Annotated in this window: 64 protein-coding genes (1 of these 64 running past the window's edge); 11 read left to right on the top strand and 53 right to left on the bottom strand. The window is 64.2% G+C overall.

Annotated elements, in window-relative coordinates; genetic code table 11:
• The 4 genes from XI04_RS36190 to XI04_RS36175 all read right to left on the bottom strand — a co-directional run.
• On the bottom strand, positions 1-291 hold the 5' portion of the coding sequence (locus XI04_RS36190) for a Zn-ribbon domain-containing OB-fold protein (RefSeq protein WP_014494555.1). The gene continues 99 nt to the left of window position 1, outside the view; only the first 291 of its 390 coding nucleotides appear in the window; its start codon is at positions 289-291; the stop codon falls past the left edge of the window.
• Entirely contained in the window at positions 291-1,448 is a 1,158-nt protein-coding gene (locus XI04_RS36185; RefSeq protein WP_028140973.1) for a thiolase domain-containing protein, read from the bottom strand. The genes XI04_RS36190 and XI04_RS36185 overlap by 1 nt, the downstream gene beginning before the upstream one ends.
• A 1,036-nt stretch (positions 1,449-2,484) precedes the next feature.
• Positions 2,485-3,501: a hypothetical protein gene (locus XI04_RS36180; RefSeq protein ID WP_085971852.1), complete on the bottom strand. Its 1,017-nt coding sequence runs from the start codon at positions 3,499-3,501 to the stop codon at positions 2,485-2,487.
• A gap of 364 nt (positions 3,502-3,865) precedes the next feature.
• Positions 3,866-7,357, bottom strand: coding sequence for an indolepyruvate ferredoxin oxidoreductase family protein (locus tag XI04_RS36175; RefSeq protein WP_271608877.1), 3,492 nt, complete (start codon positions 7,355-7,357; stop codon positions 3,866-3,868).
• A 283-nt stretch (positions 7,358-7,640) separates the two neighbouring features.
• Between XI04_RS36175 and XI04_RS36170 the strand changes: the two genes are divergently transcribed.
• Positions 7,641-8,861, top strand: a complete 1,221-nt coding sequence (locus XI04_RS36170; RefSeq protein ID WP_095426237.1) for a c-type cytochrome — start codon at positions 7,641-7,643, stop codon at positions 8,859-8,861.
• 56 nt (positions 8,862-8,917) lie between these two features.
• Here the strand turns inward: XI04_RS36170 and XI04_RS36165 are convergent, their stop codons facing one another.
• Positions 8,918-9,562, bottom strand: a complete 645-nt coding sequence (locus XI04_RS36165; RefSeq protein ID WP_028140976.1) for a trimeric intracellular cation channel family protein — start codon at positions 9,560-9,562, stop codon at positions 8,918-8,920.
• A gap of 174 nt (positions 9,563-9,736) precedes the next feature.
• On the opposite strand from XI04_RS36165, the gene XI04_RS36160 reads away from it, so the two are divergent.
• On the top strand, positions 9,737-10,129 hold the full coding sequence (locus XI04_RS36160) for a hypothetical protein (RefSeq protein WP_028140977.1): 393 nt from the start codon (positions 9,737-9,739) through the stop codon (positions 10,127-10,129).
• Between the two features lie 63 nt (positions 10,130-10,192).
• Here the strand turns inward: XI04_RS36160 and XI04_RS36155 are convergent, their stop codons facing one another.
• The 3 genes from XI04_RS36155 to XI04_RS36145 all read right to left on the bottom strand — a co-directional run bounded on the left by XI04_RS36155 (position 10,193) and on the right by XI04_RS36145 (position 11,779).
• On the bottom strand, positions 10,193-11,002 hold the full coding sequence (locus XI04_RS36155) for an isocitrate lyase/PEP mutase family protein (protein WP_028140978.1): 810 nt from the start codon (positions 11,000-11,002) through the stop codon (positions 10,193-10,195).
• Between the two features lie 93 nt (positions 11,003-11,095).
• Entirely contained in the window at positions 11,096-11,446 is a 351-nt protein-coding gene (locus tag XI04_RS36150) for an antibiotic biosynthesis monooxygenase family protein (protein WP_026202720.1), read from the bottom strand.
• Between the two features lie 24 nt (positions 11,447-11,470).
• Complete coding sequence (locus XI04_RS36145; RefSeq protein WP_018322300.1) at positions 11,471-11,779, bottom strand: NIPSNAP family protein; 309 nt, start codon at positions 11,777-11,779, stop codon at positions 11,471-11,473.
• Between the two features lie 245 nt (positions 11,780-12,024).
• Here XI04_RS36145 and XI04_RS36140 point away from each other — a divergent pair, with 245 nt between their 5' ends.
• Entirely contained in the window at positions 12,025-12,723 is a 699-nt protein-coding gene (locus tag XI04_RS36140; RefSeq protein WP_028140979.1) for a winged helix-turn-helix domain-containing protein, read from the top strand.
• Positions 12,724-13,054: 331 nt separating this feature from the next.
• The gene (locus tag XI04_RS36135) at positions 13,055-13,303 is read left to right on the top strand and encodes a GCG_CRPN prefix-to-repeats domain-containing protein (protein WP_026202719.1); all 249 of its coding nucleotides are present in this window, start codon (positions 13,055-13,057) and stop codon (positions 13,301-13,303) included.
• A 175-nt stretch (positions 13,304-13,478) separates the two neighbouring features.
• On the opposite strand, the gene XI04_RS36130 is transcribed toward XI04_RS36135, so the two are convergent.
• Complete coding sequence (locus XI04_RS36130) at positions 13,479-13,754, bottom strand: twin-arginine translocation signal domain-containing protein (RefSeq protein WP_097668573.1); 276 nt, start codon at positions 13,752-13,754, stop codon at positions 13,479-13,481.
• A 132-nt stretch (positions 13,755-13,886) separates the two neighbouring features.
• The gene (locus tag XI04_RS36125) at positions 13,887-14,201 is read right to left on the bottom strand and encodes a hypothetical protein (RefSeq protein WP_028140981.1); all 315 of its coding nucleotides are present in this window, start codon (positions 14,199-14,201) and stop codon (positions 13,887-13,889) included.
• A gap of 130 nt (positions 14,202-14,331) precedes the next feature.
• Here XI04_RS36125 and XI04_RS36120 point away from each other — a divergent pair, with 130 nt between their 5' ends.
• Positions 14,332-14,988 carry a glutathione S-transferase family protein gene (locus tag XI04_RS36120; RefSeq protein ID WP_028140982.1) on the top strand — a complete coding sequence of 219 codons (657 nt, stop codon included), beginning with the start codon at positions 14,332-14,334 and terminating at the stop codon, positions 14,986-14,988.
• Between the two features lie 118 nt (positions 14,989-15,106).
• On the opposite strand, the gene XI04_RS36115 is transcribed toward XI04_RS36120, so the two are convergent.
• Both XI04_RS36115 and XI04_RS36110 read right to left on the bottom strand, forming a co-directional pair.
• Positions 15,107-15,454, bottom strand: a complete 348-nt coding sequence (locus XI04_RS36115; RefSeq protein WP_028140983.1) for a hypothetical protein — start codon at positions 15,452-15,454, stop codon at positions 15,107-15,109.
• A gap of 110 nt (positions 15,455-15,564) precedes the next feature.
• The gene (locus tag XI04_RS36110; protein WP_028140984.1) at positions 15,565-17,097 is read right to left on the bottom strand and encodes an acyl-CoA carboxylase subunit beta; all 1,533 of its coding nucleotides are present in this window, start codon (positions 17,095-17,097) and stop codon (positions 15,565-15,567) included.
• A gap of 138 nt (positions 17,098-17,235) precedes the next feature.
• Between XI04_RS36110 and XI04_RS36105 the strand changes: the two genes are divergently transcribed.
• The 3 genes from XI04_RS36105 to XI04_RS36095 all read left to right on the top strand — a co-directional run bounded on the left by XI04_RS36105 (position 17,236) and on the right by XI04_RS36095 (position 19,624).
• Positions 17,236-17,640 carry a DUF4260 domain-containing protein gene (locus XI04_RS36105; protein ID WP_028140985.1) on the top strand — a complete coding sequence of 135 codons (405 nt, stop codon included), beginning with the start codon at positions 17,236-17,238 and terminating at the stop codon, positions 17,638-17,640.
• Between the two features lie 153 nt (positions 17,641-17,793).
• Positions 17,794-18,387, top strand: coding sequence for a hypothetical protein (locus tag XI04_RS36100; RefSeq protein ID WP_028140986.1), 594 nt, complete (start codon positions 17,794-17,796; stop codon positions 18,385-18,387).
• A 232-nt stretch (positions 18,388-18,619) separates the two neighbouring features.
• Positions 18,620-19,624 (top strand): dienelactone hydrolase family protein, encoded by a 1,005-nt coding sequence (locus XI04_RS36095; RefSeq protein ID WP_028140987.1) that lies wholly within the window; start codon positions 18,620-18,622, stop codon positions 19,622-19,624.
• A gap of 198 nt (positions 19,625-19,822) precedes the next feature.
• Here the strand turns inward: XI04_RS36095 and blaOXA are convergent, their stop codons facing one another.
• From blaOXA to XI04_RS36075, 4 genes are all read right to left on the bottom strand, one after another.
• Positions 19,823-20,662: a class D beta-lactamase gene (blaOXA, locus tag XI04_RS36090; protein WP_028140988.1), complete on the bottom strand. Its 840-nt coding sequence runs from the start codon at positions 20,660-20,662 to the stop codon at positions 19,823-19,825.
• A gap of 104 nt (positions 20,663-20,766) precedes the next feature.
• Positions 20,767-21,030 (bottom strand): EscU/YscU/HrcU family type III secretion system export apparatus switch protein, encoded by a 264-nt coding sequence (locus tag XI04_RS36085; RefSeq protein WP_028140989.1) that lies wholly within the window; start codon positions 21,028-21,030, stop codon positions 20,767-20,769.
• A complete protein-coding gene (gene fliK / locus XI04_RS36080) occupies positions 21,027-22,628 on the bottom strand; it encodes a flagellar hook-length control protein FliK (RefSeq protein ID WP_028140990.1) in 1,602 nt (533 codons plus the stop codon). The genes XI04_RS36085 and fliK overlap by 4 nt, the downstream gene beginning before the upstream one ends.
• A 57-nt stretch (positions 22,629-22,685) precedes the next feature.
• Positions 22,686-23,480 (bottom strand): ATP12 family chaperone protein, encoded by a 795-nt coding sequence (locus XI04_RS36075; RefSeq protein ID WP_028140991.1) that lies wholly within the window; start codon positions 23,478-23,480, stop codon positions 22,686-22,688.
• A gap of 138 nt (positions 23,481-23,618) precedes the next feature.
• Here XI04_RS36075 and XI04_RS36070 point away from each other — a divergent pair, with 138 nt between their 5' ends.
• On the top strand, positions 23,619-24,065 hold the full coding sequence (locus XI04_RS36070; RefSeq protein ID WP_028140992.1) for a hypothetical protein: 447 nt from the start codon (positions 23,619-23,621) through the stop codon (positions 24,063-24,065).
• A 192-nt stretch (positions 24,066-24,257) separates the two neighbouring features.
• Here the strand turns inward: XI04_RS36070 and XI04_RS36065 are convergent, their stop codons facing one another.
• Genes XI04_RS36065 through XI04_RS36055 form a run of 3 tightly spaced genes read right to left on the bottom strand, consistent with a single transcriptional unit; the run spans position 24,258 to position 28,280 of the window.
• Entirely contained in the window at positions 24,258-25,490 is a 1,233-nt protein-coding gene (locus XI04_RS36065) for an RluA family pseudouridine synthase (protein ID WP_028140993.1), read from the bottom strand.
• 52 nt (positions 25,491-25,542) lie between these two features.
• Positions 25,543-26,877, bottom strand: coding sequence for a replication-associated recombination protein A (locus tag XI04_RS36060; RefSeq protein WP_028140994.1), 1,335 nt, complete (start codon positions 26,875-26,877; stop codon positions 25,543-25,545).
• On the bottom strand, positions 26,874-28,280 hold the full coding sequence (locus tag XI04_RS36055) for a DegQ family serine endoprotease (protein ID WP_028140995.1): 1,407 nt from the start codon (positions 28,278-28,280) through the stop codon (positions 26,874-26,876). The genes XI04_RS36060 and XI04_RS36055 overlap by 4 nt, the downstream gene beginning before the upstream one ends.
• Before the next feature lie 312 nt (positions 28,281-28,592).
• Here XI04_RS36055 and XI04_RS36050 point away from each other — a divergent pair, with 312 nt between their 5' ends.
• Positions 28,593-30,218 carry an OprO/OprP family phosphate-selective porin gene (locus tag XI04_RS36050; RefSeq protein ID WP_038950213.1) on the top strand — a complete coding sequence of 542 codons (1,626 nt, stop codon included), beginning with the start codon at positions 28,593-28,595 and terminating at the stop codon, positions 30,216-30,218.
• Positions 30,219-30,392: 174 nt separating this feature from the next.
• On the opposite strand, the gene XI04_RS36045 is transcribed toward XI04_RS36050, so the two are convergent.
• A complete protein-coding gene (locus XI04_RS36045) occupies positions 30,393-30,770 on the bottom strand; it encodes a winged helix-turn-helix transcriptional regulator (RefSeq protein WP_028140997.1) in 378 nt (125 codons plus the stop codon).
• A 134-nt stretch (positions 30,771-30,904) separates the two neighbouring features.
• On the opposite strand from XI04_RS36045, the gene XI04_RS36040 reads away from it, so the two are divergent.
• Positions 30,905-31,918, top strand: a complete 1,014-nt coding sequence (locus XI04_RS36040) for a zinc-binding alcohol dehydrogenase family protein (RefSeq protein ID WP_028140998.1) — start codon at positions 30,905-30,907, stop codon at positions 31,916-31,918.
• Between the two features lie 131 nt (positions 31,919-32,049).
• Here XI04_RS36040 and XI04_RS36035 read toward each other — a convergent pair whose 3' ends face one another.
• The 33 genes from XI04_RS36035 to rpsL all read right to left on the bottom strand — a co-directional run bounded on the left by XI04_RS36035 (position 32,050) and on the right by rpsL (position 53,198).
• Positions 32,050-32,838, bottom strand: a complete 789-nt coding sequence (locus tag XI04_RS36035; protein ID WP_271608880.1) for an SDR family NAD(P)-dependent oxidoreductase — start codon at positions 32,836-32,838, stop codon at positions 32,050-32,052.
• Between the two features lie 200 nt (positions 32,839-33,038).
• Positions 33,039-33,455 (bottom strand): 50S ribosomal protein L17, encoded by a 417-nt coding sequence (gene rplQ, locus XI04_RS36030; RefSeq protein WP_018322277.1) that lies wholly within the window; start codon positions 33,453-33,455, stop codon positions 33,039-33,041.
• 120 nt (positions 33,456-33,575) lie between these two features.
• Positions 33,576-34,607 (bottom strand): DNA-directed RNA polymerase subunit alpha, encoded by a 1,032-nt coding sequence (locus tag XI04_RS36025; protein ID WP_008136316.1) that lies wholly within the window; start codon positions 34,605-34,607, stop codon positions 33,576-33,578.
• Between the two features lie 112 nt (positions 34,608-34,719).
• Complete coding sequence (gene rpsK, locus XI04_RS36020) at positions 34,720-35,109, bottom strand: 30S ribosomal protein S11 (RefSeq protein WP_007603045.1); 390 nt, start codon at positions 35,107-35,109, stop codon at positions 34,720-34,722.
• Between the two features lie 122 nt (positions 35,110-35,231).
• The gene (gene rpsM / locus XI04_RS36015) at positions 35,232-35,600 is read right to left on the bottom strand and encodes a 30S ribosomal protein S13 (protein ID WP_008549231.1); all 369 of its coding nucleotides are present in this window, start codon (positions 35,598-35,600) and stop codon (positions 35,232-35,234) included.
• Between the two features lie 187 nt (positions 35,601-35,787).
• Positions 35,788-36,678, bottom strand: coding sequence for an adenylate kinase (locus XI04_RS36010; RefSeq protein ID WP_028141000.1), 891 nt, complete (start codon positions 36,676-36,678; stop codon positions 35,788-35,790).
• Positions 36,675-37,886 carry a preprotein translocase subunit SecY gene (locus tag XI04_RS36005; protein WP_028141001.1) on the bottom strand — a complete coding sequence of 404 codons (1,212 nt, stop codon included), beginning with the start codon at positions 37,884-37,886 and terminating at the stop codon, positions 36,675-36,677. Before XI04_RS36005 ends, XI04_RS36010 begins: the two co-directional genes overlap by 4 nt.
• Positions 37,883-39,214, bottom strand: coding sequence for a preprotein translocase subunit SecY (gene secY, locus XI04_RS36000; protein ID WP_028141002.1), 1,332 nt, complete (start codon positions 39,212-39,214; stop codon positions 37,883-37,885). Before secY ends, XI04_RS36005 begins: the two co-directional genes overlap by 4 nt.
• Before the next feature lie 150 nt (positions 39,215-39,364).
• A complete protein-coding gene (gene rplO, locus XI04_RS35995; RefSeq protein WP_028141003.1) occupies positions 39,365-39,850 on the bottom strand; it encodes a 50S ribosomal protein L15 in 486 nt (161 codons plus the stop codon).
• A 15-nt stretch (positions 39,851-39,865) separates the two neighbouring features.
• On the bottom strand, positions 39,866-40,060 hold the full coding sequence (gene rpmD / locus XI04_RS35990; RefSeq protein ID WP_018322272.1) for a 50S ribosomal protein L30: 195 nt from the start codon (positions 40,058-40,060) through the stop codon (positions 39,866-39,868).
• 23 nt (positions 40,061-40,083) lie between these two features.
• Positions 40,084-40,680 (bottom strand): 30S ribosomal protein S5, encoded by a 597-nt coding sequence (rpsE, locus tag XI04_RS35985; RefSeq protein WP_018322271.1) that lies wholly within the window; start codon positions 40,678-40,680, stop codon positions 40,084-40,086.
• Positions 40,681-40,724: 44 nt separating this feature from the next.
• A complete protein-coding gene (rplR, locus tag XI04_RS35980) occupies positions 40,725-41,087 on the bottom strand; it encodes a 50S ribosomal protein L18 (RefSeq protein ID WP_007603036.1) in 363 nt (120 codons plus the stop codon).
• Between the two features lie 11 nt (positions 41,088-41,098).
• Positions 41,099-41,632, bottom strand: a complete 534-nt coding sequence (gene rplF / locus XI04_RS35975; protein ID WP_028141004.1) for a 50S ribosomal protein L6 — start codon at positions 41,630-41,632, stop codon at positions 41,099-41,101.
• A gap of 16 nt (positions 41,633-41,648) precedes the next feature.
• Positions 41,649-42,047 carry a 30S ribosomal protein S8 gene (rpsH, locus tag XI04_RS35970; protein ID WP_018322269.1) on the bottom strand — a complete coding sequence of 133 codons (399 nt, stop codon included), beginning with the start codon at positions 42,045-42,047 and terminating at the stop codon, positions 41,649-41,651.
• 14 nt (positions 42,048-42,061) lie between these two features.
• Positions 42,062-42,367, bottom strand: a complete 306-nt coding sequence (gene rpsN, locus XI04_RS35965) for a 30S ribosomal protein S14 (RefSeq protein ID WP_018322268.1) — start codon at positions 42,365-42,367, stop codon at positions 42,062-42,064.
• 46 nt (positions 42,368-42,413) lie between these two features.
• Positions 42,414-42,971 carry a 50S ribosomal protein L5 gene (gene rplE / locus XI04_RS35960; RefSeq protein WP_018322267.1) on the bottom strand — a complete coding sequence of 186 codons (558 nt, stop codon included), beginning with the start codon at positions 42,969-42,971 and terminating at the stop codon, positions 42,414-42,416.
• A complete protein-coding gene (rplX, locus tag XI04_RS35955; protein ID WP_007603031.1) occupies positions 42,964-43,278 on the bottom strand; it encodes a 50S ribosomal protein L24 in 315 nt (104 codons plus the stop codon). Before rplX ends, rplE begins: the two co-directional genes overlap by 8 nt.
• Positions 43,278-43,646: a 50S ribosomal protein L14 gene (rplN, locus tag XI04_RS35950; protein WP_007603030.1), complete on the bottom strand. Its 369-nt coding sequence runs from the start codon at positions 43,644-43,646 to the stop codon at positions 43,278-43,280. Before rplN ends, rplX begins: the two co-directional genes overlap by 1 nt.
• 83 nt (positions 43,647-43,729) lie before the next feature.
• Complete coding sequence (gene rpsQ / locus XI04_RS35945; protein WP_007603028.1) at positions 43,730-43,978, bottom strand: 30S ribosomal protein S17; 249 nt, start codon at positions 43,976-43,978, stop codon at positions 43,730-43,732.
• A gap of 13 nt (positions 43,979-43,991) precedes the next feature.
• Positions 43,992-44,198: a 50S ribosomal protein L29 gene (rpmC, locus tag XI04_RS35940; RefSeq protein ID WP_247526456.1), complete on the bottom strand. Its 207-nt coding sequence runs from the start codon at positions 44,196-44,198 to the stop codon at positions 43,992-43,994.
• Positions 44,199-44,203: 5 nt separating this feature from the next.
• Positions 44,204-44,617 carry a 50S ribosomal protein L16 gene (rplP, locus tag XI04_RS35935; RefSeq protein ID WP_008136349.1) on the bottom strand — a complete coding sequence of 138 codons (414 nt, stop codon included), beginning with the start codon at positions 44,615-44,617 and terminating at the stop codon, positions 44,204-44,206.
• A gap of 30 nt (positions 44,618-44,647) precedes the next feature.
• Positions 44,648-45,373: a 30S ribosomal protein S3 gene (gene rpsC / locus XI04_RS35930; RefSeq protein ID WP_014494500.1), complete on the bottom strand. Its 726-nt coding sequence runs from the start codon at positions 45,371-45,373 to the stop codon at positions 44,648-44,650.
• A 17-nt stretch (positions 45,374-45,390) separates the two neighbouring features.
• Positions 45,391-45,777, bottom strand: a complete 387-nt coding sequence (gene rplV, locus XI04_RS35925; RefSeq protein WP_008136353.1) for a 50S ribosomal protein L22 — start codon at positions 45,775-45,777, stop codon at positions 45,391-45,393.
• Between the two features lie 10 nt (positions 45,778-45,787).
• Positions 45,788-46,066 (bottom strand): 30S ribosomal protein S19, encoded by a 279-nt coding sequence (gene rpsS, locus XI04_RS35920; protein ID WP_008136357.1) that lies wholly within the window; start codon positions 46,064-46,066, stop codon positions 45,788-45,790.
• Between the two features lie 12 nt (positions 46,067-46,078).
• A complete protein-coding gene (rplB, locus tag XI04_RS35915; RefSeq protein WP_018322265.1) occupies positions 46,079-46,912 on the bottom strand; it encodes a 50S ribosomal protein L2 in 834 nt (277 codons plus the stop codon).
• A gap of 12 nt (positions 46,913-46,924) precedes the next feature.
• Positions 46,925-47,227 (bottom strand): 50S ribosomal protein L23, encoded by a 303-nt coding sequence (locus XI04_RS35910; protein WP_018322264.1) that lies wholly within the window; start codon positions 47,225-47,227, stop codon positions 46,925-46,927.
• Complete coding sequence (rplD, locus tag XI04_RS35905; protein WP_020508797.1) at positions 47,224-47,844, bottom strand: 50S ribosomal protein L4; 621 nt, start codon at positions 47,842-47,844, stop codon at positions 47,224-47,226. Before rplD ends, XI04_RS35910 begins: the two co-directional genes overlap by 4 nt.
• 1 nt (position 47,845) lies before the next feature.
• The gene (rplC, locus tag XI04_RS35900; RefSeq protein WP_271608881.1) at positions 47,846-48,562 is read right to left on the bottom strand and encodes a 50S ribosomal protein L3; all 717 of its coding nucleotides are present in this window, start codon (positions 48,560-48,562) and stop codon (positions 47,846-47,848) included.
• A gap of 52 nt (positions 48,563-48,614) precedes the next feature.
• Positions 48,615-48,923 carry a 30S ribosomal protein S10 gene (gene rpsJ / locus XI04_RS35895; RefSeq protein WP_002712302.1) on the bottom strand — a complete coding sequence of 103 codons (309 nt, stop codon included), beginning with the start codon at positions 48,921-48,923 and terminating at the stop codon, positions 48,615-48,617.
• An 83-nt stretch (positions 48,924-49,006) separates the two neighbouring features.
• Positions 49,007-50,197: an elongation factor Tu gene (gene tuf, locus XI04_RS35890; RefSeq protein WP_008136415.1), complete on the bottom strand. Its 1,191-nt coding sequence runs from the start codon at positions 50,195-50,197 to the stop codon at positions 49,007-49,009.
• A gap of 40 nt (positions 50,198-50,237) precedes the next feature.
• Positions 50,238-52,310 (bottom strand): elongation factor G, encoded by a 2,073-nt coding sequence (gene fusA, locus XI04_RS35885; RefSeq protein WP_038950207.1) that lies wholly within the window; start codon positions 52,308-52,310, stop codon positions 50,238-50,240.
• 30 nt (positions 52,311-52,340) lie between these two features.
• Complete coding sequence (rpsG, locus tag XI04_RS35880; RefSeq protein WP_018322260.1) at positions 52,341-52,811, bottom strand: 30S ribosomal protein S7; 471 nt, start codon at positions 52,809-52,811, stop codon at positions 52,341-52,343.
• Positions 52,812-52,826: 15 nt separating this feature from the next.
• Positions 52,827-53,198 (bottom strand): 30S ribosomal protein S12, encoded by a 372-nt coding sequence (gene rpsL / locus XI04_RS35875; RefSeq protein ID WP_007603006.1) that lies wholly within the window; start codon positions 53,196-53,198, stop codon positions 52,827-52,829.
• Positions 53,199-53,769 lie beyond the last annotated feature (571 nt).

Raw genomic sequence — 53,769 nt, 5'->3', positions numbered from 1 at the left:
GAAATTGGTCTGCACCGACGGCCCCTCCTTCAGCGTGACGTAGCCGATGGCATAGGGCCCGGTCGGCGATTTCCGCATCAGGCTCCAGGTGTAGATCGTGCCCTCGCCCGACGCTTCCTCCCACACCGTCTTGTCGGAGTAGCAGAACGGGCAGATCGAGCGCGGGAAGTAATGCGCTTCGCCGCACGCCGTGCAGCGCTTGATCATGAACTTGCCTTGCTTGGCTGCGTCCCAGAACGCTGCGGTCTCGGGGTTCGTCACCGGAGCCGGATATTTCTTTGCATCTACCATCACACGCGCTCCAGAATGGCCGTCGAGGCGGCGTGGCGGACGCCCAGGAGGCCGCCGGTGCCGTGGGCAATGGCGAGATCGCAATTCCTGACCTGCACCTTCGGATGCGCCTCGCCGCGCAGCTGCCTGACGGCCTCGATGATCTTGGTCATGCCGCCGCGGTTGACGGGATGGTTGCTGCAGAGGCCGCCGCCATCGGTGTTGAACGGCAGCTTGCCGACGCCCGAGATCAGATTGCCGTCGGCGACGAACTTGCCGCCCTCGCCCTTCTTGCAGAACCCGAGATCCTCGAGCTGCATCAGCACCGTGATGGTGAAGCTGTCATAGATCGAGGCGTATTTGATGTCCTTCGGCGTGATGCCGGCTTCCTCGAACGCGCGCGGGCCGGACCAGATGCCGGCGGAGTACGTGAGATCGAGATCCTTGCCGCCGCGCGGGCCCTTCATGGCTTCGCCATGGCCGATCAGCTTGACCAGCGGCTTCTTCAGGCTCTTGGCAATCTCCGGCGTCGTCACGATCAGCGCGCCGCCGCCGTCGGAGACGACACAGCAATCCATGCGATGCAGGGGATCGGAGATCATCGGCGAGTTCAGGACGTCCTCGACGGTGACGACGTCCTTGAGCATCGCATGCGGATTGTATTGCGCGTGATGGGAGGCTGCGACCTTGATCCAGGCCAGTTGCTCCGAGGTGGTGCCATAGTCGTGCATATGGCGCATGGCACACATGCCGTAGGCATTGTGCGTGGTCGCGCCGTAAGCGGATTCGAAATCGACCTCGGCGCCGGCCGCACGCGGCGGCATCGCGCCGGTACGCGGCTTGCCGGCGAGCGTGATCAGCGCGATCGAGCACTTGCCTGCCGCGATCGCCTCAGCGGCGTGGCCGAGATGGATGATGTAGGAACAGCCGCCGGTCTCGGTGGAATCGACGTGGCGGAGCTTTTTGGTGTTGAGGCCGAGATAATCGACCATCGGCCAGGCGCCGCCCGGAGCATCGCCCGCGCAGAAATAGCCGTCGACGTCGTCCTTGCTGATCCCGGCATCCTCGATCGCGCCCTTGGCGACCTCGGCATGGAGCTGGGCGGTGGATTTGTCCGGCGCATGCCGGGTCGGGTGTTCGTAGATCCCGGCAATGTAGGCCTTGCCCTTGATGGTCAAACTTCAGGTCTCCGCTGGCTTTTCTTATTTGCCCCGTTTTTCTGAACCGCACTGGGCAGATTGGCAAGCGCGGAAATATTCCGCCCCGCGAGAGGGCCGCGGACTGGCGCAAGTGGGGTCTGTTCTGGTGTCCCGGACGCGCTGCAACGCTTCAGCGTTGCTGCGCAGAGCCGGGACCCATGCGGCCGCGTTTTCGTTGCGAGATGGGCCCCGGCTCAGCAGCGCATCACTTCGTGCTGCGCAGCGTCCGGGGCACGAGACCTTGTCCTGCAGACACGCCCCCGCATCCTCGCGGCATGTTTCGCCCGAGCTTTGCTTCCGTCTCGCTCCCTCCTTGAACAGAGGGCGCAGGGAAGACCGGGTGCCGGCTGGGCACCCACGGTCCGCTGTGCGCGATTGCGCGAAGAACAGATGCACAGCGGCATACAGGTGCGGCCAAACATCCGGCCTTCCCTGCGCAGTGGCTTTACGGCTTATGTCGCGCTCTCCCCGGGGAGCGATGCACTATTGCCCCCGTCGCCTTGCGAGCGAAGCGCAAGACTTGACGCCAGCCTGCGGGCGTCAGGACCACACGATTTTGCCGTACGCGAGACCGCGCCCGTCGTGCACGAGACAATCGCCCGCGCGACGCAGCCCGCGTCCACCGCCACTCACCCCGCGTTTCGTGACGATCGCGATACGCCCCTCTTGAGGGATGAGGTGGCGGACCGATACGACAATTCCGAATTTCGGTAAAGTGGAATGTTTTTGCGCGCGGGGATTGACTCGTCTCTTGGATGTTTCGCCCGGCGGTAACACAAGGGGTGGTGTCGCAGGGTGGGCAAAGCGAAGCGTGCCCACGTCCTTTGCGCAATCATGGCGAGGTCGTGGGCACGGCGCTTCGCGCCTTTGCCCACCCTACGGGACCTTGCGCCGTCCCAACCAGTTGCCTTCCGTCAGGTCGGGCTGTGCGGCACGGGCCTCAGCGGATGCCTCCGCAGCGAGCTGTGAACATTGCTCGCTCGTCCGATACGAGGGGTGAAAGACAGACTCTTCGCTACGAGGCGGTGCTCGGGCGCGCGCGATAACGGAACGCGGTCAGCCCGGCGAACATCAGGCCGAGGACGAGAAGAACAGCGCCTCCCTTCACGCCAAAACTGTCCTGGTGTTGGCGCTCGGCCGCGTCGTCGACGATCAGGGGCCGCGCATCAGGTCTGCCCGTGAGATAGCGGATCCTGATCTGTCTGACGGTCTGGACGCCGTTGCGCGTGATCTGCCGCCAGAAGGCCGGGCTGATATGGGTCGGTCCGTAGGCCTGCTGTCGTCCGCTCTTGTCGGTCCACGCCAGCGTCACGAGATAGCTCGGGGCCTCACCGGCCTTGTTCACCTCACCGTAGGCGCGGGTAACATCGGCGGTAGCTTCATCGCCATGGGCGAGGATCTCATTCAACGTGCTTTGCTCAATGTAGGAGTTCACCAGCATGTAGCCGCCGAACGGAAGCATCACAGCAGTCAGGGTCCCGAGGATGTAAGGAAAGGGACGCCTTGCTCCGGCGGCGATCGTCGCACTCCCCGGCCCGCCTCGACGCGCCGACCATGCCTGCCATCCGATCACGAGCATCACGAGCACGGCGCAAACGCCCGCTCCCGCCGCCATGAACCTGGACGTGGACCGGATATGGCTCAGATGGTCGTCGAGATCTTCGACAATGACCGGAAGCGATGAATCGTCGTCAACGGCCTGGATTGGGATCGTCAGGAGCTTGAGCTGATTGCCAACCATGATCCGCGCCGCATAGGCAGCACTGACCGCTATGCCCGTGCGCTCGCGCTGGACGCCATCCCTGCCGGTCCACTGCAATCCGATCGACAGACTTTCGTCGACATAGCGCGGCCAGCCGCCGTCAAACACGAACGGAAACCGCGGCGAGACGACTTTGGCCGAAATGATCTTTCCGGTGGTGCCATAGCCATCGCGCATGACGCGTTCGATGGCATGCTGATTCCAGAACATCCCCAACGCCGCCAACACACCGACGGCCAGAAACAGAATCAACACAGTGCGCAATGACATCGATCATCGCCCCGCATAGCGCACGGCCGCATCGCCCGGCGCGCTTCACTATCGCAAGTTGCTGATATCGCGCGGCCACAACTCTTGTCAAACGGATGAATTTAGTCCGTAGGGAAAAAGCGACTTGTCCGCTGTAGCTCGAAGGGCGACGGCGGAAGCGTGCCCACGTCTTCTGGTGCAGTCGTGGCGAGATGGTGGGCACGGCGCTTTGCGCCTTTGCCCACCCTACGAGAGCGCCTTATTCCTGGAAGGAGTGCCGTAGGGCGGATTAGCCGAAGGCCTAATCCGCCGTATTGATCTCCACGGCAACGGACGTGGCGGATTACGCTTCGCTAATCCGCCCTACAGCACCTACGGAACCGCCCTACTCCGCCGCGATCTGCCTTGGCGCGGGCGGCGGGCTCGCGAGATCGGCGGCGAGCTGGGCGTAACGCATCTTTGCGTCCGCGACAGCTTTCTCCTTCACCGGGCCGTAGCCGCGGATGCGGTCGGGGAGTGAGAGCAATTCCACGGCGGTGTCGATCGTGACCGGCGACAACAGGCCGAGCACGGTGGCGACGTCCTTTTCGTAGCCGGCGATCAAATCACGCTCGAGCTTGCGGTCGGCGCTGCGGCCGAAGATGTCGAGCGGCGTTCCGCGCAGGAATTTGAGTTTCGCCAGCACGCCGAAGACGTTCAGCATCCAGGGGCCGAAGGCGCGCTTCTTCGGGCGTCCCAGCGCGTCGAGGCCGCCGCCGAGGATCGGCGGCGCAAGGTTGAAGTTGAACTTGAAGTCGCCCTCGAACTGATCGCGGAGCTGCTGGGCGAAGGCGCCGTCGGTGTAGAGGCGCGCGACTTCGTATTCGTCCTTGTAGGCCAGCAGCTTGGCGTAGTTCACTGCGACCGCGCGCGGCAACGCATCGCCATAACCGCCCTTCACCGCGGCGTCGCGCACCTGGTCGATCAGCTTGCGATAACGCTTGGCGAGACGGCTGTTCTGATAGGCCGTGAGGTGCTTGGCGCGGTGCTCGATGACTTCATCGAGCGTCATGGCCTCCAGCGTCTTGGGCGCTGCGACCTGGTCCGTGCCCTTCAGCATGTCGGCAAGACGCGCGGGATCGGCGACCGCGAGGCGACCTAGGCGGAAGGCCTCCTTGTTCATCTTGATCGAGACGCCGTTGACCTCGATCGCCTGCTCGATCGCTTCCGCCGAGAGCGGGAACAGGCCTTTCTGATAGGCGTAGCCCATCATCATCATGTTGGTGGCGATGCTGTCGCCGAGCAGCTGCTCGGCCGGCTTGGTGAAATCGAAGAAGACCGAGTCCTTGTGCAGCGCCGTTTCCAAGAGCCCATTCAGCTTGCGGGTCTGGAAATTGAAGTCGCGGTTGAGGACGAAATCGGCGGTTGGAATGACGTGGCTGTTGATGATGCCGCGGGTCCGGGTGGAGTCGCAGAGCGAGATCGTGTCCTTGGCGACCGCGACCACCTCGTCGGCGGCGAGCACGAGATCGGCCGTGCCGGTGACGATGCGCGAGCAGGTCACTTCCGCGGGATGATCCGACAGGCGGACATGGCTGAGCACCGCCCCGCCCTTCTGTGCAAGGCCCGACATGTCGAGGATCATCGAGGCCTTGCCCTCGATATGGGCGGCCATGCCGAGCAGCGCCCCGATGGTGAGAACGCCGGTGCCGCCGACGCCGCCGACCGCGATGTTATAGGGCTTGTCGAGTGTCGGCCGCGACGCCGGCTCGGCAATCGCACCGATGTCGGAGAGGTCGGCCGGCGCGCGGTGGCGTGGCTTGCCGCCATCGACGGTGACGAAGGACGGGCAAAAGCCCTTCAGGCACGAATAGTCCTTGTTGCAGGAGGACTGGTTGATGGCGCGCTTGCGACCGAACTCGGTCTCCAGCGGCTCGACCGAGATGCAGTTCGATTGCACCGAGCAGTCGCCGCAGCCTTCGCAGACGGCCGGATTGATCATGACGCGGCGCGCCGGATCCTCCATCAGGCCGCGCTTGCGGCGGCGGCGTTTTTCCGCGGCGCAGGTCTGCACGAACACGATTGCCGATGTGCCCTTGTGTTCCCGGCACATCTTCATGACGTTTTGCAGCTCGTCGCGATGGTAGAGCTTCACGCCCGGCGCGATGGTGCTGGCCGGATAGGCATCGGGCGCCTCCGAGACAAGATAGATCTCGCGGATGCCTTCGGCGTGGAGTTGATGGGTGATCTGCTGCGGCGAGAGATCGCCGTCATGGCGCTGGCCGCCGGTCATGGCCACCGCGTCGTTGTAGAGGATCTTGTAGGTGATGTTGGTCTTGGACGCCACCGCCTGGCGGATGGCGAGAAGGCCCGAGTGGAAATAGGTGCCGTCGCCGAGATTGGCGAAGATGTGGTTCTCGTTGGTGAAGGGTGCGATGCCGACCCACGGCACGCCCTCGCCGCCCATATGCGTAAAGGTCTCGGTCGAGCGGTCCATCCACAGCGCCATGAAGTGGCAGCCGATGCCGGCGAGCGCCCGGCTGCCTTCGGGGACCTTCGTCGAGGTGTTGTGGGGACAGCCGGAGCAGAAATACGGGGTGCGGGAGACAGGTGCGACCGCTTGCATCTGGGTGGCCTGACGGCCGTTGAACCAGTCGGCCTTGGCGCGGAGCATCGAAGCAATCTCAGGGTTGAGATCGAGCTTGAGAAGTCGCTCGGTAAGCGAGGTCGCAAGCGAGGCAACGCTGAGCTCGGCGGCGAAGGTCAGGAAGCGCTTGTCGTGCTCGTCCATCTTGCCGACGATGCGCGGGCGCACGTCATCGCGCCAGTTGAACAACACCTGCTTGACCTGGTTCTCGACAATCTCGCGGCGCTCCTCGACGATGAATATCTCTTCGAGGCCGATGGCGAATTGATGCACGCCTTCCGGCTCCAGCGGCCAGGGCATGCCGATCTTGTAGAGGCGAAGGCCGATCTTGGCGGCGACCTCTTCGGTGACGCCGAGCTCGCGCAGCGCCTGACGGACGTCCTCGTAGCTTTTGCCCGACGCCATGATGCCGAAACGGGCGTTGGGCGAATCCATGGTGATGCGGTTGACCTTGTTGGCGCGCGCAAAGGCGATCGCGGCAAAGCCCTTGTAGTCCTGCAGCCGACGGTCCTGCTCGAAGCGATCGTCGGGCCAGCGCAGATTGAGTCCGCCTTGCGGCATCTCGAAATCGGCGGGGATGATGAACGGCTTCATCTCGTCGGTGAGATCGATCTCGGCGGTGGTCTCCACCGTCTCCGTGATCACCTTCATGCCGACCCAGCAGCCCGAATAGCGTGACATGGCGATGCCGAGCAGCCCCATCTCGATCATCTCGTGGATGCTCGAGGGATAGAGATACGGCATCAAGGCCGACATGAAGGCGTGGTCGGATTGATGCGGGACGGTCGAGGATTTTGCGCCATGGTCGTCGCCGGCAAGGCACAGCACGCCGCCGTTCTTGGCGGAGCCTGCGGCATTGCCGTGGCGGAACACGTCGCCGCAGCGATCGACGCCGGGGCCCTTGCCGTACCAGATGCCGACCACCCCGTCGTATTTCGCGCCGGGCGAGAGGTTAAGCTGCTGCGAGCCCCAGATGGCGGTGGCCGCCAGATCCTCGTTCACGCCGGGCTGGAACTTGATGTTGTACTGTTCGAGATGCTTGCGGGCGGCAAACAGCTGCTGGTCGTAGCCGCCGAGCGGCGAGCCGCGATAACCGGAGATGAAGCCCGCGGTGTTGAGGCCGCTGGCGCGGTCGCGCCGGATCTGGGCCATGGGCAGGCGGACCAGGGCCTGGATGCCCGTGGTGAAGACATGCCCGGTTTCCTGGGTGTATTTTTGATCGAGACTGATCGGACCCTGGTTGATGCCCATGCTGTCCTCTTTTTGCGCCCTGTTCAGGTCTTGCTGACTTAAGCCGTTGCCTTCCCGTTGTTTTTAGCTAGGGCGCGCCGACCAGTTTCGCCACTCTATGTCGGATATTTCACGATCCGCATCACAAATCTGGACCAAAGGGAGCGCCGGGTAAAAATCGCAACTTCGTGGCCTGAAACACGCTGGGCATTTTCAATTTGTGTCACCATACCCCCACTGTGGCGAAACGAACTGATGCCCCTGTCGTGCCCGATGCGGGCGATTGGTCGCAGGAGAGGCTTCGATGCGGACGATTCTGACTGGCTCGGCTCTCGTCGGCCTGGCGTTGTGCAGTGCGGTTGCAAGCGCAGCCCGCGCCGCCGAGCCGTCGCCGGAGCTGATCGCCTACGGCAAGACGCTGGTCGAGGCCGGCGACTGCGCGGGCTGCCACACCGCCGATCCGGCAAAACCGTTCGCGGGCGGCAAGCGCATCGACACGCCATTCGGCGCGATCTATGCGCCGAACCTGACCCCGGACCGCGACACCGGGATCGGCGCCTGGCTGGATGCCGATTTCACCCGCGCCTTGCGCACTGGCGTCGCGCCCGACGGGTCGAACTACTATCCGGCCTTCCCCTATCCCTACTTCACGAAGATGACGAAGGACGACACGCTGGCGATCCGCGCCTATCTCGGCACGCTTGCGCCCGTCGTCAGCCGCAACAAGCCGCCGGAGCTGCGCTGGCCGTTCGGCTATCGCGGCCTGATGCGGGTCTGGAACGCGATGTATTTCAAGCCCGGCCTGTACGAGCCGGACCAGAGCCAGAGCGCGGCGTGGAATCGCGGCGGCTATCTCGTCACCGGGCTCGGTCATTGCGGCGCCTGCCACACACCGAAGAACTATTTTGGCGCGGACAAGCAGGCGCAGGCGCTCTCGGGCAACGAGGTCGGTGGCTGGTACGCGCCAAGGCTCGACGGCGCTTCCCGCACGGGCCTGAAGTCGTGGAGCGAGGCGGACATCGCCGAATATCTGCAGAGCGGGCGCAATGTCAGGAGCCATGCCGGCGGGCTGATGGCGGAGGTCGTCGTCAACTCGACCTCGAAGATGAGCGATGCCGATGTGCGCGCGATCGCGGTGTACCTGAAGAGCCTGCCGCCGTCGCGGCGCGAGACGATCGTGGCGCCGCCTGATGATGCCGAGATGAAGGCGGGCCAGGCGGTCTACGCAAAGCTCTGCATCGCCTGCCATGAAGCCGACGGCTCGGGTGCGCCGCGCATCTATCCACCGCTGCCGGGCAATGCGCTGCTGCAATCGATCAATCCGTCCTCGACGTTGCGCATCATTCTCGACGGCGCCCACACCGTGACCACACCGCGCGCGCCCAACACCGGCGAGATGCCGCCCTATGCCAGGCTGTCCAATGAGGAGATCACGGCGGTGACGAACTACATCCGCAACTCCTGGGGCAATGCGGCCCCGCTGGTGACGCCGGCGCAGGTGGCGAAGGCCAGGAAGCAGGAGTAGCTCCATCCCCGTCATTGCTGTAACGACGATGTGGATGGAGTGAGGTCACGTAACCTCTACCTCTCCTCGTCCCCGGTGAACACGAATTTCGGCATCTCCCATTTGTAGCGCACCGCGAGCAGGCGCAAGCTGAGACCGAGCACGAAGGTCAGGATCGTCCAGAGCTCGGCGTTGAGGTTGAGGCCGAAGGCGGTGGCGTAGAACAGTCCCGTCACGACCGAGACGCTGGCGTAGAGCTCGGACCGAAACAGCAGCGGCACGTCGTTGCAGAGCACGTCGCGCAACACGCCGCCGGCGCACCCGGTCACCATGCCCGAGACGATCACGATCGGCAGCGAAGCATCCATCTGCCAGGCGACGTCGCAGCCGGCCATGGTGAAGACGACGAGCCCGATCGCGTCGAGCACGATGAAAGCGACCTTCAGCCGGTGCACGAGGCGCGCGAACAGAATGGTGAGGAAGGCCGCACCACCGGCCAGCGCCAGATAGATCGGATTGGCGACCCAAACCAACGGATAGTGCCCGAGGAAGAGATCGCGCAACGTGCCGCCGCCAAGCGCGGTGATGCAGCCGAGGAAGCACACACCTAACCAGTCCATGCTGCGGCGTCCGGCAGCAAGTGCAGCCGTCATGCCCTGGGCGGCTATCGCAACCAGGGACAGGAAATGCAGCACGGTATCGCTTGGCGGCAAACTCCACATTGGCTTGTTCCCTCGCGATTGTCCTCGTCGCAGCCATGGAACTCGCGTCAGTTCCCGAATGAACAGGTTCCCGATTCCCGGTGGCGGGGCAACACGCGACGAAAGCATAAGGAGGCGCGGAACAGAATCTCGCATCCACGGGTTGTCCGGGCGTCACAACCGAGGAGACAATCGATGGCTGACGACCGTTTTCCCAACGATCCGTACCGCCCGAACCTCGCCGACGATGAGTATCTTCGCGCGGCGCGCCGGGATGGCGACCTTCAGGCCGATCCCGAGCTGGGCGAAGGCCCCGCCTCCAGCGGCAAGGTTGCGTTATTCGCCGTTGCGATTGCACTGGTGCTGGGTGCCGTGTTTTACGGCCTGAACAATACGACGACTGGCAACCAGGCCAGCAACGCGCCGGCGACTCAGACCGCACAGCAGGCGCCTCCTGCCAATCCGGCCGCGCCTCCCGGTATGCGCGACGTGACGCCGCGCAACAACACCGAGCCGGGCGTGACGACGGGTGCGGCGCCGACCAAGCCGGCCCCGGACACGCAGAAGCCGTCTGACGGCGCGAAGTAACACTTCGCAATAGCGCGTGAAGCGGCGGGACTCAAAAAGTCCCGCCGCTTTTTCGTTGTGTTCCTAGCTGAACATCTTGTTGAGTTCGCCGCCGGGATAGCCGCTGCCGAGCTCGGTGAATGTCCCCTTCTCCGCCATCTCCTTTGCCGCACGCATGAAGCCGCCCCAGGCGGCGCGGGCGAGCGAGCCGCCGACGCTGATCCGGCGCACGCCGAGATCTTCGGCCTGCTGCAACGACAGGCCGGAGGCGCCGATCAAGAGGTTGAACGGCTTTGGTGCGACAGCCTTCACCACAGCAGAGATGTCCTCGCGGGTCTTCAGGCCCGGCGCATAGAGGCAGTCGGCGCCGGCATCGGCGTAAGCGGTGAGCCGGTCGATGACGAGCTTCAAATCGGTCACGCCCCACAGATAGGCTTCGCAGCGGCCGACCAGCAGCGTGCCGCTGTCGCCGATCGCCTTGCGCGAGGCCTTGATGCGCTCGACCGCGAGTGCGCGATCGTAGAGCGGCTTGTCCTTGTCGCCGGTGGAATCCTCGATCGACAGGCCGGCGACGCCGGTGCGCACGCAGCGCTCGACATTGTCCGCGACCCTGTCCGGCTCGACCGCAAAGCCGCCCTCGAAATCGGCGTTGACGGGGATGTCGACGGCCGAGCTCAATGCTGCCAGATGCTGACAGACGTCCTCGACGTTGACGTGGTTGTCGGCCTTGCCGATGGTCCAGGCAAAGCCCGCGCTCGACGACGCAATCGCCTTGAAACCGAGATGCTGCAATGCCTTGGCACTGCCGTTATCGACCGGATTGGGCAGGATGAAGCAGCCGCTTTCGTGCATCTTCTTGAAGGTGGCGCGCTTGTCCGCGGTCGTGACGTGCATGTTTCTTCTCCCTTTGTTGGCCGCGCAGACATAGGCGCCCTAACCTGGCAGCGCCAGTGCGCGCCTGGCAGCGCCAGTGCGCGCCCGGCAGCGTTAGTGGGCGTCGTGCACCGCCCGGCTGTCCTTCGGCGCCTGCTCGCGATCATTCATGCCGTAGTCTCTGACCACGCTGGCGATGCGCAGATGATAATCGGCAAAGATCTGCGCCCGGCCCTTGGCCTGGGTGCGGCGGTGCTCCATCGTGTTGCGCCAGGCCTGCACCGCCGCCTCGTCCCGCCAGAACGACACCGACAGGATCTTGCCCTTCTCGGTCAGGCTCTCGAAGCGCTCGACCGAGATGAAGCCGTCGATGGTTTGCAGGATCGGCTTCAGATCGGCTGCGAGGTCGAAATAGTCCTGGCGGTGTTCCGGCTTCGGCCAAACCTCGAAGATCACGGCGATCATGGGCATCTCCTGCTGCTATCGGACCTACAATACCACCTTGCGCAGGAAGGTGCGCTCTTCCGCGAGGATGAATTTGTGTTCCTCGGCGAAATGGAAATTCGCCATTCCTTCCGCGTCCTGCCGCAGCCGCGCGCGATAGGCCTCGTATGCGGCCAGACTCTCGAAGCTGATCAGACCGAAGGCGATGTTGTTGGTGCCTTCATGCGGCATGAAATAACCGATCAGGTCACCGCCGCATTTCGGGATGATGGTGAGCCAGCGCTTCGAATATTCCTCGAACTGCGCGCGCTTGAACGGGTCGATCTGATAGCGGATGAAGACGGTGACGGACATGATGGGCTCCTGGGTTTCCGTCGTCACTGCAAGCCGCGAAGTCTCGTAGGGTGGGCAAAGCGACTTGTCCGCCGTAGCTCGAAGAGCGAAGGCGGAAGCGTGCCCACGTCGTTTCCCCGCAACGACGAATGGTGGGCACGTCGCTACGCTCCTTTGCCCACCTACGGCTTCGCTGCGCGCGCAATGACGACTTGGTGAGAAGCTACGCCCTTGCCCGACCACAATGCTTCGGCTACCATCGAAGCATGAAATCAGGACCCGACATCGCCCTGGTCGCTTCGCTGGTCGGCGATCCCGCGCGCGCCAACATGCTCACCGCGCTGATGAACGGCCGCGCGCTCACGGCGAGCGAGCTGGCGCAGGAGGCCGGCATCACGCCGCAGACTGCGAGCTCGCATCTGGCCAAGCTCGAGGCCGGCGGGCTGGTCGAGCCGGAGAAGCAGGGCCGCCACCGCTACTATCGCCTCACCGACGACGACGTCGCCGGCGTGCTCGAGGGCCTCGCAGGCCTGGCCGCGCGGACCGGCCACATGCGGGTGCGCACCGGGCCGAAGGACCCGGCGCTGCGGCGCGCGCGGATCTGCTACGACCACCTCGCCGGCGATCTCGGCGTGCAGATGCTGGATTCCCTGCGCGAGCGGAATCTGGTCAGGCAGAAAAAGCAGGACATCGAGCTGACGGCCGAGGGCGAACGCTTCCTCGCCAAGCATCTGCAGATCTCGACCGGCATGCTCACCCATCCGCGCCGCCCGGTGTGCAAGGCCTGCCTCGACTGGAGTGAGCGGCGGCATCACCTCGCCGGCACGCTGGGGGCCGCCATGATGCAGCGCTTCGCCGAGCTGAAATGGGCGGCGCGCGACGCCACGCCCGGCAGCCGCGTCGTCAACTTCACCCGCACCGGCGAGAAGCAGTTTGCCGCGCTGTTCGGCGACGGGAAGGACTGACCCGCGCGCCGCGGCACCGGCAGTGCGCGCCTGAACGCTCCCGGGCCGGCGTCCTGGAGGATTTCTGCCGAGCCGGCCGCCAACACCAGTTTCTGTCGCGCCAAGCCGCATGCGGGGAACGTTCATGCCGCATTCAGGTCATGATTGGCAGATTTGGATCGCGCCGTGTCGGCATGTTGCAAAATTTAACATGTCGAATCGTGTCTTTTGATTCATTGTGCGCCGCGAGCGCCAAGCCGCTAAAGACTTACTCCAAAGACTTGCCCCAAAGACCCGCCCCCGAAAGACCTGCCCCCGAAAGACCTGCCCCAAGGACGAGAAGGAAGATCACATGAAATACCTGTTCGCCGCCGCCATGCTCGCCAGCGCGGTTGTCGGTTTCAGCGAGGCCGCCAGCGCCGCGCAGGGTTGCGGCCCGGGTTGGTATCGTGGCGCCTACGGTGGCTGCCGCCCGATGCGCGGCGCGGTCGTTGTGCGCCCCGCCCCTGTGGTGGTCGCTCCGCCCGTCGTCGTCGTGCCGCGCGCGCGCGTTTGCCCCTATGGCTTCCGCTGGTACGCCGGCCGCTGCCGCCCGTTCTGATCTGTTTGCATCGCAAGATGGCCGCGCAGGTTCAGCCTGCGCGGCCATTTTCGTTTTCAGGCTCGTTCGCTTTCAGGCTTGCCGCCGACGATTCGTCCGCCGTGGAATTGAGCGGCCTGGAATCGAAACGGGGACCGCAGCAGCGATCCCCGTCCAATTCGCGGCTTGCCGCGGCTTACCAGTGACGCCGATGCCAACGCCGGCGACGCCAGCCCCAATGACGGCGACCCCAGCCCCGGTGGCGGCCATGCCAGTGAACCTGTTCCGGCGTCAGCTTGGCGGCTTCCTCGCTGGTGGTGACGGCAGGATGAGCGTCGGGGTTGCCTTGCGGCATGCGCGCGGGATCACTGAGCGGCTGCGGCGAGAGCGGCGCGGCCTGCGCGGTCGCGGCGAAGGCGGCGGCGCCCGCCGTCACCCCCAGTGCAAGTTTCAAAAAGTTTCGACGCTCCATGACATGTCCTCTAGGCTACCTGGCAAGTGATGCAGAGGGAGTGTCGCGGTCACGACATGAACCAAGGCTGAATCCTGTGTTCAGATTCAAGAATGAAGTGAGGTGGAGAATTCGTAGCTTGGATGGACCTCGCTACTTCGCAAACTCCTGCGCCAGTACCAGCGTCTCGCGCGAGCGCTTGACGTCGGGCCAGTCGCGGTTGAAATCGGCGACGAGCTGCTTGAGCGCATCGCCCTTCAGCACCGCCGCAAGCTTGGCCTCGTCATCGAACTGATACATCGCCTGATGCAGCGAGGGATCGTCCAGGCTCCAGAACCGCCAGGCTTTGCTCACGCCGAATGCCTTCACCGCGTCGGGCACATGTTCCGTCTCGTACCATTTGTCGAAAGCAGCGCGCTGGGCGGGATCGGAGACGGTGGCGCGGACGACGAAGAAAGCTGATGGCATCGGGTTTCCTCCTGTTGTTTGGCGCGAGCCTAGCCGGATACGCCGCCGCCGACAAAAAGACTTGGCGCGGGTGTCGGAACGGGCGCCCTTCGCTCGTCCTTTGTTTCGAACCAGGACACGGAGACAGCAAATGGCCGACCTCACCCTGACCACCTTCAATTGGGTTCCCGAACCGCCGCGAGGATTCGTGCGCGACCTTCGCGTGCGCTGGGCACTCGAAGAGGCCGCGCTGCCCTATCGCGTCGCGAGCGCCCCGTTCGACGATCGCGGCGCCGCACATTTCGCGCACCAGCCCTTCGGCCAGGTGCCGTGGCTGACCGACGGCGATCTCTCGATCTTCGAGACCGGCGCGATCCTGCTGCATCTCGGCGGGCTCAGTGCGAAGCTGATGCCGACCGATCCGCGCGGCCGCGCCGAGACGACGGAATGGGTGTTCGCGGCACTCAATTCGGTGGAGATGGCGAGCCTGCCCTGGGGAATGTCGAAATTCATGGGCCATCCCACCGACACGGCTGCGTGGAAATTCGTCGACGACTTCCTCAAGCTTCGGCTCAAGCATCTCGAGCCGGTGCTGGCCGGCCGCGAATGGCTAGCCGGCTCCTTCTCCGTCGCCGACATCCTGATGTCGGACGTGCTGCGCGTCATCGATGGTTTCGACGGACTGGCGGACAGTCCTGCCTGCCGTGCCTACGTCGCGCGCGCCACAGCCCGCCCGGCGTTCATCAAGGCCCATGCCGACCAGATGGCGCATTTCGCCGCCGCGGATAAGGCACGCACCGGTGCGTAGGGCGGATTAGCGGAGCGTAATCCGCCAACGCCTCCATCCGGCGAGGCGGACGTTGGTGGGTTACGCTAGCGGACTGCGCTTCGCGCAGCCGCAAGCTAACCCACCCTACGGCACCGCGTCACACCAGCTTCAGCGGTGCATCAGCGACGACGCGCAGGTCGATGCTGCCGATCAACGCCGCACGGCGTGCCTCCGCTGCGCTGATGGCGTCGTCCGTCTGTCGCAACGTGCTGATGTTCGAGCCGAGCGACACGATCCCGCCAAGCACCAAGGCGATCGATCCGAGGGCTGCGGTCTGACCGAAGCCGAACACACCGAGGATCGTCACCAACAGCAGCGCCGCCCCGCCCCCGATCGCGATCTTGGACGCCAGGATGTACTTCCGGCACCGCTCGGCGATCTCGGCCAGCCGCTCGATGCGATCTTCGATGTCGGAGATTTCGTCGGTCGGATCGTCTTCGGTCATTGGATCGAGGATGCCAAATCAGCAGAACGCGGTCGCCCGCACGAGCAAAGGGACATGCGGGACCTCGGCAAAGACCCGGATGTCGCTGCGCTCATCCGGGCTACGTTCCCTCACAACGGCAAATTGTCGTGCTTCTTCGCGGGCGTTTCGACCTTCTTGTCCTTCAGCATCGCCAGCGCGCGGGCGATCCGCTTGCGCGTCGAGTGGGGCATGATGACGTCGTCGATGTAGCCGCGCTCGGCGGCGATGAAGGGTGACAGGAAGCGGTCTTCGTATTCCTTGGTGCGGGCGGCGATCTTGTCGGGGTCGCCGATGTCGGAGCGGAAGATGATCTCGACCGCGCCCTTGGCACCCATCACCGCGATCTGGGCGGTCGGCCAGGCGTAGTTCATGTCGGCGCCGATCTCCTTGGAGGCCATGACGTCGAAGGCGCCGCCATAGGCCTTGCGGGTGATGATGGTGACCAGCGGCACGGTGCACTGCGAATAGGCGAACAGCAGCTTTGCGCCGTGCTTGATCAGGCCGCCATATTCCTGCGCGGTGCCCGGCAGGAAGCCCGGCACGTCCACGAAAGTGACGATCGGGATGTTGAAGGCGTCGCAGAAGCGGACGAAGCGCGCGGCTTTGCGCGAAGCGTCGCTGTCGAGCACGCCGGCCAGCACCATCGGCTGGTTGGCGACGAAGCCGACGGTGCGGCCCGCGATGCGGCCAAAGCCGGTGACGATGTTCTTGGCGAACATGTCCGCGATCTCGAAGAAGTCGCCCTCGTCCACGACCTTCAGAATCAGCTCCTTCATGTCGTAGGGCTTGTTCGGATTGTCGGGGATCAGCGTGTCGAGCGACATGTCGACGCGGCCGATGTCGTCGAAGCTCGGCCATTCCGGCACGCCGTCGCTGTTGTTGGATGGCAGGAAGTCGATCAGGCGACGCATCTGCAGCAGCGTCTCGACGTCGTTCTCGAAGGCGCCGTCGGCGATCGAGGAGCGCGTGGCGTGCACCGAGGCACCGCCCAGCTCTTCGGCGGTGACGACCTCGTTGGTCACGGTCTTCACCACGTCGGGGCCGGTGACGAACATGTAGCTGGTGTTCTTCACCATGAAGATGAAGTCCGTCATCGCAGGCGAGTAGACGTCGCCGCCGGCGCAGGGGCCCATGATGACGGAGATCTGCGGGATCACGCCGGAGGCGAGCACGTTGCGGCGGAACACGTAGGAATAGCCGGCGAGCGCGGCGACGCCTTCCTGGATGCGGGCGCCGCCCGCGTCATAGAGGCCGATGATGGGCGCCCGCGCCTTCATCGCCATGTCCTGGAGTTTCGTGATCTTCAGCGCGTGCGTCTCCGAGAGAGAACCGCCGAACACCGTGAAGTCCTTCGCGAACACGAACGTCTTGCGGCCATTGACGGTGCCCCACCCGGTAACGACGCCGTCGCCGGGCACCTTGTTCTTCTCCATGCCGAACTCGGTGGAGCGGTGCTCGACGAACATGTCGAATTCCTCGAACGACCCCTTGTCGAGCAGCAGCTCGATTCGCTCACGCGCGGTCAGCTTGCCGCGGGCGTGCTGCGCCTCGATGCGCTTCTCCCCGCCGCCGAGCTTTGCGCCGGCGCGACGATCTTCAAGGGCGTCCAGGATGTGTTTCATTTGCTCCCGCCAGTTCTTAAGTGATGCGGGGTTCTAACACGGCATTTTGCGGACCGGAAAGCGCCTTTCCGCGCCGCAGGGCTGCCCTGTCCGGGCTAAAAGCGTGAGAGATTACAAAGTTTTGTCCGGGAGGCGAGCATGGATGAGAGAATGGCCGAGACCGGTGCGGCGACGGGCGGCGTCAACATCCTGTTGCGATTGGAGGGCCTCACCCTGTTTATCGGGATGGTGATGCTTTACTGGGCCTGGGACGGCTCCTGGCTGGTCTTTGCCCTGCTCTTCTTCGTCCCCGATCTCAGCTTCCTGGCATACCTGTCCGACGCCAAATTCGGCGCGCTGGTCTACAACGCTGCCCATAGCTACATGGCGCCGGTGTCGCTGCTGACGCTGGGCTTCGGCCTCGGCTCGCCGCTCACCTTGTCCATCGCCCTGATCTGGCTCGCCCATATCGGCATCGACCGGGCACTCGGCTATGGCCTGAAATATTCCGCAGGGTTCGGCTTCACCCATCTGGGCCGGATCGGGCGGCAAAAGGACGCCTGACACCGGCAAATTTGGTGGCCCGGCCCGGTTGACCGGGCCTGCCGATTCAGGCTTGCTTCGACCTCGCGATCAGGCGCCGAATGTTGCGTGAGCCCAGTTGGTACGGCGGCGGTCGTTACGCCTTGGCTCGAGCATCACGCAAGCATCACTGAGATGTCCGCGACGGTCGTCCCCCTGCCGCCGAACTCGTCATCCCAAACCATCGACTTCCTGCGGCGGATGGCCAGCATGGTGTCGGGGCGGAACGGCGAGATGCTGCTGCGTGCCGCAAGCCTCATCGAGTCACTGGCACAGCGGGCAATGTCGGCCGAGCGGCTCTATCATGAGCAGCTGGATGCGAGCACGCGTAACGCCGAGCTGCGCAAGGCCGCCGATCTCGCCTCCGATGCCATGGTCAGCCAGATCGAGGTGCTGCGCGTACAACTTGCCGAGGTCACCGCGGCCGCCGCCGCCGAGCGCGCCGCCTTCGATGCCGAGCGTGGCAAGCTGATCGGCGTGATGCAGAATGCCGAGAGCCATATCGGCAAGCTCACAACCGAGCTGGACAGCTTGCGCGCCTCCGTCGACAGCTTCAACGCGACCGCGGTCTCGGTGCCGATCGAGGTGCTGCGGCTGGCGCGGACGCAGTTCGATTTCCTCTCCGCCGGCTTTGCCCGCAAGGGCGACGTGATCTCGCAGGCGATGAGCGAGATCGGCGGCTTCGCGATCGACCAGGCGCTGACGGCGAAGAAGGCGGACACCGCGTGAGGCGGTGCCAAAGGAGGTCGTCATGCCCGGGCTTGTCCCGGGCATCCACGTTCTTAGCAGCAGTCGATAGACAAGATCGTGGATGGCCGGGACAAGCCCGGCCATGACGCTGTGGAAGCGTCGAGGTCTCGAACTCTCACCTCATACGCGGTAGCGCTGAATCTGCCTGCGTCAAATTGACAGCGCGCAGGACGGTTGATCTACTGCCCGAAAATATCAGGGAGGGATCGCGATGGCCACCAACTGGCGCGCTACAGCAGTGCTCATGGCGCTGTGCATTTCGAGTTCGTTAGCGGCCTGCGAAGCCGTCGCGCAATCCCTGCCCAAGGAAGTCGCCACCCGGGCCGAGATCTATCCGATCCCCTCGCTCACTCTCTCCGACCAGCAATTTCTCAGCGGCGAGGCGGCGGCCGGCAAGCCTGTGACAGTCGCCGGCGAATTCCGCGTCGCGCAAGGCAGCGGAAAGCTCCCCGTCGTGGTGCTGATGCACGGCTCCAGCGGCGTCGGCGCCACCACGGAGGCCTGGGTGCACGCGTTCAACGCTATGGGCATCTCGACCTTCGTGATCGACGGATTCACCGGCCGCGGGCTGACGGTGGTGGGACCAAATCAGGCGCTGCTCGGCCGGCTCAATTTGATCGTCGACATCTACCGCTCGCTGGAAATTCTGGCAAAGCACCCGCGCGTCGATCCTGACCGCATCGTGCTGATGGGCTTTTCGCGCGGCGGACAGGCGACGCTCTATGCGAGCCTCGACCGCTTCAACAAGCTCTGGAACAAGTCCGGCATCCAGTTCGCCGCCTATATCCCGTTCTATCCGGATTGCTCGACGACGTATCGGAGCGACGACGAGATCGCCCCGCGTCCGATCCGCATCTTCCACGGCACGCCGGATGACTACAATCCCGTCAAGAGCTGCAAGGCTTTGGTCGAGCGGCTCAAGGTCACCGGCCGCGACGTCGTGCTGACGGAATATCCTGATAGCGCGCACGGGTTCGACAGCGGCCTGCTTGGTGCCAACACGGTGGCCGTATCAGCCAATGCGCAGACCGTGCGCAACTGCCACATCAAGGAAGGCGACGGCGGCGTGCTGATGAACGGTGATACCAATGCGCCGTTCACGTACAAGGATGCCTGCGTCGAGCTGAACCCGCATGTCGGCGGCAATCCGAAGACGGCCGCCGAGTCGCGCAAGGCGGTGGAGGAGTTTTTGCAGGTGTTGTTCAAATTGGGTTGAGAAGGCCCTCGGCCTGCACCGGTGCCGTAGGGTGGGCAAAGCGTAGCGTGCCCACCATTTGCAGATCTTGCGATACAGAGATGGTGGGCACGGCGCTACGCGCCTTTGCCCACCCTACGGCAGCTTACAATGCGATGCACATGAGGTCGCAAGGGCTCCTCGCAGTGAGGTCGAGAGGGCGTCGCCGGCGCGACAGCGCTAGATCGCGCCGATCTCGGCAAGGCAGGCTTGCGTCAGCGTCATGCGCTCGCCGACGAGTCGCGGCTCCTTGCAATCCATGTTGAGCGCGAACACCGTGTGCGCCTCGCCCTTCTCGGCCCAGCCCACCATCCAGCCGAGCGACGGCTCGCCGCGTTCGGCCCCCAGCAGTCCGGACTTGGCGCGAATGACGCTGTCGCCGACCTTGGTCACCGGCAGAATATCGGCGACGAGATCCTGGCTGCGCTTGCTGACCGGCAACGTGCGGCGCCGCAGCCGGTCGACGAAATCGACCTGCTCGACCGGATCGATGCGTAAATTCCCGGTGAGCCAGAACTGGTCGATGCCGCCGCCGATGTCGCGGTTGCCATAGTCGAACTCGTCGACATATTTCTGCATCCGCTCCTGCCCGATCCGTCGCGCGATCTCCTGATAGACCGGCACCGCGCTCACGGCGATCGCACTGCGCAGCGTGTGATCCTTGTTCCAGGCTTCGATCGGACGCTTGACACCGTCCCAGGGGAACACGTCCTTGTCGGGGTCAGTGACGACGCCAGTCTCCAGCGCGATCAGCGAGTTCGGGATCTTGAAGGTCGAGGCCGGCAGCTTGCCCTCGCCCGAACGCTCCTTGTCACTGGCGACGATCAGATAGTCCTCGACCTTGTAGCCGACAAAGGTGCCTGATGTGCCGAGGTCGGTGAAGCGCTTTGCGAGGCTATCACGGATCTCATTGCGCGGCGGCGCGACATGGGCGAGCGCGCGCTGCGGCAGGATGGCAGATGCGGCGAGAAGGCCGAGGGTGGAACGGCGGGTGAGCAAGAGCGATGTCCATTGAGTCATGAAAGCGGCGCGACCATGCAGCCGCTCCATGGTGAAACGATGACAGGTCACTTCTTGAGCATGATCTATTCGGAAAACCGCTGCACACTTTTCCGGATCATGCTCTACCGCCCCCGGCCCGACAGCCGCAGCACGAACACCAGCACTTCGGCGACGGCCTTGTAGAGGTCCGGCGGAATCTCCTCGCCGAGCTCGACCTTGGACAGCGCGCCGGCCAGAACCTCGTTTTCCTCGATCGGGATGTCGTGGGCCTTGGCGATCTCCACGATCTTTTCGCCGATCGTGCCCTTGCCCTTGGCGACGACGACGGGCGCGTTGGTACCCTTTTCGTAATGCAGCGCGATGGCGAGCTTGGACGGATCGCTCATGTCGCCCGATCCAGAAAGTGGCCGGCCCGGGCTGGTGCCGGCTGCGGCGGGGTGCCCTCGCGGACCAGAATGTCACCGGGATTGAGCTCGGCTCGTGTCAGCGCCTGATTGAGCTCACCGATGCCGGCGCGGAGTTGCTGGACCGTCGCCGGCCGCTCCGCCCACATCCGCACGAAAGTCTTGTCGCCGTTCAGCGTGATCAGCGCGTGCACGGGGCCGGCCGGCTCGACGTTGAGCGAGAAGCGCGCGCGCCAGGCGCGCTTGGCGGCATCGGCGGATTCGCCAGCGCCATCGCGCGAGATCTCGAACTGCGCCATCGCGGTGCCCTGCGGCGTTGCGAACGGAATCTCGAAATTCCACTGCGGCACGGCCGGGTCGATGCGGTGGCCACTGGCGTCGGTGCGATCCGGGAGCGAAGCGATTTGCAACAATGTCTGCCGCGCAATCGCCGCATCAGTGTCGTCGATCAGGCGATGCACGGTTGCAGAGAGCGGCGTGTCCGGCGCGAGCGAGGGCGAGGCGATCGCCTGCGGCGAGGGCAATGCACCGCGGAACGGCGGTGGCGTCGCGCGTGAGGCTGCTTCGAAGATCTGGCCGTCCGGCACGGTCTTGTTCGAGCCGGGCACGTTGCCGGTCAGGCGCGGCAGGTTTTGCGTGACCTCCTGCAGCAGGCTCGCGGCAAGGCCGGCGGACATGGTGCGCGGCATCGCGGCTTGCTGAGCGTTGCCGGCAACGTCCGCCAGCACGGCGGCCGCGAGATTGGCGTTGCGCGGCGTCTGCGCGATCTCGGGGCCGGACGGGGGCGCGGATTGCGCGGCCTCACCTGCGGCCTGAGCAGGCGCGATGGCGACCTGCGGTGTCCCCGTCGTCGCAGCCGGAATTGCCGCGCCGTGTGGCGCGGCGGTTTCGAGCGTGGTCAGCGTCTGGCGCAGCACCAGCAGCGCCGCCTTCAGGTCGGGCGTCGTGCCGGCGGGCGGCCTCGCGCCGGCGGCCAGCGAAGCCTCGAAGAACAAGCCGGATTTCTGGAACGCGGTTTCGACATCGGCGCCATCGAGCCCGGGACTGAGCGGCGTCTGCTGCGCCAGCACGTCCAGCACCGCCTGCTTCAAGCCCGCAGGCAAATCGCTGGCGGTGACGACGGATGCCAGATTGGCGAACAGCGGCGCCTGGCTGCCCTGTTTTGTGGCGGCCTCAGCCGAGGCCGCGGTGACGGCGACCTGCTCCAATGGCGTCAGCGTGTTGCGCGTCGTGGTCGCGGATGGCGCCAGCGGCGGGCTTTCCACCAGCGAAGCCGCACGCGGCGTCAGCGTGATCTGATCGGGAGTTGCCTCGCCTGCCCCGCTCATCACGGCGAGCCTGATGGTGCCGTCGTTCTGCGACACCGCCAGCTGGAGATTCTGCCCGGGCGTCAGCGCCACCTCCGACACCACGTCCATCGAGAGGTTGGCGATCGCGATCCGCACCAGATTGTCGGCCATCACGCTGACGACCCTGGCATCGACGACGCTGCCGGCCTGCAGCACGAGGTCCGGCGTCGTCGCATCAGCCACGGGGCTGGCGGCACTGACGGGAAGGATGGAAGTGACCGGCGTCGGCATCTCAGGGGGCCCATGGAGCGCTGGCCACACCCTAAGGCCGCCGTCGTAAACCTCTCGTTAAGGACCTTCGACTGCGGACGCCTTTGCCGCCGCCAGAACCGCCACGGCGGCCTCGAAATCCCTGAGACGGGTGGCCCGGCGGCTGGCGGCCTCCTCGTCCACGCCCCATTGGTCGATGTTCCAGTCCTCATCGACATGGGCGGCGGCCCAGACCTGGCCGGCATCGCGCACGCCATGAGCGAGCGCCAGCGCCAGCAGCGCCGAGCCGGTCAGGGTCGTCACCACGTGGAGTGCGGCGACCGACCAGGCGTCCCCCGGCAGCGCCGCGCGCGCGGCCTCGACCGCCTCGTCGGGCTGCTTCACATGCATGACGCCCTCGGACAGGATGAAATGCGCGCCCAGCGCGTCCGCGGCCCAGAACAGCACGGGATCCCAATGCGCGGCCTCGCGGGCGACCAGCCCTTCGGGATGGCCGGCACGATAGAACAGCAAATCGGACTCGAGATATTTCGCGAGGTCGTCGCTGACCAGCTCGACCTTATCGACCACGCCCTCGACCACGCTGTTGGCGATCCGCGTCAACGGCATGGTCATGGGGTCGATGCTCTCGCCCTGAGCCGCCCATTCCGCGGCCACCGCATCGGCGAGCGCGCGCGACGGAATCACCACCTGGCGGCCGGAGGGCGTGCGGATCGGCTTGCCGTCGAGCGTGATGGCGAAACCGCCCTCGGCTTCGGTCGCGCTCGCCTCCTTGTAGAAGCGCTTGCGCTGCGGCGTGCGCGCGGACGCGCGCGCAGATTCCCGCGGATCCGGCGGGGGCTGCCCTGCAGCTTCTTCGAACAATTCGCGCATGTGAGTTCTCGGTCCCGGTCGCTGGATGCTAGGCTTTTAAGATAAGACCGTTTTAAGCCAAGACCGTCTTAAGCCAAGACCGTCTTAAGCCAAGACCGTCTTAAGCCAAGACTTGCGGCCGATAAAGCGAGCGCGGGCATGAGGGAACTTGCGGGCATTGCGGCCCTGTTCGCCGGGCTATGGCCAGCTGCGGCGGAGGCGGGCTTTCGCACCCCGGAATCGCTGGTGCGCAACGTCTACGCCCATTACGGCGACGGCGCGCCGGAGCTGTCCAAAGGCCTGCCGCGGGATGCGGTGACCGCCCGGCAATTTTTCGATGCGCCCCTGCGCAGGGCCTGGAGCGCGCCGCGGGTCGAGCCCTACGACTTCCTGGTGCAGAGCCCGAGCTGGCAGCTCGGCCCTGTTACGATCGCGGTCGTGCGCAGGCAATACGACAAGACCTATGTCGCGGCGAATTTCGACAATCGCGGTCGGAAGGTCGCGCTGAACTTCGTCCTGGTCAACGGCCCCGATGGCTGGCTGATCACGGACATCGAGAGCGCGCATGACAGTTTGCGGATGTTTCTGGAGCAGTTTCGGAAGTGAGCAACGTTAGCCAGCCAAATCCTTGGTGTCGTCCCGGCGAAAGCCGGGACCCATAATCACAGGGAGAAGTTTGGCGAAGACCGCAGTTGAACTTCTTCGTCGGTACGAAGACTGCGCGTCACAGATAGATTCCGCGGTATGGGTCCCGGCTTTCGCCGGGACGACACCGGGGAAACTCGCGCCCTCCGCCCCCTACTCCTCCGGCGCGTTCTCGATTGGATCAAACCGGCTTGCATCGAGCCCGAGCAGATTCCACGACTGCTGCATGTGCGGCGGCAACGGCGCCGTGGCGTCGATCACGCCGCCGCGCGGATGCGGAATGACGATGCGGCGTGCCAGCAGATGCAGCCGGTTTTGCAGGCCCCCCGGCAGCTGCCAGTTCTCGATGTTGAAATATTTGGGATCGCCGACGATGGGATGGCCGATATGCTCCATGTGGGCGCGCAGCTGATGGGTGCGCCCCGTCACCGGCTTCAGCGACACCCAGGTCAGCTTGTTGCCGGCGGTCTCGACCACCGCGTAATATGTCACCGCGTGGCTGGCGCCCTCGTCGCCATGCTGGGCGATGCGCATGATGGTGTCGTCCTCGCTCTCTTCCTTGGCGAGGAAGGTCGAGATGCGGCCCTGCTTCGGCTTCGGCAGGCCCGGCACCAGCGCCCAATAGACTTTTCGCGCCGAGCGCGAGCGGAACGCGCCGGTCAGATGCGAAGCGGCGAAGCGCGTCTTGGCGACCAGCAGACAGCCTGACGTCTCCCGGTCGATACGATGCACCAGGCGTGGCTTCTGGCCCTTGGAATCGCGCATCACCTCCAGCATCTGGTCGATGTGCCGCGTCATGCCCGAGCCGCCCTGCACCGCAAGGCCGGCCGGCTTGTTCAGCACGAGGACGTCGTCGTCCTCAAAGATCGTCATCTCCTTCAGCGCCTTGAGCGTCTTCTGGGCAGCTTCCGAGAGCTCGCCGACGGCCTTCGGCGTGTCGAGCTTGAGCGGCGGAATGCGGACGCTCTGGCCCTCCTCCAGGCGGTCCTTGCTGTCGACACGCTTGCCGTCGACGCGCAACTCGCCTTTGCGGACGACACGCTGGATGTGGGAGAACGACAGGCCGGGAAAGCGCGCCTCGAGGAAACGATCGACGCGCATGTTGTTCTCGTCGGCGGTCACCTTGACGGTCTGCACCTTGGTCGGCAGCAGCGCCTCCACGGGCTTCTCGGGCGCGGCCCTTTCCAGCTCAGCCTTCTCCAGCCTGGCCTTGGGCGCGCGCCGCTCGGCACGCTCGCCGGCAAAGCGCGGCGGCTTGCTGCCGCCGGGCTTGCCACCCGGCCGCGGTCCCGCGGTCTTCGCGCTACGCGCCTTGAACGGGCGGGATTCCTTGCGCTCGTCGCGCGAGCGGGGCTTTGGATCGGTTCTTTTGATGCGGCGGCTCATGGTTGCCTGCGTACCCTAAAAGCCGGGTCCCGTCACGGCGAAATGGCCGTTTTTAGCGCGAGCCGCCCCGCTCCTTCCGCAGCTTGGCCCAGTAATCCAGCCGCTTCCGGATCTCGCGCTCGAAGCCGCGCTCGGGTGGGTCGTAGAAGGTCTGGCGGCCCAGGGCTTCCGGAAAGTAGTCCTGGCCGGAAAAGGCATCGGGGGCGTCGTGGTCGTATTCGTAAGACGCGCCGTATCCTTCCGACTTCATCAGCTTGGTCGGCGAATTGAGGATGTGCTTGGGCGGCAGCAGCGAGCCGGCTTGCTTTGCGACCTGCATCGCGGTGCCGAAGGCGGTGTAGACTGCGTTCGATTTCGGCGCGGTGGCGAGATAGACGACGGCCTGCGCGATGGCGAGCTCGCCTTCGGGATGGCCGAGGAAGTCGAACGCGTCCTTGGCCGCACTGGCGATGACGAGCGCCTGCGGATCGGCAAGGCCGATGTCCTCCACCGCCATGCGCACGACGCGGCGGGCCAGGAACAGCGGGTCCTCGCCGGCATCCAACATGCGCGCGAGATAATACAGCGCAGCATCGGGATCGGAGCCGCGCACGGACTTATGCAGCGCCGAGATCAAATTGTAATGGCCATCGGCCGATTTGTCGTAGATCGGCGCGCGACGCTGCAAAATCTCCTGCAACTGCGCAGCATTGAAAATCTCGTCCGCCCTCGCCGAGCGCCAGACCTCTTCGGCGAGCGTCAGCGAGGCGCGGCCATCGCCATCGGCCATGCGCACCAGCACCGCGCGCGCCTCGGCATCGAGCGGCAGCTTCTTGCCTTCGACCTCCTCGGCATGCGCGAACAGTTTTTCGATCGCGGCGGCATCGAGCGAGCGAAACACCAAGACGCGCGCGCGCGAGAGCAACGCCGCGTTGAGCTCGAAGGACGGATTCTCGGTGGTGGCGCCGACCATCACCACCGTGCCGTCTTCCATCACGGGCAGAAATGAATCCTGCTGGGCACGGTTGAAGCGATGCACCTCGTCGACGAACAGCAGCGTGCCCTTGCCCATCTCGCGGCGGGCGCGCGCGGCGTCGAACGCCTTCTTCAGATCGGCGACGCCGGAGAACACCGCGGAGATCTGCTCGAAATGCAAATCCGTCGCATCCGCGAGCAGCCGCGCCACCGTGGTCTTGCCGGTGCCGGGCGGGCCCCAGAACACCAGGGAGCCGAGCGTGCGCGTCTCCAGCATGCGGGTCAGCGCGCCGTCAGGGCCGAGGATGTGATCCTGGCCGACGACCTCCGACAGCGCGCGCGGGCGCAGCCGGTCCGGCAGCGGATGCGGAGCCTCGTGGTCGAGCCCCGCCGCGGCAAAGAGCGTTGGCGTTTGTGGTCGCTTCGGACTCATCCGCCCAGCGTGACGTTGATCTGCTGGCCGCCGCGCACCAGCGTGATACGCCAGATGCGCGGGCGCTCTCCGGCCGCCTTTTCGAGGTCACCGGTCCTGCTGATCTTCTGGTTGTTGACCGCCAGAATGATATCACCCTTCTGGAAGCCGACATTTGCGGCCGCACTGTCGCCGCCGAGATCGGTGATCACGACACCCTCGGTATCTGCATCCAGATGCAGCTCATCGGCCACCGCCGGCGTGATGGTCGAAACCTTCGCGCCCTGGAACGGCGATCGCGCGGTGACGACGAGCTCGTTACGTCCCGTATCGGGCGCGGTCTCCAGCGCCACCGTCAGCTTGAGCGGCTTGCCGCTGCGCTGCACGTCGATCTGCGCGCTGCCGCCGAGCGGACGGGTGGCGAAGCGATAGTCGAAGGCATTGGGATCATCCACGGTCTGGCCATCGATCCCGGTGATGAGATCGGAGGACTTCAGGCCGGCCTTCGCGGCGGGGCCGTTCGACACCACGCTCGCGACCAGCGCGCCGGTTGGCGAACGCAGGCCGAGGCTCTCGGCGATCTCGGGCGTCACCGCCTGCAATCTTGCCCCGAGCCACGGCCGCTTCACCGCTTTGCCGCCGCTCTTGGCGGAGGCGACGACGACACGCACCATGTTCGCAGGGATCGCAAATCCGATGCCTTGCGAGCCGCCGGAGCGCGAATAGATCGCGGTGTTGATGCCCGCCAGCTTGCCGGCCATGTCGACCAGCGCGCCGCCGGAATTGCCGGGATTGATCGCCGCATCGGTCTGGATGAAAAACTGATAATCGGTGATGCCGACCTGCGTGCGCGCCAGCGCCGAGATGATGCCGTGAGTCACGGTCTGGCCGACGCCGAAGGGATTGCCGATCGCGAGCACGACGTCGCCGACCAGCAATTCGTCGGAATTGGTGAAATCGAGGGTCGGGAATTTCTCCTTGGTGTCCTTCAGGCGCAGCACGGCAAGATCGGTGCGCGTATCCTTCAGCAGGATCTCCGCCTCGAACTCGCGCTTGTCCGACAGCGACACCTTCACCTGGTCCGCGCCCTCGATGACATGGACGTTGGTGACGACGAGGCCGGACGCATCGACGATGACGCCGGAGCCGAGCGAGCGCTGCATCTGCTCGGGCTGCTGGCCCGGCACGCCGAAGAAGCGGCGGAAGATCGGATCGTCCAGCAGCGGATTGCGGTTCTGCACCACCTTGGCGGCATAGACGTTGACCACGGCCGGCTGCACCCGCTGCACGATCGGCGCATAGGACAGCCGCAGCTCGGCCGGCGACGACGGGACCCGACGGTCCTGCGCCGCGGCCGGGTTGAAGTGGGCGGAAAAGCCTATGCACAGTGCCGTGACGACGGCGGTCCGGATCGATCGAAACATTCCTACCTCTTGGAAAAGACGCCGGAATATAGGCGCGTTCGCCCCCCAATAGAAGGGCGCCGGGCGGCAATTCGCCCCCCTTTCCGGTGTGTCCGGAATGCAAGCTCGGCGTGCGAATCGGCAATTTGCCTGAGGGCTCGATTGGCATGATGTGCATCATCCCGCATTGTGGAGCCGAGGGGATTCGGTTGCGGCGAATTTGCATCAGCAGGAACCCGCTTAACGGGGCGCAGCGTCGCGGGGCAGTCATCTATCATACCTAGGCTCTTCCGCCGGCGGCTTAGAAGTTTCGTCAAACGATGGAGTCATGACGTGAGCAGGACAAGGATTGCAGCCACGGCGATCAGCCTCGCCGGAGCGTTGGCGGCCTCGCAGGCCCAGGCCCAATCAGCAAGCAGCAGCGAGCAGGAGATCGCGCTGCTCAAACAACAGTTGAAGATGCTGGAGCAGAAGCTCGACAAGCTCCAGAGCCAGACCGCCGCAAACACGGCGGCCACGGCAAAAGCCAAGGCCGAAGCAAAGGCCGAAGCAAAGGCCGAGGCCAAAGCCGAAGCGCGCTCGGAGGCGAAGGCGGTGGTGGCCAACGCGAACGCGGCGATCCCCGTCAAGGGACCGGCGACTGCGTCCGGCGTGGTCGTGACCATGCCGAACAACCGGCCGACCATCTGCACCGCGGACCAGGCAAATTGCGTCGCCATCACCAGCCGCCTGCACTGGGATGTCGGCGGCTATGACTATCGTCCCAACACGGCGGCGACCGTGCCGCAGAAGCTCGACAGCGGCCAGAACGTCCGCCGCGCGCGCATCGGCGTCACCGGCAAATTCTTCAACGACTGGAACTTCGCGCTGGTCTACGATTTTGGCGGCTCGTCCGACGGTTTTGGCGGCACGGCTCCTGGATCACTGCCGGGCGGCGGCGTCTCCGGCGTCGAAAATGCCTATCTCAGCTACACCGGCTTGAAGCCGTTCGGCGGCAAGATGGCGATCGAAGCCGGCATCATGGATCTGCCCTACACGCTCGATGAGGCCACGAGCTCCAATGACATCATGTTCATGGAGCGCGCCTCGGCCGGCATCATCGCCACCAATATCGCTGCCGGCGACTTCCGCTCCGCGGCCGGTACGCGCTGGTACAACGACCAGCTCTGGATCGGCGGCTATGTCACGGGGCCATCGACCGGTGCGATCCACTCGGCTTCAAGCGCGGCGCCGGCAGGTACGAGCGAGCAATACGGCGCTGTGGCGCGCATTGCCGGCAACCCGATCAGCGGCAAGGACTATTCGGTGCATATCGGTGCCGACGCCCAATGGCTGATCCAGCCGCCGCGCAATCTCATCGCCAACACGCAAACCGTCACGCTCAGCGATCGTCCGGAATTGCGTCTCGACCCGACCACGCTGATCTCGACCGGCGCGATCGCCAATGTCTCGGGCGCGCAGGTCTATAGTGTCGAAGCGGCCGCAACCTACGGTCCGCTCATCGTTCAGGGCGAATATTTCTGGTACAATGTCGACCGGACCGCCAACACCGGCGTGCCGCTGGTCGGCGCATCCAGCCTGAAATTCCAGGGCGGCTACGCGCAGGCCGGCTACGTGCTGACGGGCGAAGGCCGCAGCTACAACGCGGCGAACGCGGCCTATAGCGGCGTCAAGCCGGCGCATCCGTTCTCGCTCGAAGGCGGCGGCTGGGGTGCGTGGGAGATCGCGGGGCGCTTCTCGACGGTCGACCTCAACAATCAGTTGGGCACAGCAACCGGCATCGCCGGCGGCCGGCAGACCGTCTACACGCTGGCGCTCAACTGGTACGTCAACGGCAACGTCCGCTTCATGCTCGACTATCTGCATGGCACGGTGTCGAGGCAAGCCTCGCCGATCTCGACCGCAGACGTCGGCTCGAAGTTCGACGCGGTCGCGATGCGCACGCAATTCGCGTTCTGAGGCCATGGACGTCGTCCCGGGGCGCGCGACAGCGGGAACCCGGGACCCATAACCACAGGGAGTAGTTTGGCGAAGGCTCGGAGTTGGCAGCTCGTGCTGAAACTTCTTCCTGGGGTTATGGATCCCCGCGTTCGCGGGGATGACACCGAGAGTGCGGCGCCACCTTGGACAAACTCACGCCGCGCGCTTCGGCTTCTTCACCACGGCCGGCGCCGGCGCGCAGGACAGGCGCTGCTGATGGCTCTCGCCCCAGGCCTTCAGGATATCGATCACGGGCTTGAGGCTCTCGCCGAGGTCGGAGAGGCAATATTCGACGCGCGGTGGCACCTCGGCATAGACCTTGCGGATGACGAGCTTGTCCTCCTCCAGCGCACGCAGCTGCTTTGTCAGCATGCGCTGGGTGATGCCGGGCATCCGGCGGCGCAATTCGCCGAAGCGCTGGGTGCCGCTCTGCAGATGGTAGAGGATCACGCCCTTCCACTTGCCGTCGATCAGATCCAGCGTCGCTTCGACCGAGCAGCCCGGGCGCCGGGCAAAATTGCGCCGTTTCATGCGTGTTTTCCCAATAGTATCCAAACAGGGACTATATCCCCGAATTTACAGTACTTGCCAAATTGGAGCTAGCGGGACAGTTAGCAGGCCAGGCGCGCCCATGCCAAGCTGCGCGCATCTGATGGAGACAAGCCATGAAAGCCGTCGGCTACAAGAAATCGCTTCCGATCGAGGATCAGGATGCGCTGATCGATTTCGAAACCGCAAAGCCCGAGCCCGGAGGGCGCGACATCCGCGTCGCCGTGAAGGCGATCTCGGCCAATCCGGTCGATTACAAGGTGCGCAAGCGCGCAGCGCCGCCCGAGGGCGAGACCAAGATCCTGGGTTATGACGCGGCCGGCGTGGTCGATGCCGTCGGGCCCGAGGTCACGCTGTTCAAGCCGGGCGACGAGGTGTTCTACGCAGGCTCGATCCTGCGCCAGGGGACCAATTCCGAATTCCATCTGGTCGACGAGCGCATCGTCGGCAACAAGCCGAAGAGCCTCTCGTTCGCGCAAGCCGCTGCCCTTCCCCTCACCTCCATCACCGCCTGGGAATTGCTGTTCGATCGGCTCGGCGCGGTGCCCGGCAAGAGCGTCGATCCGCGTACGCTATTGATCACGGGCGGCGCCGGCGGCGTCGGCTCGATACTGATCCAGCTCGCCCGCCGCCTCACCGGATTGACGGTGGTTGCGACCGCGACGCGGCCGGACTCGCAGAAATGGTGCCTCGATCTCGGCGCGCATGCGGTGATCGACCACGGAAAACCGATGAAGGAGCAGATCGAGAAGCTCAAGCTGCCGCCGGTCGCGCTGGTGGCGAGCCTCACCTTCACCGATCAGCACTACAAGGCGATCGCCGAGTTCATGGCGCCGCAGGGCCGGTTCGGCCTGATCGACGATCCCCCGGAATTCACCATGGGCACGTTCAAGGGCAAGGCGATCTCGGTGCACTGGGAATCGATGTTCACGCGCTCCTCGTTCCAGACATCAGACATGATCGCGCAGCATCATCTGCTGAACGACGTCGCCGACCTCATCGACAAGGGCGTGCTGCGTACCACGCTCGACCAGACTTTCGGCACGATCAACGCTGCCAACCTCAAGCGCGCGCATGCGCTGCTCGAGAGCGGCAAGTCGCGCGGCAAGATCGTGCTGGAGGGGTGGTAGGCGAAGGCCTCGTAGGGTGGGTTAGCGCAGCGTAACCCACCTCTTCTGCGTCCGCGGATAGTACCAGTGGTGGGTTAGCCGAGCAGATGCGCTTCGCGCATCTGCTCGGCTAACCCACCCTACCGCCTCACCTAGGCGATGGTATTGACGATGCCGCCCTCGGCCCGCAGCGCCGCACCGTTGGTCGCGGACGCTTGCTTCGACGCAACATAGACCACCATGTTGGCGATCTCGTCGACACTGGCGAAGCGTTGCAACAGCGAGCTCGGGCGATGCTGCTTGACGAAATTGGCGGCGGCCTCGTCCACGGACTGACCGTTCTGCTTCGCGAGATCTTTCACAAAAGTCTCGACGCCCTCCGACATGGTCGGGCCCGGCAGCACGGAATTGACGGTGACGCCGGTGCCGCGGGTAAGCTGCGCAAGACCGCGCGCGACCGAGAGCTGGGCCGTCTTGCTTATGCCGTAGTGGATCATCTCGACGGGAATGTTGAGCCCGGACTCCGATGAGATGAAGACGATGCGGCCCCAGTTGCGCTTGAGCATGCCCTTCAGATAAGCGCGCGACAGCCGCACGCCGCTCATGACGTTGACTTCGAAGAAGCGGCTCCAGTCCTCGTCCGGAATCTCGAAGAAATCCTTGGGCTCGAAGATGCCGGCGTTGTTGATGAGGATGTCGACCTCTGGCAGCGCCGCAACGAGCGCCTTGCAGCCCGCCGCGGTCGAGACGTCGGCAGCGATACCGCGCACCTTCGCGCCCGTCCCTTCCAGCTTGCGCACGGCGGCATCGACCTTGTCCTGGCTGCGCCCGTTGATCACGACACTCGCGCCGGAGGCCGCGAGGCCTTTGGCGATGGCGTGGCCGATGCCGGCCGTCGAGCCGGTTACGAGGGCGGTCTTTCCGGAAAGGTCGATGTTCATGTCTCATCTCCATCAATGTCGGTGGAGATATCGGGCGCTCGACATGAGACCGCAATTGGCGCTCACTCAGGCGTGAGGAAGGCATGGACTCGTCGTCACGGCGAAAGCCGGGACGATACCGCAAGCACCGATAAGGTACGGCGCCGGCCAAAAAAAAGCGGCGCCCGAAGGCGCCGCTCTCGAATTCAATGCCGATCGGCTTACGCCGCCTCGGCTTCCTTCTCCTGCACCGGACCGGAATCCTGGCCCTTGGCATCGACGTCGCGATCGACGAACTCTATCACGGCCATCGCGGCATTGTCGCCGTAGCGGAAGCCGGCCTTGATGATGCGGGTGTAGCCGCCCTGACGGTCCTTGTAGCGAGGCGCCAGCACGTCGAACAGCTTCTTGACCTGGTCCTTGTCGCGCATCTCGGAGATGGCCTGGCGGCGCATGGCCAGCCCACCCTTCTTGCCGAGGGTGACGAGCTTCTCGACGATCGGACGCAATTCCTTCGCCTTCGGCAGCGTGGTGACGATCTGCTCGTGCTTGATCAGCGCGGCGCACATATTGGCGAACATCGCGCGGCGATGCTCGGCAGTGCGATTGAGCTTCCGATGAACCTTGCCGTGACGCATGTGACTATTCCTTACGTAAAAACTGCCGCGACGGTTCGTCGGACATGTTGCTCAGGTGGGCTGCCTGCGTTCGCCCGCTAAAGCGCGATGAACTCGCGCTTTAGCCTGTCGTAGCTCGGATCAGTAGTGATCCTCGAAGCGCTTGGCGAGCTCGTCGATGTTCTCCGGCGGCCAGCCCGGCACTTCCATGCCGAGATGCAGACCCATCTGGGCCAGCACTTCCTTGATCTCGTTCAGCGACTTGCGGCCGAAGTTCGGAGTGCGGAGCATTTCCGCCTCGCTCTTCTGCACGAGGTCGCCGATGTAGACGATGTTGTCGTTCTTCAAGCAGTTGGCCGAACGCACCGACAGCTCGAGCTCGTCCACCTTCTTGAGGAAGGCCGGGTTGAAGGCGAGGTCCGGGATGATCTCCTGGGCAACTTCCTTGCGCGGCTCTTCGAAGTTGACGAACACGTTGAGCTGATCCTGCAGGATGCGCGCGGCGTAAGCCACGGAGTCATCCGGCGAGATCGCGCCGTTGGTCTCGATCGTCATGGTCAGCTTGTCGTAGTCGAGGATCTGGCCCTCGCGGGTGTTCTCGACCTTGTAGGAGACCTTGCGGACCGGCGAGTACAGGCTGTCGACAGGGATCAGGCCGATCGGCGCGTCCTCGGGGCGGTTGCGCTCGGCGGGCACGTAGCCCTTGCCGGTGGCGACCGTGAACTCCATGCGGATCTCCGCGCCCTCGTCGAGGGTGCAGATCTGCAGATCGGGGTTCAGCACCACGACGTCGCCGACGGTCTGGATGTCGCCGGCGGTGACGACGCCCGGGCCCTGCTTCTTCACGACCATGCGCTTGGGGCCTTCGCCCTGCATCTTGATCGAGATGTCCTTGATGTTGAGCACGATGTCGGTGACGTCCTCACGAACGCCAGCGATCGAGGAGAACTCGTGCAGCACGCCGTCGATGTGCACCGACTGCACTGCCGCGCCCTGGAGCGAGGAGAGCAGGATGCGGCGCAGCGCGTTGCCGAGCGTCTGGCCGAAGCCGCGCTCGAGCGGCTCGGCGACGATGGTCGCGAAACGGTTCGAATCGCTGCCGGGCGTGACCTGGAGCTTGTTCGGTCGAATCAGTTCTTGCCAATTTTTCTGGATCGTCACTGTTTCACCCATACAGGCCAGTCAATTTGAAAGCTCAAATACTGGCGTTGGAGAAAGGCCGCGGATCATTCCCGCGGCTTCTTAGAAAAGTCATTGCGGGCGCCAATGCGCCCGCAACTCGAAATCAAACGCGCCGACGCTTGCGGGGACGGCAACCGTTGTGCGGGATCGTGGTCACGTCACGGATCGAGGTGACGGTGAAGCCCGCGGCCTGAAGCGCGCGGAGCGCCGACTCGCGGCCCGAACCGGGACCTGCGACTTCGACTTCCAGCGTGCGCATGCCGTGCTCCTGCGCCTTCTTGGACACGTCCTCGGCGGCAACCTGCGCGGCGTACGGGGTCGACTTGCGCGAGCCCTTGAAGCCCATCGTGCCGGCGGAAGACCAGGCAATCGTGTTGCCCTGCGCGTCGGTGATGGTGATGGTCGTGTTGTTGAACGACGAGTTCACGTGCGCGACGCCGGAGGCGATGTTCTTGCGCTCACGACGACGAACGCGGGTGGCTTCCTTGCCCATAGAGTACCTTTCCTGAAGATCTCAAACGCCGCCGTAATGCCAGCGGCTACACCTGTGGAACGAAAGGCGCGTGGCGAACGGGTCATCCCTGTTCGCCACACGCCGCGATTGGATTCGAAAACTTACTTCTTCTTGCCGGCGATGGCCTTGGCCGGACCCTTGCGCGTGCGCGCATTGGTGTGGGTGCGCTGGCCGCGTACCGGCAGGCCGCGACGATGACGCAGGCCGCGATAGCAGCCGAGGTCCATCAGACGCTTGATGTTGATGCCGACCTCACGACGCAGGTCGCCCTCGACGAGATAGTCGCGGTCGATCACTTCGCGGATCTGGAGCACTTCGGCGTCGCTCAGCTGATTGACGCGACGATCCACGGGGATCTTCACCTTCTCCAGGATCTCACCGGCGATCTTCTGACCGATGCCATGGATATACTGGAGCGCGATCAGCACGCGCTTGTTGGTCGGGATGTTCACGCCGGCAATACGGGCCACGGCCTTCTCTCCTGTTGCCGATCCCTCGTCAGGAACCGGTCTTTAAGTGCTTGGTTTCTCGGGCAGGTGTTCACAAACGCGAACACGACGCCCACCCCTGGTCTTCCTGGGGCCCGGCATCGTTTGAAACTATCCGACTTGGATGCGGGGCTTATTAGGGGATTCCAGGGGCTTTCGTCAACCGCTGCTAGCGCTTAGCTCGCTTTTTCGTGACCTTTTTTGCGGCCTTTTTGGCACCCTTTTTGACAGCCTTCTTGGCGGTCTTTTGGGCTGCCTTTTTCGCCGCTTTCTTGCCGGCTTTCTTGGCCGTCTTCTTGGGGCCCCTCACCGCCGTCTTGGCGGCCTTTTTGGCCGATTTGGCGGGTTTTTTGGTCGTTTTGGAGGGCTGTTTGGCTGTTTTCCTGGCTTTCTTGCTCGCCTTCTTGCTGGCCTTGGCCTTCTTGGCCGGGCCCGCCTTGGCTGCGCTTTTGGCGTGGGTCTTGGGCTCGACTGCCCCTAACGCCAGGAGCTGGCGATGAATGGCGCGGGTGACCTCGTCGATGGCCATCATACCGTCGATGGTCGAGAGCTTGCGCCGCTCGGAATAGTAGTGAATCAGCGGTTCCGTCTGGTTGCGGTAGCTGGCTAAGCGCTTGGTCAGGACCTCCGGCGTGTCGTCGAGTCGGACCTCCTCCCCGCGCTCACGCATCTGGGCGACGCGGGTCTCGACACGGTTCAGCAGCGCGCTCTCGTTGACGCGGAGCTCGATCACGGCGTCGAGCTTGAGGTGCTTGTGCTTGAGCAGCTCGTCCAGCGCCTCGGCCTGCGGCACGGTGCGCGGGAAACCGTCGAGGATGAAACCGTTCTTGGCGTCCGGCTGGTCGATCCGATCGGAGATGATTCCGACCACGACCTCGTCGGGTACGAGACCACCGCTGGCCATGATCTCCTTGGCCTTCAGCCCGACCGGCGTACCGGCCGCAACCGCGGCACGCAGCATCTCGCCGGTCGAGAGCTGGACGATGCCATAGCGTTGCACCAGCAACTGCGCCTGGGTCCCCTTGCCCGACCCCGGCGGTCCCAGAAGTATAATTCTCATCGGCGTACGCCCCCCGGATTGGTGAGCGATACGTCGCGCACCTGTGTTTTGATATCAAGAGCGGTGCAAACCACAACCAGCGCCCCACCGCCATTGATCATCATACTATAAGGCAGCCCGATCCCGTAAAGCTCGAAGACCTCCGGAATCAACTGCAACACAGTCAGGTAGACGGCTCCGACGACTGTCGTCAATGACACGACGCGGTCGAGATAGTCGGCGGTCGCCTCGCCCGGCGCGACACCGGGAATCGTGCCGTCGCGCGCGGCCAGGGATTTGGCCGCGTGCTCGGGATCGACGACGTAGGCCGTGTAGATGAAGGCCAGCACAAAGATCGCAACCGATCCAAGCACCAGATGGGCCAGCATGCCAAAACCAAGGTGCCGGTAGGCGGCGGCGACCCACGGCGTATCGGCACCAAAGACGTAGGCCAAACCGGCCACCGGCAGAAACAGGATCCAGGGCGCCACCGTGGCCGGCACCAGAAAACCTGCGCTGTTGATCTTGATCGGGAGAATCGCTGCTCGCGCGGGCAGCAGGCGATCTCCGAGTCTGCGCTCGGCGAACTCGACGCCGACATTGCGTCGCGCACCCTCGACGAAGACGATCAGGGCGATGACCCCGATCCAGACGATCGCGTGGACCAGCACGACACTGCCGGATACCTGGCCGTCCTGCAGAAGGCGTGCGATGCCGGCGATGTCGACCGGGACATGAACGAGAATATTGACGCTGAGCAGCAGCGCCAGGCCATTGCCGATGCCGTGGCGGGTGATCTGTTCGCTGAGCCAGACCAGGACGAACACGCCACCCACGATCGAGGCCGTGGCCGCGAGCACGGGCCATTCGTCGGGATCGGGGACCAGCGCCGGAATTGTCCGAATGGTCGAGGCGTAGCCGTAGGCCTGGAAGGTGGTGAAGACCAGAGTCACGATCAGCGTGTAGCCGGAGATCCTGCGCCGGCCGCGCTCGCCCGATCTCTCGAGCGAACTCAAGCGCCGCGATACCAGCGAAACAAGCCGGACGACGATCGCGGCCGTCAGATAGGGAAGGATACCGAGCGCGAAGATCGAAAAGCGAACCACATGTTCGCCTGAGAACGACGGGCCCGGCGCCCCCATCCCGACGAACGGGACCTGGGTGCCGAGCCTGAAGAGGAGCAGCGCGCCAATCGTGAAAGCGATCCGGCGCGCGAGCTCCCTTCTCATCTACGGCGGCCGCGCAGCTTCGACTTGCGGATCAGGCCTTCGTACTGATGCGCCAGCAGATAACCCTGCACCTGTGCCACCGTGTCCATGGTGACGCTGACCACGATCAGCAGCGAGGTGCCGCCGAAGTAGAACGGCACCGAGGCGTAGGAGATCAGGATCTCCGGGATCAAGCAGACGATCGCCAGATAGACCGCGCCGAGCACGGTGATGCGCGAGAGCACGTAGTCGATATATTCCGCGGTACGCTCGCCGGGACGGATGCCCGGAATGAAGCCGCCGTGCTTCTTCAGATTGTCCGCGGTCTCGGTCGGGTTGAACACGATCGCGGTGTAGAAGAAGGCGAAGAACACGATCAGCGCCAGATACATGATCAGGAACAGCGGACGGCCATGGCCGAGCTGGGTCGTGATCCACTGGAACCATTCCGGCCCGCTGCCCGCGTTGAAGTTCGCTACCGTGGTCGGCAGCAGCAGCAGCGAGGACGCGAAGATCGGCGGGATCACGCCGGAGGTGTTGAGCTTGAGCGGCAGATGCGAGGACTGGCCCTCGAACATCTTGTTGCCGACCTGGCGCTTCGGATACTGGATCAGGAGGCGGCGCTGCGCGCGCTCCATGAACACGATAAAGGCGATCACGGCGACCGCCATGATGATGACGACCAGGATCAGGCCGGTCGACATCGCGCCCTGACGGCCGAGCTCGAGCATGTTGGCGAGCGCGGCGGGCAGTTCGGCGACGATGCCGGCGAGAATGATCAGCGAGATGCCGTTGCCGATGCCGCGCGAGGTGATCTGCTCGCCCAGCCACATCAGGAACATGGTGCCGCCGGTCAGCGTGATCGCGGTGGACAGGCGGAAGAACAGGCCGGGGTCGCTGACGACGTTGCCGGCGCCCTCGAGGCCCACCGCGATGCCGTAGGACTGGAACGCGGCCAGGATCACCGTGAGATAGCGGGTGTACTGGTTCAGCAGCTTGCGGCCGGACTCGCCTTCCTTCTTCAGCGCCTCGAGTTGCGGCGAGACGGTGGTGAGGAGCTGGATGATGATCGAGGCCGAGATATACGGCATGATGTTCAAGGCGAAGATCGCCATGCGGTGGATGCCGCCGCCGGCGAACATGTTGAACATGCCGAGGATGCCGCCCGCCTGGGAGCGGAACACCTGCTCCCAGATATTGGGATCGATGCCGGGGAGCGGGATGTAGGTCCCGAGCCGATAAACGAGCAGCGCACCCAGGGTGAACCAGATGCGCTTCTTCAGTTCGTCAGCCTTGGCAAACGCACCGAAATTGAGATTGGCTGCCAGTTGTTCCGCTGCAGAGGCCATCTTGGACTTTCTCCCGCCGCCTATTGCGCCGTCATGCCCGCGGCCGGGCTACATTATACCGGACACCGGACATTATCTGGGGCTCGGCTTCGATAAGTCCACGTCCCGCACGCGTAAAGGCCCGCGAGCCGCGGGCCAATGACGCAGTTGTTACGCCGCCTCGCCTTCTTCCTTGGCAGGGGCGAGGATCTTCACCGAGCCGCCGGCCTTCTCGACCGCGGCGATCGCGGTCTTGGTGGCGCCGTGGACTTCGATGTTGAGCTTGGACTTGAGCTCGCCGCGGCCGAGCAGCCGCAGGCCACCCTTGGGCCGGCGCAGCACGCCGCCCTTCACCAAGGCCTCGACGTTCACGACGCTGCCGGCGTCGATCTTCTTGGCATCGACCGCTTCCTGGAGCCGGTCGAGATTGATCTCGGCGAACTCGACACGGAAGATGTTGTTGAAGCCGCGCTTGGGCAGACGGCGATGCATCGGCATCTGGCCGCCTTCGAAACCCTTGATGCGCACGCCCGAACGCGCGGTCTGACCCTTGCCGCCGCGGCCGGACTGCTTGCCCTTGCCCGAACCGATGCCACGGCCGACGCGCATGCGCTTCTTGCGCGAGCCGGCGTTGTCGGCGATATCGCTGAGCTTCATCGCCCTTCTCCTTATTTACTTCTCGTCGACGATGCGGACGAGATGGTGAACCTTCTCGATCATGCCACGGACTGCCGGGGTGTCCTGCAGTTCGCTGGTGCGACCGATCTTGTTGAGCTTGAGCCCGATCAGCGTCGAGCGCTGCGAGTGATGGCGCCGGATCGCGCTGCCGGTCTGCTCGAGCTTGATCGTCTTGCTGGCCTTGGCCATGGGAGTCTACTCCAGAGCTTCCGTTAGTCGGCAGCCGCCTCGGCATCACCACCGATACGGCGGGACTGCAGAGTGGACACCTTGATGTTGCGGCGGGCTGCGACCGAACGCGGCGAATCCTGATGCTTCAGCGCGTCGAAGGTCGCGCGAACCATGTTGTAGGGGTTCGACGAGCCGATCGACTTGGCGACCACGTCCTGGACGCCGAGCGTCTCGAACACGGCGCGCATCGGGCCGCCGGCGATGATGCCGGTACCGGCGGGAGCTGCACGCAGGTAGACACGGCCCGCGCCATGACGGCCGGCGATGTCGTGATGGAGCGTGCGGCCCTCACGCAGCGAGACGCGGGTCAGGTTGCGCTTGGCGGACTCGGTGGCCTTGCGGATCGCCTCCGGCACTTCGCGCGCCTTGCCGTGACCGAAGCCGGCGCGGCCCTTCTGGTCGCCGATCACGACCAGCGCTGCGAAACCGAAGCGCTTGCCGCCCTTGACGACCTTGGCCACGCGGTTGATGTGGACGAGCTTGTCGACGAACTCGCTGTCGCGCTCCTCGCGCTCCCTGCGTTCACGTCCGCCGCCGCCGCGTTGATCGCGTCCACCACGTTGTTCGCGTTCTGCCATTTTTCCAATCCTTCAGAGGCTTGCGCCTCAATCCTCAAATTCTGTTAGAAGCTCAGCCCGCTCTCACGCGCTGCGTCGGCAAGAGCCTTGACGCGCCCGTGGTAGAGGTAGCTGCCGCGATCGAACACGACTTCCTTGACGCCCTTCTCGGCGGCGCGCTCGGCCAGCAGCTTGCCGACCGCCTTCGCCGCATCGATGTCGGCGCCGGTCTTGCCGCCGTCGCGCATCGACTTCTCGAGCGAAGAGGCAGAGGCCAGCGTCTCGCCCTTTAGGTCGTCGATGACCTGGGCGTAGATGTGCTTGGACGAGCGGAACACCGACAGACGCGGACGACCACCACCGGAGCGGCGCAGCTTCAGCCGCACACTCCGCTTGCGCCGGGCATTGGTAACCTTGGCTTTGGACATGACCGGCTCCGTTACTTCTTCTTGCCTTCCTTGCGGAAGATGAATTCGCCAACATACTTCACGCCCTTGCCCTTGTAGGGCTCCGGCGGGCGATAACCGCGGATCTCGGCCGCAACCTGGCCGACGCGCTGGATGTCGCTGCCCGTCACCGTGATCTCGGTCGGCTTCGGCACGGTGATCGTGATCCCCTCGGGGATCGTGTAGATCACGTCGTGGCTGTAGCCGAGCGCGAGCTGCAGGTTCTTGCCCTGCATCGCGGCGCGGTAACCGACGCCGGTGATCTCGAGCTTCTTCTCGAAGCCCTTGGTGACGCCTTCGACCAGATTCGCGACCTGGGCGCGAGCGGTACCGTAGAGCGCGCGGGCGCGATTGGTCTCGAGCCGCGGCTTGACCATGATCTGGCCGCTCTCGAGCTTCACCTCGACGTCGTCATGAACGACGAACTGAAGCTGGCCCTTCGGCCCCTTCATCTTGACGGTCTGCCCATCGACGGTCGCGGTCACACCCGACGGAACCGCCACAGGCCTTTTGCCAACACGTGACATGGATCAAAAATCCTTCTCAGAACACCGTGAAGAGGACTTCACCGCCCACATTCGCGTCGCGCGCGCTGTGGTCGGCCATGATCCCCTTCGGCGTCGACAACACCGAAATGCCGAGCCCGTTGTTGACCCGCGGCAGGTTCTTCACCGAGGCGTAGACGCGGCGCCCGGGCTTGGAAACACGTTCGATCTCGCGGATGACGGGCTCGCCGTCGAAATACTTCAGCTCGATCTCGATCTCGCTGCGGCCCGAGGAGTGCTCGAGCGTGGCGTAACCGCGGATGTAGCCCTCGGACTTGAGGACCTCGAGCACGTTCTCGCGCATCTTCGAGCCAGGCGTGGAGACCTTGGTCTTGGAGCGCATCTGCGCGTTGCGGATACGGGTGATCAGATCGCTGATTGGATCGTGCGTAGACATCTAAACGACCCTCCTTACCAGCTGGACTTCACGAGGCCCGGGACCATGCCCTTGGAGCCAAGTTCGCGCAGCGCGATACGGGACAGCTTGTTCTTGCGGTAGTTCGAGCGCGGGCGGCCCGACAGCTCGCAACGCAGGCGGATGCGGGTTGCCGACGAGTTGCGCGGCATTTCCGCCAGCTTCAACGTCGCAGCGAAACGCTCCTCCATCGGCAGCTTCTTGTCGGCGATGATCGCCTTCAACCGCTCGCGCTTGGCGGCGGCGTTCTTCACCATCCGCTTGCGCCGGTTGTTCTTCTCGACTGAACTCTTCTTTGCCATGCTTGGCTCCTGGGTATCCGCGTTTGAGAGGCTTTAGGTCAGCGTCTCACTGCCGGAACGGGAAATTGAAAGCGGTCAACAAGGCCCTCGCCTCTTCGTCGGTCTTGGCCGTGGTGCAGACGGTGATGTCCATGCCGCGGGCTTCCGTGACCTTGTCGAAGTCGATCTCGGGGAAAATGATGTGCTCCTTGATGCCGAGCGAGTAGTTGCCGCGGCCGTCGAAGCTCTTCGGGTTCAGGCCGCGGAAGTCGCGGACGCGCGGCAGCGCGACCGTCACCAGGCGATCGATGAACTCGTACATGTGGGCCTTGCGCAGCGTGACCTTGCAGCCGATCGGCTGGTTCTCACGCAGCTTGAAGGTCGCGATCGCGATACGCGAATAGGTCACGATCGCCTTCTGGCCGGCGATCTGGGTCAGCTCGGCAGCGGCGGTCTCGGCCTTCTTGCGATCGTTGACGGAATCGCCAACGCCCATGTTCAGCACGACCTTGTCCAGACGCGGAACCTGCATGACGTTCTCATAACCGAACTTCTCGGTCATGGCCGTGCGGATCTTCGCATCGTATTCCGCGCGCAGGCGCGGCGTGTAAGCGGCCTCAGCCATCGATCTCAGCTCCCGAGCTCTTGGCGATGCGGACCTTCTTGCCGTCCGCCAGAATCTTGAATCCGACGCGGGTCGGCTTTCCGTCCTTGCCGACATACGCGATGTTGGACAGTTGGATCGGCGACTCCTTCGAGATGATGCCGCCCTCCTGGGCCTGCGTCTGCTTCTGATGACGCTTGACCATGTTGATGCCGCGCACGAGCGCCGTGCCGGCGTCGGGACGCACTTCGAACACTTCGCCGGTGCGGCCCTTGTCGCGGCCGGTCAGCACGACGACCTTGTCGCCCTTGCGGATCTTGGCAGCCATCACAGCACCTCCGGCGCGAGCGAGATGATCTTCATGTGGTTCTTCGCGCGCAGCTCGCGCGGCACGGGCCCGAAGATACGGGTGCCGACCGGCTCGGACTGGTTGTTGATCAGAACGGCGGCGTTGCGGTCGAAGCGGATGACCGAACCGTCGGCGCGGCGGATGTCCTTGCGGACGCGCACCACGACGGCCTTCATCACGTCGCCCTTCTTCACCTTGCCACGCGGAATTGCTTCCTTGATCGAAACGACGATGATGTCGCCGATCGTGGCGTAGCGGCGCTTGGAGCCCCCGAGCACCTTGATACACATGACACGGCGTGCGCCAGAATTGTCGGCCACGTCGAGGTTGGTCTGCATCTGAATCATTGATGCACCTCGTCCTCTTCTCTTTGCGCCAGCCCAGCCGGCGCTCAACATTTCCCTGAGGTCAGTCGGCTAAAGCCAACAGATCAGGCGCTTTTCTTGTGTTCGCCCCGGATCACGACCCAGCGCTTCAACTTCGAAATCGGCTTCGATTCCTCGATCCACACCATGTCGCCCGGCTTGAACTCGTTGCTCTCGTCGTGCGCGTGGTAGTTCTTCGAACGGCGGATCGTCTTCTTGTAGATCGGGTGCGTGAAGCGGCGATCGACGCGCACCACAATGGTCTTGGCTTGCTTGTCGCTGACGACCACGCCCTGCAAAGTACGTTTCGGCATCTTCGTAAGCCTCTTACTTCTTCTTCGCGCGCGTCTGCGCGGCGACGGTCTTGATCCGGGCGATGTCACGGCGGGCCTCGCGCAGGCGCGAGGTGTTCTCGAGCTGCCCGGTGGCGCGCTGGAAGCGCAGGTTGAAGCGCTCCTTCTTCAGGTTCAGGACGGCGTCGTCCTGCTGGTCGGGGCTCATCGCGCGGATGTCTTCGATCTTCATCTGGACCATGGCCATTACTCCGCAATGCGCTCGACGAAGCGCGTCTTGATCGGCAGCTTGGCGGCCGCCAGGGTCAGCGCCTCACGCGCCGTCTGGGTGTTGACGCCGTCGATCTCGAACAGCACCCGGCCCGGCTTGACGCGCGCGACCCACAATTCCGGCGAACCCTTGCCGGAGCCCATGCGGACTTCGGCCGGCTTCTTCGACACCGGAACGTCGGGGAACACGCGGATCCAGACGCGGCCGGCGCGCTTCATGTGGCGGGTCAGCGCGCGGCGAGCGGCTTCGATCTGGCGCGCGGTGACGCGCTCAGGCTCGGTCGCCTTCAGGCCGAACTGGCCGAACGCCAACGTCGCGCCCGAAGACGCAACGCCGTGGATGCGGCCCTTATGCGCCTTCCGGAACTTCGTTTTCTTAGGTTGCATCATGGCTTTAAGCCCTCAAATTCCTGTGCGGCTTTAGGCTGCAGCCGTATCGCGGCGCTGACGGCCACCACGATCACCACTGCCACCCGTCTCGCCTTCGGCCATTCTCTTGTCCTGGGCCATCGGATCGTGCTCGAGGATCTCGCCCTTGAAGATCCAGACCTTGACGCCGCAGGTGCCGAAGGTCGTGAACGCGGTCGCAACGCCGTAGTCGATGTCGGCGCGCAGCGTGTGCAGCGGCACGCGACCTTCGCGATACCACTCCATGCGCGCGATTTCCGCACCGCCCAGACGTCCCGAGCAGTTGATGCGGATGCCTTCCGCGCCGAGACGCATCGCCGACTGAACGGCGCGCTTCATGGCACGGCGGAACGCCACGCGGCGCTCGAGCTGCTGCGCGATCGACTCGGCCACCAGCGTCGCATCGAGTTCCGGCTTGCGGATCTCGACGATGTTGATGACGACGTCGGACGAGGTGATGTCCGCGACCTTCTTACGCAGCTTGTCGATGTCGGCGCCCTTCTTGCCGATCACCACGCCCGGACGAGCCGAGTGGATGGTGACGCGGCACTTCTTGTGCGGACGCTCGATCACGATGCGGGCGACGGCCGCCTGCTTGAGCTCCTTGTGCAGGATCTCACGGATCTTGACGTCCTCGTGCAGCAGCTTGCCGTATTCCTGCTTGCCGGCGAACCAGCGGGAATCCCAGGTGCGGTTGATGCCGAGACGCAGACCGATCGGATTGATCTTTTGACCCATCGTGTTCTCCTGCGCCCTTAAGCGGCTGCTTCGGCTTCGACCTGACGAACGATGATCGTCAGCTGCGAAAATGGTTTGTAGACACGGCCCGAACGGCCACGGCCACGAGCGGCGAAGCGCTTCATCACGAGGCCGTTGCCGACGAAGGCCTGAGCCACGACGAGATCGTCGACGTCGAGATCGTGGTTGTTCTCGGCATTGGCGATAGCCGATTCCAGGCACTTCTTCACGTCGACCGCGATCCGCTTGCGCGAAAACTGCAGATCGGCGAGCGCAGCAGCTGCCTTCCGGCCGCGAATGAGCTGGGCGACCAGGTTGAGCTTCTGCGGGCTCACCCGCAGCATCCGGGCGACCGCCTTGGCCTCGTTCTCGGCGAGGCTCCGTTCGCGCTTAGGTTTGCTCATCGTTTAATCCTCAAGCCTTCTTGGCTTTCTTGTCGCCGGAGTGGCCATGGAAGGTCCGGGTCGGCGAGAACTCGCCGAACTTGTGACCAACCATTTCCTCGTTGACGGCCACCGGCACGTGCTTCTGACCGTTGTAGACGCCGAAGGTCAGGCCGACGAACTGCGGCAGGATCGTCGAGCGACGGCTCCAGATCTTGATGACGTCGTGACGGCCGGACGCGCGGGCGGCATCTGCCTTCTTGAGCAGAGAACCCTCGACGAACGGGCCTTTCCAGACTGAACGAACCATGTCCGGCGTTCCTTACTTCTTCCGCTTGTGGCGGCTTAGGAGAATGAATTTGTTGGTCGACTTGTTGGTGCGGGTCTTCTTGCCCTTGGTCGGCTTGCCCCACGGGGTGACCGGGTGGCGGCCGCCCGAGGTACGACCTTCACCACCGCCGTGCGGATGGTCGATCGGGTTCATCGAAACACCGCGGTTATGCGGCTTGCGGCCCAGCCAACGGTTGCGGCCGGCCTTGCCGATCGAGGTGTTCATGTGATCCGGGTTCGACACCGCGCCGATCGTGCCGCGGCAACGGCCGTGCACCAGGCGCTGCTCGCCCGAGTTCAGGCGGATGATCACGTAGTCCTGGTCGCGGCCGACGAGCTGGGCATAGGTGCCCGCGGAACGGGCGAGCTGGCCACCCTTCCCGATCTTGACCTCGATGTTGTGGATGATCGTGCCGACCGGCATGTTGCCGAGCGGCATGACGTTGCCCGGCTTCACGTCGACGTAGTTGCCGGCGATGATGGTGTCACCCACGGCCAGGCGCTGCGGCGCCAGGATGTAGGCCTGCTCGCCGTCCTGATACTTGATCAGCGCGATGAAGCCGGTGCGGTTCGGATCGTACTCGAGACGCTCGACGGTCGCGGGGACGTCGATCTTCTCGCGCTTGAAATCCACGGTGCGCAGCGTCTTCTTGTGGCCACCGCCACGGAAGCGCACGGTGATGCGACCGGTGTTGTTGCGGCCGCCCGAGGAGTGCTTGCCCTCGGTGAGCGCCTTGACCGGCTTGCCCTTGTAGAGGGCCGAACGATCGACCATGACCAGCTGGCGCTGGCCCGGCGTCGTAGGATTGAATGTCTTCAGTGCCATCGTCGTACGACCTTACAGACCGGTGGTGACGTCGATCCGGTGGCCCTCTTCGAGGGTCACGATCGCGCGCTTGGTGTTCGACTGCGAGCCGAGATTGCCGCGGAAGATCTTGGTCTTGCCCTTGCGGACCAGCGTGTTGACGCTCTTGACCTTGACGTCGAACAGCTTCTCGATCGCTTCCTTGATCTGCGGCTTGGTCGCCTTGGCGGCCACCTTGAACAGCACCTTGTTGTGCTCCGAGGCGATCGTGGCCTTTTCGGTCACGACCGGCGACAGGATCACGTCGTAGTGGCGAGCCTCGATGTTCTTCGTCATTTGAAGCGCGCCTCCAGCGCATCGATGGCGGCCTTGGTCAGAACGAGCTTCTGACGGCGCAGGATGTCGTAGACGTTGATGCCCTGGATCGGCAGCACGTCCATGTTCGGGATGTTGCGGGCCGCAGCGGCGAAGCCGTTGTTGAGCTCGGCGCCGTCGATGATCAGCGCGTTGGTCAGACCCAGACCCGAGAAGTGACCGAGCAGCGCCTTGGTCTTGGCGGCTTCCAGCGCGGCCTTCTCGATCACGACGAGATCGCCGTCCTTGGCCTTGGCCGAGAGCGCATGCTTCAGCGCCAGCGCGCGGACCTTCTTCGGCAGGTCGGTGGCGTGCGAACGCACCACCGGACCGAAGGCACGGCCGCCGCCGCGGAACTGCGGCACGCGGGCCGAGCCGTGACGAGCACCGCCGGTGCCCTTCTGCTTGTACATCTTCTTGCCGGTGCGCCAGATCTCGGCGCGGCCCTTGGCCTTGTGGGTGCCGGCCTGACGCTTGTTGAGCTGCCACTGCACGCAACGCGCAATGATGTCCTGGCGCGGCTCGAGGCCGAAAATGGTGTCGGACAGCTGGACCGAGCCGGCTTCCTTACCTTCGAGGGTGGTGACCTTCAATTCCATCTCACGCACCCTCCTGCTGGGCCGCAGCCTCGGCTTCGCCACCGGCAACCTTGAACTTGCCGGGCTTCGGAGCTTCCTTCGGCAGCGGCTTCTTGACGGCGTCGCGCACGCGGATCCAGCCGCCCTTGGAGCCGGGAACGGCGCCTTCGACGAGGATCAGGCCACGCTCGACATCGAGCTGAATGACGCGAAGGTTGAGCGTGGTGATGCGGTCGACACCCATGTGGCCGGGCATCTTCTTGTTCTTCCAGGTCTTGCCGGGGTCCTGACGGCCACCGGTCGAACCGATCGAGCGGTGCGAGACCGAGACGCCGTGGGTAGCGCGCAGACCGCCGAAGTTCCAGCGCTTCATGCCGCCGGCGAAGCCCTTACCGACCGAGGTGCCGGTGACGTCGACGAACTGGCCGACGACGAAGTGGTCGGCGAGGATCTCGGCGCCGACCGGGATCATGGCATCCGCGGTGACGCGGAATTCCTCGACCTGCCGCTTCGGCTCGACCTTGGCGACCGCGAACTGGCCGCGCTCCGCCTTGGGCATGTAAACGGTCTTGCGGCTGCCAGAACCAAGCTGGAGCGCGACGTAACCGTTCTTCTCTTCGGTACGGTGGCCCACGACCTGGCAATTGCCGAGCTTCAGCACGGTCACGGGGATATGTTCGCCGGCCTCAGTAAAGACCCGCGTCATCCCGACCTTTTGTGCGATCACTCCGGAGCGCATCGGCTTGCTTCCTGTTCTTTCTGTCCGCTTGCGCGAACGGGATCCAAAAATCTTAGAGCTTGATCTCGACGTCGACACCGGCGGCCAGGTCGAGCTTCATCAAAGCATCGACGGTCTGCGGGGTCGGATCGACGATATCGAGCAAGCGCTTGTGAGTGCGCATCTCGAACTGCTCGCGGCTCTTCTTGTCGACGTGGGGCGAACGGTTGACGGTGAACTTCTCGATGCGGGTGGGCAGCGGAATGGGTCCGCGGACCTGCGCGCCGGTGCGCTTCGCCGTGTTCACGATCTCGCGGGTCGACGTATCGAGGATACGATGGTCGAACGCCTTGAGACGGATACGAATGTTTTGGCCGTTCATTGCCGTGGTCTCTCTTCAGTGGGGTGGCGAATAGCGAATAGCGAATGTCACCATTCGCTACTCGCCGATCCCTGTTCTCGTAATTACTCGATGATCGAGGCGACGACGCCGGCGCCGACGGTGCGGCCGCCTTCGCGGATCGCGAAGCGGAGCTTCTCTTCCATCGCGATCGGCACGATCAGGTGCACTTCCATCGCGATGTTGTCGCCCGGCATCACCATCTCGGTGCCTTCCGGCAGGTGCACGACACCGGTCACGTCGGTGGTGCGGAAGTAGAACTGCGGACGGTAGTTGGTGAAGAACGGGGTGTGGCGACCGCCCTCTTCCTTGGTGAGGATGTAAGCCTCAGCCTTGAACTTGGTGTGCGGCTTGACCGAACCCGGCTTGCACAGCACCTGGCCGCGCTCGACGTCTTCGCGCTTGGTACCGCGGAGCAGCGCACCGATGTTGTCGCCGGCCTGGCCCTGATCGAGCAGCTTGCGGAACATTTCGACGCCGGTGACGGTGGTCTTCTGGGTCGCACGGAGACCGACGATCTCGATTTCCTCGCCGACCTTGACGATGCCGCGCTCGACACGGCCGGTCACGACGGTGCCGCGGCCCGAGATCGAGAACACGTCTTCAACCGGCATCAGGAACGGCTGGTCGATCGGACGCTCCGGCTGCGGGATGTACTCGTCGACGTTCTTCATCAGCTCGAGGATGGCGTCGTGGCCGAGCTTCTTGTCGGAATCTTCGAGAGCGGCGAGCGCCGAACCCTTGATGATCGGGATCTTGTCGCCCGGGAAGTCGTACTTCGAGAGCAGCTCGCGGACTTCGAGCTCGACGAGCTCAAGCAGTTCCGGATCGTCGACCATGTCGCACTTGTTGAGGAACACGACGAGTGCGGGCACGCCGACCTGGCGGGCGAGCAGGATGTGCTCGCGGGTCTGCGGCATCGGGCCGTCAGCGGCCGACACGACCAGGATCGCACCGTCCATCTGGGCGGCGCCGGTGATCATGTTCTTGACGTAGTCGGCGTGGCCGGGGCAGTCGACGTGGGCGTAGTGGCGGTTCGGCGTCTCGTACTCGACGTGCGCGGTCGAGATGGTGATGCCACGCGCCTTCTCTTCCGGCGCCTTGTCGATCTGATCGTACGCGGTGAACGTCGCACCGCCGGCTTCGGCGAGAACCTTGGTGATCGCCGCGGTCAGCGACGTCTTGCCATGGTCGACGTGACCGATGGTGCCGATGTTGCAGTGCGGCTTGTTACGTTCAAACTTTGCTTTGGCCATTTGACTCTCCGTTCAATCGTCAGTTCGTGACCGACGACAATCAGGCAAACTTCTTCTGGACTTCTGCCGACACGTTGGCCGGCGCTTCTGCGTAGTGGTCGAACTGCATGGTGAAGGTTGCGCGCCCCTGGCTCATCGAGCGCAGGTTATTCACGTAACCGAACATGTTCATGAGCGGCACCATCGCATTGATGACGTTGGCGTTGCCGCGCATGTCCTGACCCTGGATCTGACCGCGCCGCGAATTCAGGTCGCCGATGACCGAGCCGGTGTAGTCTTCCGGGGTCACCACTTCGACCTTCATGATCGGCTCGAGCAGGACGGACTTGCCCTTCTGCAAGGCTTCGCGGAATGCCGCGCGCGATGCGATTTCGAAGGCGAGCGCCGACGAGTCGACGTCGTGATACTTGCCGTCGACGAGCTGAACCTTGACGTCGACCACGGGGAAGCCCGCGACGACACCAGAGCTCATCACGCTGTTGAGGCCCTTTTCAACGCCGGGGATGTATTCCTTCGGAACCGCACCACCGACGATCTTGGATTCGAACTCGTAGCCCTTGCCGGGCTCGTTCGGCTCGACCACGATCGACACTTCCGCGAACTGACCGGTACCGCCGGTCTGCTTCTTGTGAGTGTACTTGACCTCGGCCTTCTTGGTGACGCGCTCACGGAACGCAACCTGGGGCGCGCCGATGTTGGCGTCGACCTTGTAAGTGCGGCGGAGAATGTCGACCTTGATGTCGAGGTGGAGTTCGCCCATGCCCTTGAGAATGGTCTGGCCGGACTCCTGGTCGGTCGACACGCGGAAGGACGGATCCTCCGCAGCGAGCTTGGCCAGAGCCACGCCCAGCTTTTCCTGGTCGGCCTTGGACTTCGGCTCGATCGCGATCTCGATGACCGGCTCGGGGAATTCCATCTTCTCGAGGATCACCTGCTTGTCGGGATCGCACAGCGTGTCACCGGTGCGCGCTTCCTTCAGGCCGGCCAGTGCGACGATGTCGCCGGCATAGGCTTCCTTGATGTCTTCGCGATTGTTCGCATGCATCAAGAGCATGCGCCCGATGCGCTCCTTCTTCTCACGGGTCGAGTTCACGACGCCGGTGCCGCTCTGCAGAACGCCGGAGTAGATGCGGCAGAAGGTGATGGTGCCGACGAACGGGTCGTCCATGATCTTGAACGCGAGCAGCGCGAGCGGCTCCTTGTCGTCCGCCTTGCGCACGACTTCGTTGCCGCGATCGTCGGTGCCCTTGATCGCGGGCACGTCGATCGGCGACGGCAGATAGTCGACGACGGCGTCGAGCAGCGGCTGAACGCCCTTGTTCTTGAAGGCCGAGCCGCACAGCACGGGATAGAACGCGCCGGTCAGGACCGCCTTGCGGATCAGCCGCTTCAGCGTCTCTTCGTCCGGTTCCTTGCCGTCGAGATAGGCGGCCATGGCGTCGTCGTCGAGCTCGACGGCGGCTTCCACCATCTTCTCGCGGTATTCCTTGGCCTGCTCGACCAGATCTTCCGGGATGTCGACATAGTCGAACTTCGCGCCGAGCGATTCATCGTTCCAGATGATGCCCTGCATCTTCACGAGGTCGACGAGACCCTTGAAGTTGTTCTCGGCACCGATCGGAAGCTGGATCGCGATCGGCTTGGCGCCGAGGCGGTCGACGATGTCGGCCAGGCACTTGAAGAAGTCGGCGCCGGTCTTGTCCATCTTGTTGGCGAAGACGATGCGCGGAACCTTGTACTTGTCGCCCTGGCGCCAGACGGTCTCGGTCTGGGGCTCGACGCCCTGGTTCGAGTCGAGCACGCAGACGGCGCCGTCGAGCACGCGCAGCGAACGCTCGACTTCGATGGTGAAGTCGACGTGGCCGGGGGTGTCGATGATGTTCAGGCGCTTGCCGGCCCAGAATGCAGTGGTCGCAGCCGAGGTGATCGTGATGCCACGCTCCTGCTCCTGCTCCATCCAGTCCATCGTCGCGGCACCTTCGTGCACTTCGCCGATCTTGTGGCTCTTGCCGGTGTAATAGAGGATGCGCTCGGTGGTCGTCGTCTTACCGGCATCGATATGCGCCATGATACCGAAGTTGCGGTAATTCTCTATGGCATGAACGCGGGGCATAGGGTGTTCCTTAGATTCCGTGTGTCGCCGTTACCAGCGATAGTGCGAGAAGGCGCGGTTGGCTTCCGCCATCCGGTGCACGTCTTCACGCTTCTTGACGGCATTCCCGCGGTTGTTCGACGCATCCAGGAGCTCGGCCGAGAGCCGCTCGGTCATGGTCTTCTCGTTGCGATCACGCGCAGCGGAGATCAGCCAGCGGATGCCCAGCGCCTGACGGCGGGTCGAACGAACTTCGACCGGAACCTGGTAGGTCGCGCCGCCGACGCGGCGGGAGCGCACTTCGATCGTCGGCATGACGTTCTCGAGTGCCTGCTCGAACACGCCGAGCGGGTTCTGCTTGGTCTTGGTTTCGATGATACCGAACGCACCGTAGACGATGCCTTCGGCGACCGACTTCTTGCCGGCGTACATCACCGAGTTCATGAACTTCGTGACGATGATGTTCCCGAACTTCGGATCGGGAAGGACTTCGCGCTTTTCCGCTGAGTGGCGACGAGACATGGAGCTGGTTCCCGCTTACTTCGGACGCTTCGCGCCGTACTTCGAACGACGCTGCTTACGGTTCTTGACGCCCTGGGTATCCAGAACGCCGCGGAGGATGTGGTAGCGCACGCCGGGCAAGTCCTTGACGCGACCGCCGCGGATCATGACCACCGAGTGCTCCTGGAGGTTATGGCCTTCACCGGGGATGTAGCCGATCACCTCGAAGCCGTTGGTCAGGCGCACCTTGGCGACCTTACGAAGCGCCGAGTTCGGCTTCTTCGGGGTCGTGGTGTAGACGCGGGTGCAAACACCACGCTTCTGCGGCGACTGCTGCAGCGCCGGCACCTTCTTGCGCGACTTCTGCACTTCACGCGGTTGAGCGATCAGCTGGTTGATCGTCGGCATCCTGGCCTTACCCTTTGTTCTGTCGCAGACCTTTTTCGGATCCGCTGTCTTGCCGCAGCCCGTCGCCGGGACTGCAAATTCTTTCGAGCTACCCGCCCGACGAGGTCGCCTTCCGCGGAACAATCCGCACAAAGCGAAATCGCGCCAACCGCCCCATCAACGGGCGGAAAGCGCTTCGACGCCACAGAGGACCGCAGTATTGAGGCCGCTCAGCATAAAGCCGCGGCCCGCGCACTGAGGTCATGCATCCGAATTCGATCTCAAGAGAATAAGCTCAAGAGAACTAGAATCGCACTGGCATTGCCTAGCTATGATCGACAGCGTTTGAGCGGCATTCGTCGAGGTTGGTGCCCGCCTTTTAGCGATCCCTGGTGGCTTTAGTCCTTGGGGATCTAACGGGTGGCCCGTTCCGACGCTGGCGATGCTCACCGCCTGTCGTTAAGTGAGGCGCTTTCTATGCGTGAGAATCGATCAAGTCAAGGCGAAACGACAGCCACGAAGCGCTTCAGGAGCCTGTCAAAATCGCGGTTTGCCGCCCTCGCCGCACCACTCCGATATGGGAACGGACTCT

This window comes from Bradyrhizobium sp. CCBAU 11430 (assembly GCF_028128855.1).
In the GTDB taxonomy this organism is placed as follows: domain Bacteria; phylum Pseudomonadota; class Alphaproteobacteria; order Rhizobiales; family Xanthobacteraceae; genus Bradyrhizobium; species Bradyrhizobium ottawaense.
The sequence above is the reverse complement of the archived record's forward strand: the minus strand, read 5'-3'. Positions and strand labels throughout refer to the sequence as shown.

Coding starts and splice junctions, on each gene's coding strand:
- XI04_RS36180 (WP_085971852.1), bottom strand. CDS start 3,501: ATGTCATTGCGCACTGTGTTGATTCTGTTTCTGGCCGTCGGTGTGTTG.
- XI04_RS36175 (WP_271608877.1), bottom strand. CDS start 7,357: ATGGGCATCAACCAGGGTCCGATCAGTCTCGATCAAAAATACACCCAG.
- XI04_RS36170 (WP_095426237.1), top strand. CDS start 7,641: ATGCGGACGATTCTGACTGGCTCGGCTCTCGTCGGCCTGGCGTTGTGC.
- XI04_RS36165 (WP_028140976.1), bottom strand. CDS start 9,562: ATGTGGAGTTTGCCGCCAAGCGATACCGTGCTGCATTTCCTGTCCCTG.
- XI04_RS36160 (WP_028140977.1), top strand. CDS start 9,737: ATGGCTGACGACCGTTTTCCCAACGATCCGTACCGCCCGAACCTCGCC.
- XI04_RS36155 (WP_028140978.1), bottom strand. CDS start 11,002: ATGCACGTCACGACCGCGGACAAGCGCGCCACCTTCAAGAAGATGCAC.
- XI04_RS36150 (WP_026202720.1), bottom strand. CDS start 11,446: ATGATCGCCGTGATCTTCGAGGTTTGGCCGAAGCCGGAACACCGCCAG.
- XI04_RS36145 (WP_018322300.1), bottom strand. CDS start 11,779: ATGTCCGTCACCGTCTTCATCCGCTATCAGATCGACCCGTTCAAGCGC.
- XI04_RS36140 (WP_028140979.1), top strand. CDS start 12,025: ATGAAATCAGGACCCGACATCGCCCTGGTCGCTTCGCTGGTCGGCGAT.
- XI04_RS36135 (WP_026202719.1), top strand. CDS start 13,055: ATGAAATACCTGTTCGCCGCCGCCATGCTCGCCAGCGCGGTTGTCGGT.
- XI04_RS36130 (WP_097668573.1), bottom strand. CDS start 13,754: ATGGAGCGTCGAAACTTTTTGAAACTTGCACTGGGGGTGACGGCGGGC.
- XI04_RS36125 (WP_028140981.1), bottom strand. CDS start 14,201: ATGCCATCAGCTTTCTTCGTCGTCCGCGCCACCGTCTCCGATCCCGCC.
- XI04_RS36120 (WP_028140982.1), top strand. CDS start 14,332: ATGGCCGACCTCACCCTGACCACCTTCAATTGGGTTCCCGAACCGCCG.
- XI04_RS36115 (WP_028140983.1), bottom strand. CDS start 15,454: ATGACCGAAGACGATCCGACCGACGAAATCTCCGACATCGAAGATCGC.
- XI04_RS36110 (WP_028140984.1), bottom strand. CDS start 17,097: ATGAAACACATCCTGGACGCCCTTGAAGATCGTCGCGCCGGCGCAAAG.
- XI04_RS36105 (WP_028140985.1), top strand. CDS start 17,236: ATGGATGAGAGAATGGCCGAGACCGGTGCGGCGACGGGCGGCGTCAAC.
- XI04_RS36100 (WP_028140986.1), top strand. CDS start 17,794: ATGTCCGCGACGGTCGTCCCCCTGCCGCCGAACTCGTCATCCCAAACC.
- XI04_RS36095 (WP_028140987.1), top strand. CDS start 18,620: ATGGCCACCAACTGGCGCGCTACAGCAGTGCTCATGGCGCTGTGCATT.
- blaOXA (WP_028140988.1), bottom strand. CDS start 20,662: ATGACTCAATGGACATCGCTCTTGCTCACCCGCCGTTCCACCCTCGGC.
- XI04_RS36085 (WP_028140989.1), bottom strand. CDS start 21,030: ATGAGCGATCCGTCCAAGCTCGCCATCGCGCTGCATTACGAAAAGGGT.
- fliK (WP_028140990.1), bottom strand. CDS start 22,628: ATGCCGACGCCGGTCACTTCCATCCTTCCCGTCAGTGCCGCCAGCCCC.
- XI04_RS36075 (WP_028140991.1), bottom strand. CDS start 23,480: ATGCGCGAATTGTTCGAAGAAGCTGCAGGGCAGCCCCCGCCGGATCCG.
- XI04_RS36070 (WP_028140992.1), top strand. CDS start 23,619: ATGAGGGAACTTGCGGGCATTGCGGCCCTGTTCGCCGGGCTATGGCCA.
- XI04_RS36065 (WP_028140993.1), bottom strand. CDS start 25,490: ATGAGCCGCCGCATCAAAAGAACCGATCCAAAGCCCCGCTCGCGCGAC.
- XI04_RS36060 (WP_028140994.1), bottom strand. CDS start 26,877: ATGAGTCCGAAGCGACCACAAACGCCAACGCTCTTTGCCGCGGCGGGG.
- XI04_RS36055 (WP_028140995.1), bottom strand. CDS start 28,280: ATGTTTCGATCGATCCGGACCGCCGTCGTCACGGCACTGTGCATAGGC.
- XI04_RS36045 (WP_028140997.1), bottom strand. CDS start 30,770: ATGAAACGGCGCAATTTTGCCCGGCGCCCGGGCTGCTCGGTCGAAGCG.
- XI04_RS36040 (WP_028140998.1), top strand. CDS start 30,905: ATGAAAGCCGTCGGCTACAAGAAATCGCTTCCGATCGAGGATCAGGAT.
- XI04_RS36035 (WP_271608880.1), bottom strand. CDS start 32,838: ATGAACATCGACCTTTCCGGAAAGACCGCCCTCGTAACCGGCTCGACG.
- rplQ (WP_018322277.1), bottom strand. CDS start 33,455: ATGCGTCACGGCAAGGTTCATCGGAAGCTCAATCGCACTGCCGAGCAT.
- XI04_RS36025 (WP_008136316.1), bottom strand. CDS start 34,607: ATGGGTGAAACAGTGACGATCCAGAAAAATTGGCAAGAACTGATTCGA.
- rpsK (WP_007603045.1), bottom strand. CDS start 35,109: ATGGGCAAGGAAGCCACCCGCGTTCGTCGTCGTGAGCGCAAGAACATC.
- XI04_RS36010 (WP_028141000.1), bottom strand. CDS start 36,678: ATGAGAATTATACTTCTGGGACCGCCGGGGTCGGGCAAGGGGACCCAG.
- XI04_RS36005 (WP_028141001.1), bottom strand. CDS start 37,886: ATGAGAAGGGAGCTCGCGCGCCGGATCGCTTTCACGATTGGCGCGCTG.
- secY (WP_028141002.1), bottom strand. CDS start 39,214: ATGGCCTCTGCAGCGGAACAACTGGCAGCCAATCTCAATTTCGGTGCG.
- rplO (WP_028141003.1), bottom strand. CDS start 39,850: ATGAAGCTCAGCGATATCGCCGACAACGCCGGCTCGCGCAAGAAGCGC.
- rpmD (WP_018322272.1), bottom strand. CDS start 40,060: ATGGCCAAGGCCAGCAAGACGATCAAGCTCGAGCAGACCGGCAGCGCG.
- rpsE (WP_018322271.1), bottom strand. CDS start 40,680: ATGGCAGAACGCGAACAACGTGGTGGACGCGATCAACGCGGCGGCGGC.
- rplR (WP_007603036.1), bottom strand. CDS start 41,087: ATGTCCAAAGCCAAGGTTACCAATGCCCGGCGCAAGCGGAGTGTGCGG.
- rplF (WP_028141004.1), bottom strand. CDS start 41,632: ATGTCACGTGTTGGCAAAAGGCCTGTGGCGGTTCCGTCGGGTGTGACC.
- rpsH (WP_018322269.1), bottom strand. CDS start 42,047: ATGTCTACGCACGATCCAATCAGCGATCTGATCACCCGTATCCGCAAC.
- rpsN (WP_018322268.1), bottom strand. CDS start 42,367: ATGGCAAAGAAGAGTTCAGTCGAGAAGAACAACCGGCGCAAGCGGATG.
- rplE (WP_018322267.1), bottom strand. CDS start 42,971: ATGGCTGAGGCCGCTTACACGCCGCGCCTGCGCGCGGAATACGATGCG.
- rplX (WP_007603031.1), bottom strand. CDS start 43,278: ATGGCTGCCAAGATCCGCAAGGGCGACAAGGTCGTCGTGCTGACCGGC.
- rplN (WP_007603030.1), bottom strand. CDS start 43,646: ATGATTCAGATGCAGACCAACCTCGACGTGGCCGACAATTCTGGCGCA.
- rpsQ (WP_007603028.1), bottom strand. CDS start 43,978: ATGCCGAAACGTACTTTGCAGGGCGTGGTCGTCAGCGACAAGCAAGCC.
- rpmC (WP_247526456.1), bottom strand. CDS start 44,198: ATGGTCCAGATGAAGATCGAAGACATCCGCGCGATGAGCCCCGACCAG.
- rplP (WP_008136349.1), bottom strand. CDS start 44,617: ATGATGCAACCTAAGAAAACGAAGTTCCGGAAGGCGCATAAGGGCCGC.
- rpsC (WP_014494500.1), bottom strand. CDS start 45,373: ATGGGTCAAAAGATCAATCCGATCGGTCTGCGTCTCGGCATCAACCGC.
- rplV (WP_008136353.1), bottom strand. CDS start 45,777: ATGAGCAAACCTAAGCGCGAACGGAGCCTCGCCGAGAACGAGGCCAAG.
- rpsS (WP_008136357.1), bottom strand. CDS start 46,066: ATGGTTCGTTCAGTCTGGAAAGGCCCGTTCGTCGAGGGTTCTCTGCTC.
- rplB (WP_018322265.1), bottom strand. CDS start 46,912: ATGGCACTGAAGACATTCAATCCTACGACGCCGGGCCAGCGCCAGCTG.
- XI04_RS35910 (WP_018322264.1), bottom strand. CDS start 47,227: ATGACGAAGAACATCGAGGCTCGCCACTACGACGTGATCCTGTCGCCG.
- rplD (WP_020508797.1), bottom strand. CDS start 47,844: ATGGAATTGAAGGTCACCACCCTCGAAGGTAAGGAAGCCGGCTCGGTC.
- rplC (WP_271608881.1), bottom strand. CDS start 48,562: ATGCGCTCCGGAGTGATCGCACAAAAGGTCGGGATGACGCGGGTCTTT.
- rpsJ (WP_002712302.1), bottom strand. CDS start 48,923: ATGAACGGCCAAAACATTCGTATCCGTCTCAAGGCGTTCGACCATCGT.
- tuf (WP_008136415.1), bottom strand. CDS start 50,197: ATGGCCAAAGCAAAGTTTGAACGTAACAAGCCGCACTGCAACATCGGC.
- fusA (WP_038950207.1), bottom strand. CDS start 52,310: ATGCCCCGCGTTCATGCCATAGAGAATTACCGCAACTTCGGTATCATG.
- rpsG (WP_018322260.1), bottom strand. CDS start 52,811: ATGTCTCGTCGCCACTCAGCGGAAAAGCGCGAAGTCCTTCCCGATCCG.
- rpsL (WP_007603006.1), bottom strand. CDS start 53,198: ATGCCGACGATCAACCAGCTGATCGCTCAACCGCGTGAAGTGCAGAAG.